This is a genomic window from Stenotrophomonas sp. Sm10 (assembly GCF_030985515.1).
Taxonomy (GTDB): Bacteria; Pseudomonadota; Gammaproteobacteria; order Xanthomonadales; family Xanthomonadaceae; genus Stenotrophomonas; species Stenotrophomonas hibiscicola.
Genome location: NZ_JAPTFO010000021.1, coordinates 1 through 55,839 on the forward strand (window position 1 = coordinate 1; position 55,839 = coordinate 55,839).

The 55,839-nt window shown below is 67.3% G+C and carries 50 protein-coding genes and 5 pseudogenes; 33 read left to right on the forward strand and 22 right to left on the reverse strand.

The features are described from left to right. Positions 1 to 37: 37 nt before the first annotated feature. Complete coding sequence (locus O0J15_RS08170) at positions 38 to 655, forward strand: HD-GYP domain-containing protein (protein ID WP_058983344.1); 618 nt, start codon at positions 38 to 40, stop codon at positions 653 to 655. 210 nt (positions 656 to 865) lie between these two features. On the opposite strand, the gene O0J15_RS08175 is transcribed toward O0J15_RS08170, so the two are convergent. Together O0J15_RS08175 and gpmA are read right to left on the reverse strand one after the other, a co-directional pair. Next, positions 866 to 2,959 carry a M13-type metalloendopeptidase gene (locus O0J15_RS08175; RefSeq protein ID WP_308305468.1) on the reverse strand — a complete coding sequence of 698 codons (2,094 nt, stop codon included), beginning with the start codon at positions 2,957 to 2,959 and terminating at the stop codon, positions 866 to 868. A gap of 209 nt (positions 2,960 to 3,168) precedes the next feature. After that, the gene (gene gpmA, locus O0J15_RS08180; RefSeq protein WP_019659181.1) at positions 3,169 to 3,918 is read right to left on the reverse strand and encodes a 2,3-diphosphoglycerate-dependent phosphoglycerate mutase; all 750 of its coding nucleotides are present in this window, start codon (positions 3,916 to 3,918) and stop codon (positions 3,169 to 3,171) included. A 93-nt stretch (positions 3,919 to 4,011) separates the two neighbouring features. Between gpmA and nfi the strand changes: the two genes are divergently transcribed. Further along, positions 4,012 to 4,686 carry a deoxyribonuclease V gene (gene nfi, locus O0J15_RS08185; protein WP_308305469.1) on the forward strand — a complete coding sequence of 225 codons (675 nt, stop codon included), beginning with the start codon at positions 4,012 to 4,014 and terminating at the stop codon, positions 4,684 to 4,686. Between the two features lie 38 nt (positions 4,687 to 4,724). On the opposite strand, the gene O0J15_RS08190 is transcribed toward nfi, so the two are convergent. Beyond that, the gene (locus O0J15_RS08190) at positions 4,725 to 5,705 is read right to left on the reverse strand and encodes a cation diffusion facilitator family transporter (protein ID WP_308305470.1); all 981 of its coding nucleotides are present in this window, start codon (positions 5,703 to 5,705) and stop codon (positions 4,725 to 4,727) included. A gap of 138 nt (positions 5,706 to 5,843) precedes the next feature. Further along, positions 5,844 to 8,093, reverse strand: coding sequence for a TonB-dependent siderophore receptor (locus O0J15_RS08195; RefSeq protein WP_308305471.1), 2,250 nt, complete (start codon positions 8,091 to 8,093; stop codon positions 5,844 to 5,846). 286 nt (positions 8,094 to 8,379) lie between these two features. Between O0J15_RS08195 and O0J15_RS08200 the strand changes: the two genes are divergently transcribed. Continuing rightward, positions 8,380 to 9,795: a GGDEF domain-containing protein gene (locus tag O0J15_RS08200; RefSeq protein WP_308305472.1), complete on the forward strand. Its 1,416-nt coding sequence runs from the start codon at positions 8,380 to 8,382 to the stop codon at positions 9,793 to 9,795. A 95-nt stretch (positions 9,796 to 9,890) separates the two neighbouring features. Here the strand turns inward: O0J15_RS08200 and O0J15_RS08205 are convergent, their stop codons facing one another. Beyond that, positions 9,891 to 11,108: an MFS transporter gene (locus tag O0J15_RS08205; RefSeq protein ID WP_180876023.1), complete on the reverse strand. Its 1,218-nt coding sequence runs from the start codon at positions 11,106 to 11,108 to the stop codon at positions 9,891 to 9,893. A 78-nt stretch (positions 11,109 to 11,186) separates the two neighbouring features. On the opposite strand from O0J15_RS08205, the gene O0J15_RS08210 reads away from it, so the two are divergent. The 19 genes from O0J15_RS08210 (at position 11,187) to map (ending at position 28,356) form a co-directional block, all read left to right on the forward strand. Next, a complete protein-coding gene (locus tag O0J15_RS08210; RefSeq protein ID WP_180876026.1) occupies positions 11,187 to 11,615 on the forward strand; it encodes a helix-turn-helix domain-containing protein in 429 nt (142 codons plus the stop codon). Positions 11,616 to 11,707: 92 nt separating this feature from the next. Then, on the forward strand, positions 11,708 to 12,043 hold the full coding sequence (locus tag O0J15_RS08215) for an iron transporter (protein WP_167692757.1): 336 nt from the start codon (positions 11,708 to 11,710) through the stop codon (positions 12,041 to 12,043). After that, positions 12,040 to 13,629, forward strand: a complete 1,590-nt coding sequence (locus O0J15_RS08220; protein WP_180876028.1) for a PepSY domain-containing protein — start codon at positions 12,040 to 12,042, stop codon at positions 13,627 to 13,629. Before O0J15_RS08215 ends, O0J15_RS08220 begins: the two co-directional genes overlap by 4 nt. Beyond that, on the forward strand, positions 13,626 to 13,925 hold the full coding sequence (locus tag O0J15_RS08225) for a DUF3325 domain-containing protein (protein WP_308305473.1): 300 nt from the start codon (positions 13,626 to 13,628) through the stop codon (positions 13,923 to 13,925). Before O0J15_RS08220 ends, O0J15_RS08225 begins: the two co-directional genes overlap by 4 nt. A gap of 17 nt (positions 13,926 to 13,942) precedes the next feature. After that, positions 13,943 to 16,150 carry a TonB-dependent siderophore receptor gene (locus O0J15_RS08230; protein WP_065185624.1) on the forward strand — a complete coding sequence of 736 codons (2,208 nt, stop codon included), beginning with the start codon at positions 13,943 to 13,945 and terminating at the stop codon, positions 16,148 to 16,150. Between the two features lie 116 nt (positions 16,151 to 16,266). Beyond that, positions 16,267 to 17,397, forward strand: a complete 1,131-nt coding sequence (locus O0J15_RS08235) for a metallophosphoesterase (RefSeq protein WP_134730287.1) — start codon at positions 16,267 to 16,269, stop codon at positions 17,395 to 17,397. Positions 17,398 to 17,530: 133 nt separating this feature from the next. Then, positions 17,531 to 18,214: a response regulator gene (locus O0J15_RS08240; protein WP_019659189.1), complete on the forward strand. Its 684-nt coding sequence runs from the start codon at positions 17,531 to 17,533 to the stop codon at positions 18,212 to 18,214. After that, positions 18,211 to 19,590, forward strand: coding sequence for a sensor histidine kinase (locus O0J15_RS08245; protein WP_019659190.1), 1,380 nt, complete (start codon positions 18,211 to 18,213; stop codon positions 19,588 to 19,590). Before O0J15_RS08240 ends, O0J15_RS08245 begins: the two co-directional genes overlap by 4 nt. Positions 19,591 to 19,669: 79 nt before the next feature. Further along, positions 19,670 to 20,506, forward strand: a complete 837-nt coding sequence (locus O0J15_RS08250; RefSeq protein WP_308305474.1) for an alpha/beta fold hydrolase — start codon at positions 19,670 to 19,672, stop codon at positions 20,504 to 20,506. Between the two features lies 1 nt (position 20,507). Beyond that, the gene (locus O0J15_RS08255) at positions 20,508 to 20,867 is read left to right on the forward strand and encodes an EamA family transporter (RefSeq protein WP_021202495.1); all 360 of its coding nucleotides are present in this window, start codon (positions 20,508 to 20,510) and stop codon (positions 20,865 to 20,867) included. After that, a complete protein-coding gene (locus O0J15_RS08260) occupies positions 20,864 to 21,262 on the forward strand; it encodes a DMT family transporter (RefSeq protein WP_308305475.1) in 399 nt (132 codons plus the stop codon). The genes O0J15_RS08255 and O0J15_RS08260 overlap by 4 nt, the downstream gene beginning before the upstream one ends. Positions 21,263 to 21,272: 10 nt before the next feature. Further along, positions 21,273 to 22,481 (forward strand): DegT/DnrJ/EryC1/StrS family aminotransferase, encoded by a 1,209-nt coding sequence (locus O0J15_RS08265; protein ID WP_308305476.1) that lies wholly within the window; start codon positions 21,273 to 21,275, stop codon positions 22,479 to 22,481. 168 nt (positions 22,482 to 22,649) lie between these two features. Next, positions 22,650 to 23,366, forward strand: a complete 717-nt coding sequence (locus O0J15_RS08270; protein WP_308305477.1) for an MtnX-like HAD-IB family phosphatase — start codon at positions 22,650 to 22,652, stop codon at positions 23,364 to 23,366. A gap of 64 nt (positions 23,367 to 23,430) precedes the next feature. Then, on the forward strand, positions 23,431 to 24,831 hold the full coding sequence (locus O0J15_RS08275; RefSeq protein ID WP_021202492.1) for an aspartate aminotransferase family protein: 1,401 nt from the start codon (positions 23,431 to 23,433) through the stop codon (positions 24,829 to 24,831). Positions 24,832 to 24,859: 28 nt separating this feature from the next. Then, positions 24,860 to 25,924: a GNAT family N-acetyltransferase gene (locus O0J15_RS08280; protein WP_164144634.1), complete on the forward strand. Its 1,065-nt coding sequence runs from the start codon at positions 24,860 to 24,862 to the stop codon at positions 25,922 to 25,924. 3 nt (positions 25,925 to 25,927) lie between these two features. Continuing rightward, positions 25,928 to 26,812 (forward strand): hypothetical protein, encoded by an 885-nt coding sequence (locus tag O0J15_RS08285; protein ID WP_171952299.1) that lies wholly within the window; start codon positions 25,928 to 25,930, stop codon positions 26,810 to 26,812. Between the two features lie 110 nt (positions 26,813 to 26,922). Further along, positions 26,923 to 27,282 carry a VOC family protein gene (locus tag O0J15_RS08290; protein WP_164144635.1) on the forward strand — a complete coding sequence of 120 codons (360 nt, stop codon included), beginning with the start codon at positions 26,923 to 26,925 and terminating at the stop codon, positions 27,280 to 27,282. Between the two features lie 68 nt (positions 27,283 to 27,350). After that, positions 27,351 to 27,563, forward strand: a complete 213-nt coding sequence (locus tag O0J15_RS08295; RefSeq protein ID WP_019659200.1) for a ParD-like family protein — start codon at positions 27,351 to 27,353, stop codon at positions 27,561 to 27,563. 10 nt (positions 27,564 to 27,573) lie between these two features. Beyond that, positions 27,574 to 28,356 carry a type I methionyl aminopeptidase gene (map, locus tag O0J15_RS08300; RefSeq protein ID WP_180876274.1) on the forward strand — a complete coding sequence of 261 codons (783 nt, stop codon included), beginning with the start codon at positions 27,574 to 27,576 and terminating at the stop codon, positions 28,354 to 28,356. On the opposite strand, the pseudogene O0J15_RS08305 reads toward map, so the two are convergent. Next, positions 28,353 to 28,535, reverse strand: a pseudogene (locus O0J15_RS08305) (LysE family transporter); the annotation flags it as partial. The gene map and the pseudogene O0J15_RS08305 sit on opposite strands and share 4 nt — an antisense overlap. Here O0J15_RS08305 and O0J15_RS08310 point away from each other — a divergent pair. The 5 genes and pseudogenes from O0J15_RS08310 to O0J15_RS08330 form a co-directional block, all read left to right on the forward strand. Beyond that, positions 28,526 to 29,329, forward strand: a pseudogene (locus tag O0J15_RS08310) (LysR family transcriptional regulator ArgP); the annotation flags it as partial. The pseudogenes O0J15_RS08305 and O0J15_RS08310 overlap by 10 nt on opposite strands. A 78-nt stretch (positions 29,330 to 29,407) precedes the next feature. Next, entirely contained in the window at positions 29,408 to 30,808 is a 1,401-nt protein-coding gene (locus O0J15_RS08315; protein ID WP_308305478.1) for a TolC family protein, read from the forward strand. Further along, positions 30,801 to 31,814 carry an efflux RND transporter periplasmic adaptor subunit gene (locus tag O0J15_RS08320; RefSeq protein WP_308305479.1) on the forward strand — a complete coding sequence of 338 codons (1,014 nt, stop codon included), beginning with the start codon at positions 30,801 to 30,803 and terminating at the stop codon, positions 31,812 to 31,814. The genes O0J15_RS08315 and O0J15_RS08320 overlap by 8 nt, the downstream gene beginning before the upstream one ends. Beyond that, positions 31,799 to 32,986 carry an ABC transporter permease gene (locus O0J15_RS08325; protein WP_308305480.1) on the forward strand — a complete coding sequence of 396 codons (1,188 nt, stop codon included), beginning with the start codon at positions 31,799 to 31,801 and terminating at the stop codon, positions 32,984 to 32,986. Before O0J15_RS08320 ends, O0J15_RS08325 begins: the two co-directional genes overlap by 16 nt. After that, positions 32,983 to 34,108, forward strand: a pseudogene (locus O0J15_RS08330) (ABC transporter permease); the annotation flags it as partial. The gene O0J15_RS08325 and the pseudogene O0J15_RS08330, both read left to right, overlap by 4 nt. A 47-nt stretch (positions 34,109 to 34,155) precedes the next feature. Here O0J15_RS08330 and O0J15_RS08335 read toward each other — a convergent pair. From O0J15_RS08335 to O0J15_RS08345, 3 genes and pseudogenes are all read right to left on the reverse strand, one after another. Further along, positions 34,156 to 35,532, reverse strand: a complete 1,377-nt coding sequence (locus tag O0J15_RS08335; RefSeq protein ID WP_204323388.1) for a hypothetical protein — start codon at positions 35,530 to 35,532, stop codon at positions 34,156 to 34,158. A 141-nt stretch (positions 35,533 to 35,673) separates the two neighbouring features. After that, complete coding sequence (locus O0J15_RS08340) at positions 35,674 to 36,042, reverse strand: glycine zipper 2TM domain-containing protein (RefSeq protein ID WP_014646414.1); 369 nt, start codon at positions 36,040 to 36,042, stop codon at positions 35,674 to 35,676. 166 nt (positions 36,043 to 36,208) lie between these two features. Next, a pseudogene (locus O0J15_RS08345) lies at positions 36,209 to 38,430 on the reverse strand (methyl-accepting chemotaxis protein). 626 nt (positions 38,431 to 39,056) lie between these two features. Between O0J15_RS08345 and O0J15_RS08350 the strand changes: the two are divergent. The 4 genes from O0J15_RS08350 to O0J15_RS08365 all read left to right on the forward strand — a co-directional run bounded on the left by O0J15_RS08350 (position 39,057) and on the right by O0J15_RS08365 (position 44,721). Then, positions 39,057 to 39,449 carry a barstar family protein gene (locus tag O0J15_RS08350; protein ID WP_180876055.1) on the forward strand — a complete coding sequence of 131 codons (393 nt, stop codon included), beginning with the start codon at positions 39,057 to 39,059 and terminating at the stop codon, positions 39,447 to 39,449. Positions 39,450 to 39,583: 134 nt separating this feature from the next. Continuing rightward, on the forward strand, positions 39,584 to 42,175 hold the full coding sequence (gene mutS, locus O0J15_RS08355; protein WP_134730317.1) for a DNA mismatch repair protein MutS: 2,592 nt from the start codon (positions 39,584 to 39,586) through the stop codon (positions 42,173 to 42,175). 323 nt (positions 42,176 to 42,498) lie between these two features. Beyond that, entirely contained in the window at positions 42,499 to 44,010 is a 1,512-nt protein-coding gene (locus O0J15_RS08360; RefSeq protein ID WP_186008993.1) for a catalase, read from the forward strand. Between the two features lie 108 nt (positions 44,011 to 44,118). Next, positions 44,119 to 44,721 (forward strand): DUF937 domain-containing protein, encoded by a 603-nt coding sequence (locus tag O0J15_RS08365; RefSeq protein ID WP_058983293.1) that lies wholly within the window; start codon positions 44,119 to 44,121, stop codon positions 44,719 to 44,721. Between the two features lie 35 nt (positions 44,722 to 44,756). On the opposite strand, the gene O0J15_RS08370 is transcribed toward O0J15_RS08365, so the two are convergent. Together O0J15_RS08370 and O0J15_RS08375 are read right to left on the reverse strand one after the other, a co-directional pair. Continuing rightward, positions 44,757 to 45,164, reverse strand: coding sequence for an RNA-binding S4 domain-containing protein (locus tag O0J15_RS08370; RefSeq protein ID WP_021202477.1), 408 nt, complete (start codon positions 45,162 to 45,164; stop codon positions 44,757 to 44,759). 9 nt (positions 45,165 to 45,173) lie between these two features. After that, positions 45,174 to 45,413 carry a hypothetical protein gene (locus O0J15_RS08375; protein WP_021202476.1) on the reverse strand — a complete coding sequence of 80 codons (240 nt, stop codon included), beginning with the start codon at positions 45,411 to 45,413 and terminating at the stop codon, positions 45,174 to 45,176. A 62-nt stretch (positions 45,414 to 45,475) separates the two neighbouring features. Between O0J15_RS08375 and O0J15_RS08380 the strand changes: the two genes are divergently transcribed. Next, a complete protein-coding gene (locus O0J15_RS08380; protein ID WP_308305481.1) occupies positions 45,476 to 46,948 on the forward strand; it encodes an MATE family efflux transporter in 1,473 nt (490 codons plus the stop codon). A 68-nt stretch (positions 46,949 to 47,016) separates the two neighbouring features. Here O0J15_RS08380 and O0J15_RS08385 read toward each other — a convergent pair. The 11 genes and pseudogenes from O0J15_RS08385 to ffh form a co-directional block, all read right to left on the reverse strand. Further along, positions 47,017 to 47,426 (reverse strand): annotated as a pseudogene (locus O0J15_RS08385) (DUF1801 domain-containing protein). Positions 47,427 to 47,464: 38 nt separating this feature from the next. After that, positions 47,465 to 47,899 carry a DUF1801 domain-containing protein gene (locus O0J15_RS08390; protein ID WP_308305482.1) on the reverse strand — a complete coding sequence of 145 codons (435 nt, stop codon included), beginning with the start codon at positions 47,897 to 47,899 and terminating at the stop codon, positions 47,465 to 47,467. A gap of 78 nt (positions 47,900 to 47,977) precedes the next feature. Continuing rightward, positions 47,978 to 48,358 (reverse strand): DUF6404 family protein, encoded by a 381-nt coding sequence (locus O0J15_RS08395; protein WP_058983283.1) that lies wholly within the window; start codon positions 48,356 to 48,358, stop codon positions 47,978 to 47,980. Between the two features lie 82 nt (positions 48,359 to 48,440). Next, positions 48,441 to 48,842: a 50S ribosomal protein L19 gene (rplS, locus tag O0J15_RS08400; RefSeq protein ID WP_005408597.1), complete on the reverse strand. Its 402-nt coding sequence runs from the start codon at positions 48,840 to 48,842 to the stop codon at positions 48,441 to 48,443. 154 nt (positions 48,843 to 48,996) lie between these two features. Beyond that, positions 48,997 to 49,755 carry a tRNA (guanosine(37)-N1)-methyltransferase TrmD gene (trmD, locus tag O0J15_RS08405; RefSeq protein ID WP_171952308.1) on the reverse strand — a complete coding sequence of 253 codons (759 nt, stop codon included), beginning with the start codon at positions 49,753 to 49,755 and terminating at the stop codon, positions 48,997 to 48,999. Between the two features lie 8 nt (positions 49,756 to 49,763). Next, the gene (rimM, locus tag O0J15_RS08410) at positions 49,764 to 50,276 is read right to left on the reverse strand and encodes a ribosome maturation factor RimM (RefSeq protein WP_019659264.1); all 513 of its coding nucleotides are present in this window, start codon (positions 50,274 to 50,276) and stop codon (positions 49,764 to 49,766) included. 44 nt (positions 50,277 to 50,320) lie between these two features. Further along, positions 50,321 to 50,581 carry a 30S ribosomal protein S16 gene (gene rpsP / locus O0J15_RS08415; RefSeq protein WP_005415733.1) on the reverse strand — a complete coding sequence of 87 codons (261 nt, stop codon included), beginning with the start codon at positions 50,579 to 50,581 and terminating at the stop codon, positions 50,321 to 50,323. Positions 50,582 to 50,769: 188 nt separating this feature from the next. Further along, the gene (locus O0J15_RS08420; RefSeq protein ID WP_308305483.1) at positions 50,770 to 51,372 is read right to left on the reverse strand and encodes a suppressor of fused domain protein; all 603 of its coding nucleotides are present in this window, start codon (positions 51,370 to 51,372) and stop codon (positions 50,770 to 50,772) included. 128 nt (positions 51,373 to 51,500) lie between these two features. Beyond that, a complete protein-coding gene (locus O0J15_RS08425; RefSeq protein WP_308305484.1) occupies positions 51,501 to 52,283 on the reverse strand; it encodes an aminotransferase class IV family protein in 783 nt (260 codons plus the stop codon). Beyond that, positions 52,280 to 53,356, reverse strand: a complete 1,077-nt coding sequence (locus tag O0J15_RS08430) for a nitronate monooxygenase (RefSeq protein WP_308305485.1) — start codon at positions 53,354 to 53,356, stop codon at positions 52,280 to 52,282. Before O0J15_RS08430 ends, O0J15_RS08425 begins: the two co-directional genes overlap by 4 nt. Positions 53,357 to 53,504: 148 nt before the next feature. Continuing rightward, a complete protein-coding gene (gene ffh, locus O0J15_RS08435) occupies positions 53,505 to 54,881 on the reverse strand; it encodes a signal recognition particle protein (RefSeq protein ID WP_010483267.1) in 1,377 nt (458 codons plus the stop codon). A 122-nt stretch (positions 54,882 to 55,003) separates the two neighbouring features. On the opposite strand from ffh, the gene O0J15_RS08440 reads away from it, so the two are divergent. Continuing rightward, positions 55,004 to 55,798 carry an inner membrane protein YpjD gene (locus O0J15_RS08440; RefSeq protein WP_019659268.1) on the forward strand — a complete coding sequence of 265 codons (795 nt, stop codon included), beginning with the start codon at positions 55,004 to 55,006 and terminating at the stop codon, positions 55,796 to 55,798. Positions 55,799 to 55,839: the final 41 nt, after the last annotated feature.

Here is a 55,839-nt window from a genome sequence, read left to right on the forward strand (position 1 = left end):
CGAACACCCCGCACCGGTCCCCACCCGGTGCGGGCGGATGACCATGCTCCCTGACGCCGTACCCGCCCCCGACCTGCTGCACGCGCAGTCCTGCCTGATCGATGCGCTCTCGATGTCGCTGCAGATGCGCGACGCCTACACCCGCCACCACTGCGACCGCGTCGGCCTGCTCGCCCAGTGCCTGGCCGCGCACTGCGACCTGGGTCAGGAGGCCTGTGCACAGGTCGGCCTGGCCGCGCGCTTCCATGACATCGGCAAAATCGGCATTCCCGACGAGGTGCTGCTGGCCCCGCGCCGCCATACCGACGAGGAACGCGCGATCATGCGTGAGCATCCGGTGCGCGGCGAACACATCTTCCTGGCGACCGGTCGCAGTGACGCCGCGCCGGTCGCGCAGCTGATCCGTGCCCATCACGAGGCGTTCGATGGGAGCGGCTATCCCGACGGGCTACGCGGTGAAACCATTCCCCTGGGCGCGCGCATCGTCACCATCGTCGATGCCTACGATGCGATGACCAGCGTACGCCCGTATCGCGACGCAATGGAGCACGAAACCGCCTTGCGGATCATCGAAGCGCAGTCCGGCGGGCTGGTGGACCCCTACGTGCTGCAGCGCTTCCATCGCATGCTGGCGCGGGAACCTGCGCTGGCCTGAGATCTTCCCGACGGTGAAACGACCCGCCGGTAGAGTCGACTGTTAGTCGACTGCTCTTCGACTGCTCTTCGTTCAGCTCGAGAAAATCCCGCGCTGCGCGCGATAGTCGACCAGCGGTCGACTCTACCGGCGCGCTCCTCGCTATCGGCCTGAAAGACAAAAGGCCCGGCATTCGCCGGGCCTTTCGCATCATGCATCACGGATGATCGATTACCAGATCACCACGCGCTTGTCGTCGGCACGCACCATCGCATCACCGGCCTTGCACTGGAATGCAGCGGCATAGGACGGCATGTTCGACGGCGCACCGTTGGCACGGAAGTTGGCCGGGGCGTGCGGATCGGTGTTCAGGCGGACGCGCAGCTCACCATCGGTGAAGTTGCGGCGCCACACCGTGGCCCAGTTCATGAAGAAGCGCTGGTCCTGGCTGTGGCCATCGACCTCGACATTCGCCTTCGGGTCTTCCTTCAGCGCCATCTGCAGCGCGTCATAGGCCACGGTCAGGCCGCCCAGGTCGCCGATGTTCTCGCCCAGGGTCAGCTTGCCCTTCACGAACACGCCCGGCACCGACTCGTAGCCGTCGAACTGCGCGACCAGCTGGTCGGTACGCTCGGTGAAGGCCTTGCGGTCGGCGTCGGTCCACCAGTTGTCGAAGTTGCCGTTGGCGGCGAACTGGCTGCCCGAGTCGTCGTAGCCGTGCATCATTTCGTGGCCGATGACCGCACCGATGCCGCCGTAGTTCAGCGCCGGATCGGCCTTGGCGTCGAAGAACGGCGCCTGCAGGATCGCTGCCGGGAACACGATCTCGTTCTTGGTGGCGTTGTAGTACGCGTTGACGGTCTGCGGGGTCATGCCCCATTCGGTCTTGTCCACCGGCTTGCCGATCTTGTCCAGCATGTAGCGGTAGTTGAACGCACGCGCCGCCTGCATGTTGCCCAGGTAGCTGTCGCCGTTGGTCTGCAGGCCCGACCAGTCACGCCACTTGTCCGGGTAGCCGATCTTCGGGGTGAAGCTGGCCCACTTTTCCAGTGCCTTCTTCTTCGTTTCCTCGCCCATCCACGGCAGCTGCTCCAGCCGCGCCTTCAATGCCTGCGACAGGTTCTCCACCAGGTGCTGCATGGCCACCTTCGACTCGGCCGGGAACACGGCGTCGACGTACAGCTGGCCCAGGGCTTCGCCCATGCCACCGTTGACCGACTCCAGCACGCGCTTCCAGCGCGGCTGCATTTCCTTCTGGCCACGCAGGGTGGTGCCGTAGAACTCGAAGTTGGCCTTCTCGAACTGGCTGCTCAGGTACGGCGCGGCATCGTCGATGGTGTGGAAGCGCAGGTAGGCCTGCCAGGTGCTGGCCGGCACGTCGGCCAGCATCTTGTCCATTTCACCGAAGAAGCCCGGCTGGGCCAGTGAGAACTTCTGCGCGGCCGGCACCTTCAGCGTGTCGAACAGCGCGGTCCAGCTGAAGTTCGGGGTCAGCCTGTCGGCCTCAGCCGCGCTGAGCGGGTTGTAGCGCTTGGCCGGATCACGCATTTCGATGCGCGACATCGAGGCCTTGGCCAAGCGGGTTTCGAAGGCCATCACGGCCTTGGCCTGCTCGGCGGCCTGCGCCGCGTCCACGCCGGACAGGGTCAGCACCTGTGCGATATAGGCCACGTAGGCGTCGCGGATCTTGGCCTGCGCATCGTCGAAGTAGTAGCCCTTCTCCGGCAGGCCCAGGCCACCCTGGCCGACGTAGGCGATGACGTTGGCCGAATCCTTGTAGTCGGCATTGGCGAACAGCGAGAACAGCACGCCCTTGCCTTCGGCCTGGCTGTCGCGCAGGTACCGGGTGATGGCGGCGGTGTCGTTAAGCGCGGTGATCTTGTCCAGCTGCGGCTGCAGCGGCGCCAGGCCGGCAGCTTCGATCTTCGCTTCGTCGTTGCCGGTCTTCCAGATGTCACCGATCTTGGCTTCCACCGAGCCGGCCTTGGCCTGGCTGGCGGCGGCCTGCTGCACCAGCGCGTGCTGCACTTCCAGCGAGCGCTCGCGCAGGATCTCGAAGCTGCCCCAGGTGGTCTGGTCGCCCGGCACCGGGTTGGCCTTCAGCCACTTGCTGTTGACGAAGCCATTGAGGTCGGTACAGGCGGAGATGGACGGATCGAGATCAGCGCTGTTGAGCGAAATCAGCGGCGTCTTGATCTGCGACAGGTCGAAGGCTGGCTTGGCGTCGGCGCTGGCCGCCGGTGCGGCGTCATTCTTGCCACAGGCCGCCAGCGAAGCAGCGATGGCGATGGTCAGGCCCAGCGGGACCAGGTTGCGGACGTTCATGAGGCTCTCCTGCGGGTAATTTCACAGGGTAGCCGGGGGCGTGAGGTTGGGGACCGGCCAAAGGTCACAGAGCGTCCTTCTGTAGAGTCGAGCCATGCTCGACTGCTCTCCGTTCCGGGTTCATGCTTCGTGCGGCAAAAGCCCAAAGCAGCCGAGCGTGGGCTCGGCTCTACAAAAGCGAAGGCCGGCTTGCGCCGGCCTTCTGCTTCTTATTTCGCCTTGCCCTGGTTGGCCACGGCTTCGGCGGCCTTGCGCGCCGCTTCCGGGTCGCCCAGGTAGCGGAACGACTGCACGGTCAGGTCATCGTTCAGTTCGAACAGCAGCGGGATGCCGGTCGGGATGTTCAGCTCGAGGATTTCCTCGCGCGAGACATTGTTGAGGTACTTGTACAGCGCGCGCAGCGAGTTGCCGTGGGCGGTGACCAGCACGGTCTTGCCGTCCTTCAGCTGCGGGGCGATGGCGTCGTGCCAGTACGGCAGCACGCGATCCAGGGTGGTGGCCAGCGACTCGGTGCCCGGCAGCGCGTTGCGGTCCAGACCGGCGTAACGGCGGTCATGGATCGGGTGGCCCGGGTCTTCCAGTTCCATCGGCGGCGGCGGGATGTCGTACGAACGACGCCACACCTTGACCTGCTCCTCGCCGTGCTTGGCCGCGGTCTCGGCCTTGTCCAGGCCCTGCAGGCCGCCGTAGTGGCGCTCATTGAGGCGCCAGGACTTGTTCACCGGCAGCCAGTCCTGCTCCAGCTCGGCCAGCGCACCCTGCAGGGTGTGGATGGCGCGCTTGAGCACCGAGGTGTGCGCAACGTCGAACTGCAGGCCTTCCTCGCGCATCAGGCGACCGGCGGCGGCCGCTTCGCGACGCCCCTGCTCGGTCAGGTCAACATCGACCCAACCGGTGAAGCGGTTGTCCAGGTTCCACTGGCTCTGGCCATGGCGCAACAGTACGAGTCTACGGGTCACTGCAGGGTCTCCAACGCGAGGATAGGCAGGCCGCCATTGTAGCCCGGCCGCCGCTCACCGGGCCGTGGCGCCGCCCGTGCGATGCTGTGACCGATGAATACGGTGATCGATCCCGGGCGCTGGGAAGGCAGCGTCGCTGCCGCCCGTGCGCAGCAGCTGCAACTGGCGGGCCGCGTGGAGCGCCAGGACCGCCTGCCACGCAGCGTGCGCTGGCTGGCCGGGATGGATGTCGGCTTCGAAGACAACGGCGCCATCACCCGCGCCGCGGCGGTACTGCTGGATGCAAAGACGCTGCAGCCCGTGGCGCAGGAGATCGCGCGGGTTCCCACACTGATGCCCTATATCCCGGGCCTGCTCAGCTTCCGCGAGCTGCCGGCATTGCTGGCCGCACTGGCACTGCTGCCACGAACGCCGGACCTGGTGTTCGTCGATGGCCACGGCATCAGCCATCCGCGCCGGCTTGGCGTCGCCGCGCATCTTGGCGTGGTCACCGATCTGCCGAGCATCGGCGTGGCGAAATCGAAACTGGTGGGAAGGTTCGTCGAACCGGCCGCCGAAGCTGGTGCGCATACACCGCTGCTGGATGGCGACGAGCAACTGGGCTGGGTGCTGCGCAGCAAGGTGCGCTGCAAGCCGCTGTTCGTGGCCGGTGGCCATCGGGTCAGTGCCGATACCGCGCTGGACTGGGTGCAGCGCACGCTGCGCGGTTACCGGCTGCCGGAACCGACCCGGCTGGCGGATCGGCTGGCCTCGCGACGCGACGAATGACCGCACCGGGCATTCCCCGGTGCGGCCTTCATTTTCATTCAACGATGCACGTGGCCACGATGGCCCTGCGCGTCCTCGCCGTGGTCGTGGCCCTCATGGCCCTTGTGTCCGCCGCCGTTGGCCGGCGCCGGCCCGCCACAGGCTTCGCCGCAGTGGTCCGCCTCGATCTGCAGCGTCACGTGCTCGATGCCGAAGTCATCGTGCAGGCGCCCGCCCAGTTCACGGCGCAGCGCATCGGCATCGGTGCCGTCGCGCATCACAATGTGCGCGGTCAGCGCCGGCGTGCTTGAAGCCAGCGCCCACACGTGCAGGTCATGCACGTCCAGGACTGCGGCGTGGCCGGCCAGGCTGTCGCGCACCCTGGCCACATCCATGCCCTTGGGCACGCCTTCCAGCAGCACGTTGATCGCCTCACGCATCAGCACGTAGGTACGCGGCAGCACCCACAGGCCGATCAGCACCGCCAGGATCGGGTCGATCGGCTTCCAGCCGGTCCACTTGATCAACAACGCGCCGGCGATCACCGCCACCGAGCCAAGCATGTCCGCCCACACTTCCAGGTAGGCGCCCTTCACGTTGAGGCTCTCGCCGCTGCCCGCCTGCAGCAGGCGCATCGAGATCAGGTTGATGACCAGGCCCGCCGCAGCAATCACCAGCATGCCGGAGGAGGCGATCTCCTGCGGCTGGCGGAAACGGCCGACCGCCTCCCACAGGATGTAGGCGGCGACCACGAACAGCATGGCACCGTTGATCATCGCGCCCAACGCTTCCAGCCGTGCATAGCCGTAGGTGCGGCGCGCATCCGGCGGGCGCCGGCTCAGCCGCACCGCGACCAGCGCGATCATCAGCGCCAGCGCATCGGTGGCCATGTGTGCGGCGTCGGACAGCAGCGCCAGGCTGTTGGTCCAGAACGCGCCCACCACTTCGACGACGAGGAAGGTGGTGGTCAGGCCGAGTGCCCACCACAGGGGTTTCTCGTGGCGGATTTGGGATGGCAGGTGGTCGTGGTCGTGGCCCATGGCAACAGCTCCTTTGCGATGCGGTGCAGGCTACGCGGTGCCGGCGGGGGAGACTATTACGATGTTTATAACATTGCAGGCCACACGAGCCCTCCGGGCATGGCCCGGCGAGGGCTGCAGACCGACGACCGCCTGCGGTCAGAAGCCGAAGCGCAGGCTGGCCCAGTATGCGCGGCCCGGCTCGTTGTAGGTCGCCGCCCCGGCATCGCTGCTGTTGGCCTCGCGGAACAAGCGCTTGTCGGCCAGATTGTTCACTCCGAAACCGAAGCTGACCGTCTCGGTCACCTTGTAGCGCGCGCTCACGCCCCAGATGTTGTACGCGCCACGATCCTGCAGCGCGATCGATGCATCACAGCTGCCGGTGCAGCGCGGGTCGTTGTTGATGTTGGTCGTGGCCGGTTCCTGCCTGCCGTAGAAGGTGCCGGTCAGCAACACGGACAGCCTGTCGGTGGCCTGCCAGTCCAGCATGGTGTTGATCGTGTACTTCGGAATCACCGACAGCGGCTGATGCGTGGTCTTGTTCTCGTTTTCCACCATGTAGGTGAAGTTGTTGCTCCACTTCAGGCGGTTGCCCTGCTCGCCCAGCAGCGGAATGACCAGGTTGCCTTCCAGCCCCTGCACGATCGCCTTCGGCGCGTTCTCCCAGCGGAAGATGCGGCCCTTGGTGTCGGCGGTCAGCCCGATCTGGGTGTATCCGGCCTGGATCTTGTCCTTGTAATCGTTGTGGAAGTAGGTCAACGACGCCTGCCAGCCGCTCTGCGGTGCCCACTCGATGCCCAGTTCCTTGTTCAGGCTGGTTTCCGCCTTCAGGTCCGCGTTGCCGCGCATGTAGCAACCGGCGCCCAGGCTCGGCAGCGCATTGGGGCAGCCGTTGCCGCGGGTGTAGTAGAGATAGTCCGGATTCGACTGGTACAGGTTCGGCGCCTTGAACGCGCGGGCAATGCCGCCCTTCACCACCCAGTCGCTGTTGATGCGGAACTGCGCATTGAGGCTGGGGCTGGTGTTGTTGCCGAACTGGCTGTGGTGGTCGAAGCGCAGGCCCGGGGTAACGATCCAGCGCTCGCCCAGGTAGATGTTGTCTTCCACGAACGCCGCCGTGGTCTGCGCGTCGGCCTTGCCCCGCGCACGGTCGGCCGACAACCCTGGAATACCGCCGCCGCTGCTGCTGGACTGGCTCATCGAATACGGATCGGTCAGGCGGCTGTCCAGGTATTCAAAGCCGAGCGTCCAGATGTTCTCTGCGCCGCCCAGCGCGGTCGGGAAGCTCACTTCGCCATCCAGCTGGTAGTTGCGCAGGCGCGAGGTAGACCAGTCGGTGCCGTTGAAGCTGCCTTCCGGGCCACCGGCCAGGCCTTCATTGATGCGCGAGTTGTTGACCGCCTCGACTGCGGCCGTCACCCGCGAAGTGACATCACCCCAACGGCCGCGGTGGGTGACCGCACCGGTGTTGCGGTACATGCGGTTGGTCTCCGCTTCGCCCTCGGCCAGTGCCGCCAGATCGACGCCGGTCGAGGTACCGGTGGTGCTGACGGCGCGGTCGCCGGCGTAGATGTTGCCCTGGCGGCTGGTGCCGGCTTCGAACTCCACCACCTGGTTGGCGGTCACGTCCCAGCGCAGCAGCGCGTTGACGTCGCGGTTCTTGACGCCCTCGCGGCCAGCTGGCGGCACTGCGTTCGGGTTGGTGGCGTACTGGCGGTTGAGGTCCAGTGAGTCGGCGTCGGTCTTGTTGAGGTTGCCGTACAGGCGGAACGACAGGGTGTCGGTCATCGGCCCACTCAGCTGCAGGCCGACACGCTCGCTGCCACCTTCGGCACTGTGCTCGGGCACCAGGCCATACAGGTCGACCGCACCGGTCAGGTCGCCGGTCGGGCGCTTGGTGATGATGTTGACCACGCCGCCGGACGCACCGGAGCCATAGCGCGCCGCCGCCGGGCCGCGCAGTACTTCGATGCGCTCGATCATTTCCGCTGGCACCCAGTTGGTGTCACCGCGGGTATTGCGCTCACCGCTGCGGCCCATGCGCACGGCATCACGCGCACCGATGCGCTTGCCGTCGACCAGGATCAGGGTGTTCTCCGGGCCCATGCCACGCAGGTCGATCTGGCGGTTGTTGCCGTACTGGCCCGAGGCACTGTTGCCGGTGAGGTTGACGCCCGGCATGGTGCGCAGCAGTTCGGCGATGTCGTTGGCCGGCGGGCGCTTGGCGATGTCCTCGGCGGTGATGGTCGAGGTACCCAACGCCTGGCGGGCAATCTGCGAGGCGGTGACATGCACCGTGTCGATATCGGTGGCGTCGGTTCCGGCCTGGGCGGTCAGGGCGCTGCCCGCCAGCAGGGCGGCAACGGCAAGCGCCAGCGAGCGCGGCGAAAGGACAACGGCAGGAGACATGATCTGGACCTTCTGGCAGGGCAACGGGGCCTCTGGCAAAGGGCTTGAGGCAACGACGAGGGGGAGGCGGAGCGTCGCTGCAGTCGCCTGCGGCCCGATCCGTGCGCGCATTCTCCCATCAATGCGAGTGATTCTCAAATGCGTTCACTCATTGCCGCAGTGGCGCCGATGTGCTTTGCGCACCGTGCAACCCTGCATCGCGCTTAAACTGGCCGGCTTACCCGCCATCAACCGCACGCCGCCACGGCCGATACCCGTGGTTTGTCGTACGCAGTCAGAGATCGACGTGGAAACACCGCAACTGGACGATGCCAGCCAGCCGCTGGCCGAAGCCTGGCAGCACTGCCTGCAACAGGCTGGCCCTGCCGCCACCGCGCTGCTCAAGGCCGCTGCCACCGATGCCCCAGCCGTGCTGGCACAGCGCTTTTACGAAGTGCTGCTGCAGGACGGGCGTGCACGCCGCTTCCTGTCCCACGACCAGGTCAAGCAGCGCCTGCAGCCGGCCATGCAGCGCTGGCTGGTGCAACTGCTGACCACTGATCGCGACAGGATCGACAGTGCCGTGGCCTCGCAACGGGTGATCGGCGATGTGCATGCCCGGGTCGGCATTCCGGTCGACCTGGTCACCCGCGGCGCGCGCGTGCTCAAGCACGAGCTGTTCGTGCGCCTGCGCGACGACGCACCCGACAGTGCCACCGCGTTCGCCGCCATCGACTGCCTCAGCGCGATCATGGACATCGCCATGGAAGGCATGACCCTGGCCTACACCCATGCGCGCGAACGATCCACCCGTGCCGATGCGGCCTACCGGTTGTTCTCGCTGGTGCAGAACGTCAGCACCGAGCGCGAGCGCCAGCGCGCCCTGCTGCTGGACTGGGAAAACGCACTGCTGTACGCACTGGCCGGCCACGTGCAGGCCGGCGAAAGCGCCAGTCTGGCGACCTCGGAATTCGGCCTGTGGTTCACCCACAAGGGCATCCCCAGCTTCGGCGAGAGCAGCGAAACCCAGCAGGTCGGCCAGCTGATGGCCCGCATCGACGGGAACCTGCAACAGGCAAGCAACGATGCCCCGGCGCAGCGGCTGGCGGTGCTGCCGGCCATCCGCGAGGATCTGGCCGCCATCCGCACCCTGATGACCCTGCTGTTCGAGCGCATCGGCGAACTGGATGCCGGCAGCGATGCACTGACCAACCTGCTCAACCGCCGGTTCCTGCCGACCGTGCTGCGCCGGGAAATCGAGCTGGCCACGCGCAACGGCACGCCGTTCTCGCTGCTGCTGCTCGACCTGGATCACTTCAAGGCGATCAACGACGGCCACGGCCACGATGCCGGCGACCGCGCGTTGCAGCACGTGGCCGGCCTGCTCGGCCAACTCACGCGGGGCAGCGACTATCTGTTCCGCTATGGCGGCGAAGAATTCGTGGTGGTGCTGGTGGCCGCCAGCGAGTCACAGGCCTCGGTGATCGCCGAGAGCCTGCGCCGGCAGATCGCACGATCACCGGTAGCACTAGCCAATGGCCAGGTGCTGGAGCTGACCGCCAGCATCGGCGTGGCCGGTCACGATGGTCATCCGGACTACGAACGGTTGATGGCACGTGCCGACGCGGCGATGTACGAGGCCAAGCGCAGCGGCCGCAACCGCGTGGTGGTGGCCAGCGCGGACCTGCAGGAAGCCCCGGGGCGGCGTGCACTGCAGCGATGACGACAGGACAGGTAGAGTCGACCGCTGGTCGACTGTCGCGCGCAGCGCGGGATTTTTCGCACGCGGGGCGAAGAGCAGTCGACTGACAGTCGACTCTACCGACAGTCGACTCTACCGGTTCGCGCGCCAGCCGATGCGTTGAACGCCACCACCCGCCATGCTGCCCACCACAGCAGCGCCAGCAGCGCGATGCCGGCGCCCAACAGGCACACTGCTGGCCAGCCATGCCGGGCCTGCACCCAAGGCCCCGCAGCCGCACCCGCCCCACTGCCAACTGCATAGAACAACATGTACAACGCCACCAGGCGCCCATGCTGTTCTGCCGGTGCACGCAGCAACAATGCCTGGTTCGAGACATGGAGTGCCTGGCCGCCGAGGTCGAGCACGACCACACCCAGCAAAAGCAAGGACAGCGAACGCGGCAGGCCCAGCAGCGGCCACCACGCGACCAGCATCAACAACAGCGCGCCGAGGCTGACCCGATGCGCGAAACCGCGGTCCATCCAGTGCCCGACCCGCGACGCCATCAATGCACCTGCCACCCCGGCCAGGCCGAGCGCACCGATGGCTGCGGTCGACCAGTGCAGCGGCGGTGCCGACAGCGGCAAGGGTGCCGCCGCCCAGAACACATTGAGGCCGGCAAACAGCAGCAATGCCAGCGGCCCGCGCTCGCGCAGCGTTCGATCGCGGCGCAGCATGCCCAGCATCGAGCCGATCAGGTCGCGCCAGCGCGGCGGCACTGCGGGTATCGGCACGGCCGGCAGGCGCCGCCACAGCAGTACGGCCAAGGCCGCCATCAGCGCTGCCGAAAGCAGATAGACCGCTTGCCAGCCGGCAATGGCCGCCACCGTGCCGGACAGCACACGCGCCAGCAGCAGCCCGATGAACACCCCACCCTGCACGGCGCCCACCACGCGCCCCCGCTGCTCGGGCGGTGCCAGCGTGGCTGTGTAGGCGATCAGTCCTTGGGTCAGCGCCGTGCCCAGCAAACCGGCCAGCAGCATGCCCGACAACAACCAGACTGCCGTGCGTGCCGCGGCAAGCCACAGCAACGCCAGCACCAGTGCCACCAACTGCAACCGCAGCAGGCGTCGACGGTCACCACGATCGGCCAGCGGCAGCAGGCCCAGCAGCGCCAGCACGCTGCCGGCCTGGGTGGCAGACACCACCGCACCCGCCACCGCCCGGTCCAGCGCGAAGGCGCGCGCGAGCTGGTCCAGCAGCGGCTGCGCGTAGTAGACGTTGGCGACGCTGGCGCCGGCGGCGACCGCGAGCAGGACCAGCAGGGAGCGGGGTGTCGGGGCGAGGCTCATCATGTAGTTGCAATTTGAAACTTGATGCAGGCTAGCGGCGTTGGTTTTAAACTGCAACCACCTTCTACGGAACCTGCCATGCACGCCGACAGCCCCTGCCCCGTCGCCCGCAGCGCCGACCTGCTCGGTGATCGCTGGGCATTGCTGGTGATCCGCGATGCCTTCGACGGCGTCAGCCGCTTCGGCGACTTCCAGCGCAGCCTCGGCGCGGCGCGCAACATCCTCAGCGATCGCCTGCGCAGGCTGGTCGAGGCCGGCATCCTGCAACTGCAACCGGCCTCCGATGGCTCGGCCTACCAGCAATACGTGCTCACCCACGCCGGCCAGGAACTGTTCCCGCTGCTGGTCGCGCTGCGCCAGTGGGGAGAACGCCATCGCTTCGGCGCTGGCGAAGCCCACTCTTCCCTGGTCCAGCGTGACAACGGCTCAACCGTGCCCTACATGCAACCGCTGGACACCCACGGACAGCCACTGCCGGCGCACGCTACCGTGGTGCGCAAGCTGTAAACGGCGCCCCCCCCGAATGGGGGACTCGACAGGGTCACCGGTGTCAAATAGCATTCAATTGCAATTGCACACGGTTCTCATTGACATCGGCGATGGCCGCTCCTACCTCTCCTTCTGCTGCCGGCGCTGCGCCGGCCAAGCGCGTGGCGCGCGGTAACGGTCATGGCCTGCTGTGGGCGCGCGGTCTGCTGGCGCTGCTGGGCGGTTACGCCGTGGCTGCCTGCTGGGCCGCCGCACTGGCGCGTCTGCTGCCGGGCGCCAAGGCCGATGCCACCCTGGTGGCGACCATGGCCGCGTTCGTGGTCTACGCACTGGCCGCCATCTGGGCCTACGCCGCGCGCAGCACCCTGCGTGCCGCTGTGGGCCTGCTGGCCGCGGGCGCCCTCGCTGCACTGATCGCCTGGCTGCTGCGCGGGAACTACGCATGAGCAGCGCCGACAACCTGGGCGGCATCCGCCAATCGCAATCGGTGCTGCACACATGGTCGGGCCTGGTGGTCGGCTGGGTGCTGTTCCTGATTTTCATTGCCGGTACCGCATCGTACTGGAAGGAAGAACTGACCCGCTGGATGCAGCCGGAAATCGGCCTGCCCGCCGAGGCCACGACCGCCGTCACCCAGGCCCAGCAGTTCCTGGCCCGCACTGCACCGGACGCGCAGCGCTGGAGCATCGAACTGCCCGATTCGCGCAGCAGTGCCACCACCGTCAGTTGGCAGGCGAAGGGCGAAAAGGAACGCCGGCGTGGCCAGCGCAATCCCAACCAAGCCACCCTGGATGCCAACGGCACCCCGGTGCAGGTGCGCGAGACACGCGGTGGCAACTTCTTCTATCGCCTGCATTTCGATCTGCACTACGTACCGGTGTTGTGGGCGCGCTGGTTCATCAGTGCCTGTTCCATGCTGATGCTGGTGGCGATCATCAGCGGGGTCATCACCCACAAGAAGATCTTCACCGACTTCTTCACCTTCCGCCGCGGCAAGGGCCAACGCACCTGGCTGGACGGCCACAACGCGCTGGCGGTGCTGTCGCTGCCGTTCCACCTGATGATCACCTACACCGGCCTGATCACCCTGATGACGCTGTACATGCCGTGGGCGGTGGACGCGAACTACCCCGGTGGACGCGATGCGTTCTTCGCCGACCTGTTCCCGCGCGCGGAAAAGGTCGAACCCAGTGGCGTAGCCGCTGCGCCGCCCGCACTGGCCCAGGTCCTGCGCCGTGCGGAATTGCAGTGGGGCGGTGGCCATGCCGCGTCGCTGCAGATCGACCAGCCAGGCGATGCGTCGATGCGCATTGCCGTGCGCCGCCAGCAGGCCGACCAGATTGCCGGGGCCAACGACACCCTCACCTTCGACGCGCGCGGCGAACTGCTCGATGCTGCCCCGCCGCGCTCGGCCGCCGTGGTCACCCGCGACGGCATGATCGGACTCCACGCGGCACGTTTCGCGCCCACCACGATGCGCTGGCTGTTCTTCCTGTCCGGCGTGGCCGGCACGCTGATGGTCGCCACCGGGCTGGTGTTGTGGACGGTGAAGCGCCGCACCCAGTTGCCCGACCCCGCGCGTCCGCATCTGGGTTTCCGCATCGTGGAACGCCTGAACATCGGCTTCGTCAGCGGCCTGCCGGTCGCCATGCTGGCCTTCCTGTGGGGCAACCGCCTGCTGCCGGTGGAGCTGGCCAACCGCAGCGATGCCGAAGTGAAGGTGTTCTTCTACGCGTGGGCGGCCTGCCTGCTGCACGCGCTATTCCGTCCGGCCCGTCGCGGCTGGGTGGAACAACTGGCATTGGCCGGCGTGTTGGCGCTGGGCCTGCCGCTGTACAACCTGGCGGCCTGGCAGGGGGGCGCGGTCACTGCGCTGGCCAACGGTGATGGCGCCCGGGCCGGCATCGACATCGGCCTGCTGCTGATCGGCGCCAGCCTGTTGTGGGCAGCGCGCAAGGTGCATCGTTTCGTGCCGGCGCAACGCAAGCCACGTGCCGCACGCGCCGCCCCGGCTGCCGAGGCCAGCGCATGAGCGCGCTCACCCTGCTGCTGGCGACCGTCGGCTTCGTATGTCTGGCGTTGGCGATGGAACGCCACCATCGCGACGTCACCGGTCATGCCCCCGCCGCGCCGCGCCGCCGCCTGCTGCGCCTGCTGGGCGCGGCCGCGCTGGCGGCCAGCCTGGCACCGAGCATCGCGGCTTGGGGCGTTGCCCAGGGCTTCGTGGGCTGGTGTGGCGTGCTCGCCGCAGGCGCCGGGGCCATGGTGCTCTGGCTCAGTTTCCGCAGCCCGGCCAAGCCGGCGCCACGCCCGTCTTCCCGTTCCTGAACTAGAAAGGTCATTGCATGAAGCACACGCACTCTGGCGCCCTGCGCCGGAACGCCCTCGCCTTGTCGCTCGCCTGCGCCGCCGCGCCGGTATTTGCCCAGGACAGTGCGCCGACCACCACCGAACTGGACCGGGTGATGGTGACCCAGCGCACCGAGGGCTACCAGGTCTATGGCACCAACACCGCCACCAAGCTGCCGCTGACCCTGCGCGAGACCCCGCAGTCGCTGACCGTGTTCACCCGCCAGCGCATCGAGGATTTCAACCTCATCACGATCTCCGAGGTGCTGCAGCAGACGCCCGGCGTGACCATCCAGTCGTATGACAGCAACCGCACGCTGTTCAATGCGCGCGGCTTTGCCATCAACAACTTCATGTTCGATGGCATTCCCACGAACTACACCACCGGTGCCGGCGGCAACTCGATCCTCAGCGACACCTCCATCTACGAGCGCATTGAAGTGGTGCGCGGTGCCAGCGGCCTGGTCACCGGCTCGGGTAACCCGTCGGCCACGGTGAACATGGTGCGCAAGCGCCCGACCGAAACCTTCCAGGCCAGCACCAGCCTCAGCGCCGGTTCGTGGGATTACAAGCGTGCCGAAGTGGACGTGTCCGGCCCGCTCAGCAAGAGTGGCCGCGTACGCGGGCGTTTCGTCGGCGCCTACACCGACAAGGAAAGCTGGGTACGTTTCCAGCATGACAAGTCGCCCAGCCTGTACGGGGTGATCGAAGCCGACCTGACCGACAGCACCCGCCTGCGTGCTGGCATCGATTACCTGAAGACCGGTTCCGATGGCGGCGCCTGGAGCGCCTCGCCGCTGTACTTCCGCGATGGCAGCCGCGCGCACATGCCGCGTTCCTACAGCGCCGCAGCGCGCTGGAACGAGTGGAACCGCGAAAGCACCAACTACTTCGCCACCCTGGAACAGCAGTTCGGCGCCGGCTGGAGTGGCCGCCTGGCGTACAACCACCGCGCCACCGATACCGATTCGCTGCTGCTGGCCGGCTCCAACACCGGCAACTGGGCCGACCCGGTCACCGGTCTGGGCCTGCGCATTGCCGATACCTATTCGGTGTCGGAAACCCGCGAGGATGCCTTCGACCTGTACGCGTCCGGTCCGTTCCAGCTGTTCGGCCGTTCGCACGAGCTGGTGGTGGGCATCAACCACTACGACCGTGACCTGGACACCATCCGCGCCGGCATCACCTCGCGCCCGTACAACGTGGCCGCCTTCCCCAGCATCTTCAGCTGGGACGGCAACATCGGCAAGCCGACCACGTACAACTACGGCATTCCGTCCAGCACGGTGAACACCACCGAGACCGGCTACTACGCCGCCGTGCGCCTGAACCCGATCGATCCGCTGAAGATCATCGCCGGCGCGCGCTATTCCGATTACCGCACCACCACCGACAACTACAACACCGACGGCGTTTTCACCAGCCGCAGCGCGCGCACCACCGCCCATGAGCTGACCCCATACGTGGGCGTGCTGTATGATCTGAGCAGCACCATCACCGCCTTTGCCAGCTATTCGGACGTGTTCCAGGCCACCGCGCGGCGCGACATCAACAACCAGCTGCTGGCCCCCACCACCGGTGGCAACTACGAGTACGGCCTGAAGGCCGACTTCTTCGGCGGCCGCCTGTACGCGGCGTTGAACGGCTTCTACATGAAGCAGGACAACGTGGCCGAGCTGGACCCGAACGGTGGCGAGATCAAGCTGCCCGATGGCAGTTCGCCGTACATCGCCAGCCGTGGCATTACCACCCAGGGCGGTGAGTTCGAAGTCTCCGGTTCGATCAACGACCACTGGAGCATGACCGGCGGCTACACCTACAGCTACAGCAGCAACCCCGATGGCAGCCGCTTCGCCAGCACCAGCCCGATGCACCTGGCCCGCTTCAATACCACCTGGACCCATGGCCAGTGGACGCTGGGCGGCGGTGTCAGCGTGCAGAGCGAGATCTACCAGATGCAGCCCATTCCCACCGGCCGCTTCACCGCCAGCGGTGCGCCGGTCACGGCCACCGGTCGGATGAGCCAGGGCGGCTACGTGCTGTTCGATCTGATGGGCCGCTACCGCATCAACGACAACCTGAGCGTGGGCGTGACGGTCACCAACCTGTTTGACAAGGTCTACTACCGAAACGTCGGCTTCTTCAACTCCGGCTATTGGGGCGAACCGCGCCGCGTGCTGTTCAACCTGCGCGCGAAGTTCTGAGCCGACGGCCGCATGCCGGACAGACCGGAACGGCAATGCGGCTGGCGCAGCGACGGCGTAGCATCAAGGGCGGGCCTTCGGGCCTGCCTCTTCATTGCCCGCCAAGGAAACATCCCATGCCGCATCGCGCCCTGTTCCGCCTTGCCCGCCTGCTGCCGCTGGCCCTGCTGGCCTGTGCCGCTGGAGCCACGCAGGCCCGCGAGGTCGCCGCGCCTGCTGACCATGTACAGGCCGATGGCCCGTACGTGTTCCGCGACGGCAAGCAGCTGAAGGCGAAATGGATCTGCGCGGACAAGGTCGAGTCGCGCGCGCTGCCGATCAACGCGGCGGGCACCGATATCCCGCCGCGCTGCGGCTACGAACACACCGTGCATGTCGCCGCACCCAACGCACCGTCGGTCTCCGTGCTGCCGGCGGTACCGCGCATCGTTGCCCTGTCCGATATCCACGGGCAGTACGGCCTGCTGGTGCGCCTGCTGCGCGCCAACAAGGTGATCGATGCGCAGGACCGCTGGGCGCTGGGCACCGACACCCTGGTCATCGCCGGCGATGTGTTCGACCGCGGCCCGCAGGTGACCGAGGCGTTCTGGCTGCTGTACGGCCTGCAGCAGCAGGCGGCCGCCGCCGGTGGCGCAGTGCACTTCGTGCTCGGCAACCACGAAACCATGGTGCTGTACGACGACCTGCGCTACGTCAACCCGAAGTACCTGCGCAGCGCCCAGCTGCTGGGCCGCAGCTACCCGCAACTGTATGGCGCCGACTCGGTGATCGGGCAGTGGCTGCGCACCCGCCCGGTGCTGCTGAAGATCGGCGATACCCTGTTCCTGCATGGCGGCATCTCGCCCGAGGCGGTGCAGCTGGCGCTGGACCCGGCACGCACCAATGCGGCCTACCAGGCCTCACTGGGCCTGCCCAAGGCCGAAGTGAAGGCCGACCCGGCCACCGCACCGCTGTATGACGGCAAGACCAGCCCGATCTGGTACCGCGGCTATTTCGATGGCCGCCTCGACACCGCGGGTGTGCAGGCCGTGCTCGACCGCCTGCAGCTCAAGCGCATCGTGGTCGGCCATACCTCGATGCCACACGTCAGCAGCTTCCACGGCGACCGCGTGATCGCCATCGACAGCAGCATCAAGAACGGCGAGAACGGCGAACTGCTGTTCATCGAGGAGGGCAAGCTCAGCCGTGGCCTGCTGGATGGTTCGCGGGTGCCGCTGGCGCTGGGTGAGCCGGGCCTGCAGGACTGAATGGAGGGACAGCGCGACGGTGCCGGGAGGTGCCGGCGCGCTCCACCTTCACCCGGTTTGCGGCTACCCTTCGGCAGCCGAGAGGCCCACCCCGCCCAGCCGGTGGGCCTGACCGTTACAGGAGCCCCCGCGCATGCGCGTTCTGATTGCTGAAGACGACCCGGACATCGCCTCCGGCCTGTGCGCCTCGCTGCGCCGGCAGGGGCACGTGGTCGACCACGTCGACAACGGTGCGCACGCCGATGCAGCACTGGGCTCGACCCAGTACGCACTGCTGGTGCTGGACCTGGGGCTGCCGCAACTGGATGGCCGCGACGTGCTGCAACGCCTGCGCCAGCGCGGCGATGGCCTGGCGGTGCTGGTGGTGACCGCACGTGACGGCCTGGCCGAGCGGGTACGCGTGCTCGACCTCGGCGCCGATGACTACCTGGTCAAGCCGTTCGCACTGGACGAATTCGAAGCGCGCGTGCGAGCACAGCTGCGGCGGGTCACCAGCAATGGTAATCCGGACCTGCGCGTCGGCCGCTTGCGCCTGGACCTGGCCGGGCACCGCGTCTGGATCGACGACCAATCACTTGAACTGACCGCACGCGAGTTCGGCCTGCTGTCGGCGCTGGCCGTTCGCGCCGAGCGCATCGTATCGCGCGCGCAGCTGGTGGAAGCGCTGTGCGACTGGGGCCAGGACCTGACCGACAACGGCCTGGACATCGCCCTGCACCGCCTGCGCCGCAAGCTGCAGCCCGGCGGCATGGGCATCCGCACCGTGCGCGGGCTGGGCTACATGCTGGAAGACGCGCAGGACGACAGCGCCCCGTGATCAGTGGACCGCCCAGCCTGCGCCGGCGCCTGCTTGCCTTCCTGGCGCTGCCGATGCTGGCCCTGCTCACTTTCAATACGATCCTGGCCTACTACGTTGCGCTGGACTACTCCAACCGCATCCACGACCGCAACCTCATCGACGACACGCACTCCTTCGCGCAGATGCTGAGCGGCATGCCGGTGACCAGCGAGCTGTCACCGCAGGCGCGCTTCCTGATCGAGTACGAGCCCGACGGCCATCGCTATTTCAACGTCGACAGCAGCCGCCAGGGGACACTCAGCGGCAATGCGGATTTCAGTGCCTACGCGCCTTCGCAGGAATGCACCGGCGTGGACCCCACCCTGTACGACGGCATTCTCAACGGCCAGCCGGTGCGCATGGCCACCGTCTGCACGCGTGCGATGAACGATCCGCAGGACCAGCTGGCGGTGACGGTGGCCGAAAGCATGGCCGAACGACGCCAGCGCGCGCGAGAGATCCTGATGATCATCATCCCGCTGATGACCATGCTGGCGCTGGGCACCGCCGCGCTGGTCTGGTTCGGGGTGACCCATGGCCTGCGCATCCTGACCCCGCTGAGGACCCGCCTGGCACAGCGCCGCGGCGAACTGGCGCCGATCTCCGACGCCGACGTGCCGGAGGAGATCCAGCCGCTGATCAGCACCATCGACGATCTGTTTGCCCGCCAGGCGGAAATGATCACCCTGCAGAACCGTTTCATCGCAGACGCCGCGCACCAGCTGCGCTCGCCGTTGGCCGGCATGGCCCTGCACGTGGACCAGGCACTGGCGCATGGCGACCCGGACACGGTGCGCGAGGCACTGCAGCACATCCGCCGGCTCAACCAGCGCACCGCGCGGGTCAGCACCCAGCTGCTGGCGCTGAGCCGGGCGCAGACCGTGCCCGATACCGTGGAGGCACTGGACCTGTGCGAACGGGTGCCACAGTGGGTCGGCATGCGCGTGCCCGAAGCGATCCGCGACGGCATCGACCTGGGCTACCTCGGCAGTCCCCACCCTCTGCGCGTGCTCGGCAACGGTGCCCAGCTGCAGGAGGCACTGGACAACCTGATCGACAATGCGCTGCGCTATGCCGGCCGCGGTGCGACCGTCACCGTCGGCGTGCACGCGCTGGATGACAATGACGTCGAACTGTACGTGGAGGACAACGGACCCGGCGTACCCGAGGAGCTGATGCCACGATTGGGCGAGCGCTTCTTCCGCGCCCCCGGCACCACCGCCAGCGGCACCGGCCTGGGCCTGGCCATCGCCCACGAGGCGGTGGAGCACTTCGGCGGCCGCCTGAGCTTCCTCAACCGGCCCGGTGGTGGACTGAAGGTCGCCATCTCGCTGCCGCTGCTGAAGGCATCCTGACCCGGCCGGGACGCTGAAAGGCTGGCGAAAATCGCGCTTGCGATCCTGACCCTCCCCACTGCCGTCCCGGAGCCGCCAGGTGACCGAATCGCACGACTTCTTCCTCCCCGGTGGCCGCCAGGGCGTGCTGCTGGTCCATGGCCTGACCGGTACCCCGGCGGAAATGCGCATGCTGGGCAAGGGCCTGAACAACGCCGGCTTCACCGTACACGGCGTGCAGCTGCCCGGCCATTGTGGCACCGTGGATGACCTGCTGGCGACCACCTGGGAACAGTGGTACCAGGGCGTGGAAGATGCGGCGGGAAGCCTGCGCGGCAAGGTCGACCAGCTGTTCGTCGGTGGCCTGTCGATGGGCGCGGTGCTGTCGCTGGCACTTGCTGCCCGACGACCGGACTGGGTGTCCGGCGTCGGCGTGTATGGCGCCACGTTCCGCTACGACGGCTGGAACATACCCGCTGTCGCCCGCCTCTCGTTCCTGCTGCCGTGGTTCAAGCGCTTCAACATCGGCCGCGACCGCATGTTCATGGAAGAACCGCCGTACGGCCTGCGCGACGAGCGCCTGCGTGCGCAGGTCAGCGCCGCCATGCTGTCCGGCGACAGCGCGGCGGCAGGCCTTCCGGGCAATCCCTGGCACGCGCTGGCCGAGATGCGTGCGCTGAGCAACTGGACCCGCCGCCACCTGCACCAGGTCACCGCCCCGTGCCTGGTGATGCACGCCCGCGAAGACGACGTGGCCAGCATGGGCAATGCCGAACTGGTGATGTCGCGGGTCAGTGGCCCGAAGGAACTGGTGGTGCTGGAGGACAGCTACCACATGATCACGATCGACCGCGAACGCCGCGAGGTGATCCGCCGCAGCGCGCGCTTCTTCACCGGGATCGGTGAACGCAGCGGCGTCCTCAAGGCGGTGGCCTGAAATGGGGGCACTTGCCACGCTGCTGTGGCTGGCCAATGTCGTGCTCGATACCGGTGGCCAGCTCGCCTTCAAGGCCGCCGCCAGCGACCCGCAGGAGGGCGAGGGACTGCAGCGCTGGAAGCACATGCTCAGCCGCCCCTGGCTGTGGATCGGCATCGCCTGTTACGTGCTTGAGTTCGTCGCCTGGATCGCCTTCCTGTCACTGGTTCCGCTGTCCAAGGGCGTGCTGCTGGGCTCGATCAACATCGTGGCGCTGATGATCGCCGGCCGCATCCTGTTCCGCGAGAAGCTCACGCCATTGCGGGTGACCGGGATGCTGCTGGTCACAGCAGGCGTGGCGGTGGTGGGGGCCGGCTCATGAGGCGCCTGTATGTGATCGGTTTTCCGCTGCTGATGGCCTTCGACACGCTGGCCCAGCTGTGCTTCAAGTACGCCGGTGAGGCGGCCCTGCCGGTCGAGGCCAACACCGCCTGGCTGCTGCGCGTGCTGTCGCAGCCGTGGGTGTACGGCGCCATCCTCGGCTACGTGGGGGCGTTCTTCACCTGGATGAGCCTGCTGCGGCATGCGCCGATCGGTCCGGCGTTCGCGGCTTCGCACCTGGAAGTGATCAGCGTGCTGCTGCTGTCGGCGTGGCTGTTGAACGAACCACTGACCCTGCACCACCTGGTCGGTGCGGTCCTGATCGTGGCCGGCATCGCCTGCCTCGGTCGCGCCGAAGCAGACGATCCGCACAGCCCCGCGGCAAGCACGCCATGAGCGCGCGGCGATGAGCCTGTTCGCGCGCGAACTGCCGCCGACGGCTGGCCTGCCGATGCAGGCCAGCGACTTCCTTCCCGGTGGCGGCGACCTGCGCGAGATCCTGGCCAACCAGCTCGGCACACCGCCGCTGCAGCTGACCTGTTCCGGTACCCACGCGCTGCTGATCGCGCTGCGCACCCTGCGCAAGCGTGCGCCAAAGCGCGACACAGTGATCATGCCGGCCTACACCTGCCCGCTGGTGCCGATCGCGGTGCACAGCCTCGGCCTGCGCGTGCAGCTGTGCGATACCCGGCACGGCCACTTCGACTTCGATCCCGGCCAGCTCAAACGGTTGGCCGATGCGCGTACGTTGGCGATCCTGCCGACCCACCTCGGCGGGCGCATCGCCGATGTCGAACAGGCCTGCGACATCGCACGCGGCGCCGGCACCCGGGTCATCGAAGATGCCGCACAGGCGCTGGGTGCACGGGTGGGCAACAGCAGTGTCGGCCTGCGTGGCGATATCGGATTCTTCAGCCTCGCTGCAGGGAAGGGACTGAGCCTGCACGAAGGCGGCCTGCTGGTCAGCCGCGATGACGAACTGCGCGCCGAACTGGCCGAGCATGCCGCCGAACACGTGCGCTTCAACCTGCGCTGGGAGCTGCTTCGCAGTGTGCAGCTGCTTGGCCTTGCCGCCTGCTATCGCCCATCGCTGCTGTCGCTGGTGTACGGCAATCCGCTGCGCAGCGCACTGCAGCGTGGCGATCTGGAAGACGCGGTCGGTGACATTTTCCCGCTGGACATACCGCAGCACCAGGTCAGCCGATGGCGGCAGAACATCGGTGCCCATGCCGCGCGGCGGCTGCCGGCGTTCCTGCAGGCCGGGCGCCTGCGCGCACTGCAGCTGCGCGTGCAGCTGGCACAACTGCCGGCGGTGGAGGTGGTCGATGGCCTGGCCGGTAGCGGCGGCACCTGGCCGATGCTGATGCTGCTGCTGCCCAGCCAGCGCGCGCGTGACGCCGCACTGGACACACTGTGGCCGCGCGGCCTCGGCGCCAGCCGCATGTTCATCCATGCCCTGCCCGACTACGCCTACCTGCGTGGCATCGTGCCGCAGGAGAACGTGCCCAATGCACGTGACTTCGCCGCACGCATGCTGACCCTTGGCAACAGCGCCTGGCAGACCCGTGAGGAAACCGCGGAGATCCTGCGGGCGCTGGCCGCTGCGCAGCTCTGAAACCGCGGTTTCCAGGGCATTACGCCCCTTCAGCAAGCGCGATTCCTGAACACTTTCCCCAGCCTGCGGTGCAGGCTTTCAACAGGAAAGGAACACGAAAGGCGGCCTGCCTACATTGAGCCTGCCCCGGCATCGTGCCGGACGCTTCTTTCATCGACGGACCTGCCCATGCGCTGGAGCATCCTGTGTGACTTCGACGGCACCATCAGCCTCGAAGATGTCATCGACTCGCTGCTGGAAAAGTACGGCCAGCCGGGCTGGCAGGAACTGGAAGACCAGTGGAAGGCGGGAAAGATCGGCTCGCGTGAATGCATGCAGGGCCAGGTGCGGCTGCTGAAGCTGGACCCGGCCACGCTCGATGCCCATCTGGACCAGGTGCAGATCGATCCGGGCTTCGCGGCCTTCGTCTGCCGCGCCGAACAGCTCGGCCTGCCACTGCGCATCGTCAGCGACGGCCTGGACTATGCGATCCATCGCATCCTCGCCAACCATGGTCTGCCACCGCTGCCGGTGGTGGCCAACCACCTGCGCTGGTGCGGGGACCACTGGGAACTGGAATCGCCCTACCAGGCCGAAGGCTGCCGCAGTGGCACCTGCAAATGCGCCTGCGCCGCGCAGGCGCGCGCCAACGAAGCACCGCGCGTGCTGATGATCGGCGACGGCAGCTCGGATTTCTGCGTGTCCGAAGACGCCGACTTCGTGTTCGCCAAGCGCCGCCTGATTACCCATTGCACGAAGGCCGGCATCGCGCATGCCGCCATCGATACCTTCCACGATGCAATCGCACTGTTGCCGCGCCTGCTCGATGGCAGCCTGCTGCAGCCACGTCGCCCCGACGCCAGCCCGCAGCCCGCCGCACTGCCCCTGCTGCTTGCCACCGCCTGAGCACTCCCTTCCAGGCGCGCTCCCCTGTTACCCCTTTCGAACGTCCTTCACGGAACCGAACTGCATGAACATTTTTGACAAGAACGCCGACGCGGCTGCCTCCGATGCGCGGCTGCTGGCCGACGAAGCCCGCTACAGCTCCTTCGGCGATACCGTCCACTACGTCGACCCGCCGAAGATCTTCCAGCGCGGCGAAGGCAGCTACATGTTCGACGGTGCGGGCGTGCCCTACCTCGACCTGCAGATGTGGTACTCGGCCTGCAACTTCGGCTACAGCAACAAGCGCCTGAACGATGCACTGAAGGACCAGATCGACACCCTGCCGCAGGTCGCCAGCCAGTACCTGCACCCAACCCGCGTGCAGCTGGCCAAGACCATTGCCGTGGACATGCACGAGAAGTTCGGCCTCGACGGCCGCGTGCACTTCAACGTCGGCGGCGCGCAGGCCATTGAGGACTCGCTGAAGATCGTGCGCAACGCGCGCGGCGGCAAGAGCCTGATGTTCGCCTTCGAGGGCGGCTACCACGGCCGCACCCTGGGTGCGTCGTCGATCACCTCCAGCTACCGCTACCGCCGCCGCTACGGTCACTTCGGCGAGCGCGCGATGTTCATCCCGTTCCCGTACCCCTTCCGCCGCCCGAAGGGCATGACCCCGGACGAGTACTCCGACCACTGCGTGTGGCAGTTCGAGCGGCTGTTCGAAAGCGAGTACAACGGCGTGTGGGATCCCAAGGTCGGCCAGGCCGAGTACGCCGCGTTCTACGTCGAGCCGATCCAGGGCACCGGCGGCTACGTCATCCCGCCGCGCAACTTCTTCACCGGCCTCAAGCGCGTGCTGGACAAGTACGGCATCCTGATGGTCGTCGATGAAATCCAGATGGGTTTCTGGCGCACCGGCAAGCTGTGGTCGATCGAGCACTTCGGCGTGACCCCGGACGTGCTGGTGTTCGGCAAGGCGCTGACCAACGGCCTGAACCCGCTGTCGGGCCTGTGGGCGCGCGAAGAGCTGATCAACCCGACCGTGTTCCCGCCGGGCTCCACCCACTCCACCTTCAATTCCAACCCACTGGGCACCCGCCTGGGCCTGGAAGTGCTGAAGCTGGGCAAGGAAATGGATTACGAGCGCACCGTGCCGGAAAAGGGCGCGTACTTCCTCGACGGCCTGCGCGGCCTGCAGAAGCGTCACCCGGAGATCGGCGACGTCGACGGCCTGGGCCTGGCGCTGCGTGCGGAAATCTGCCAGGCCGACGGCTACACCCCGAACAAGGAGCTGCTGGACCGCATGGTCGACATCGGCCTGGCCGGTGACCTGCTGCACGACGGCAAGCGCATGGGCCTCGTGCTCGACGTGGGTGGCTGGTACAAGAACGTGATCACCTTCGCGCCGTCGCTGGACATCAGCTACGAAGAAATCGACCTGGCGATCACCCTGCTCGACCAGGCGCTGACCAAGGCCAAGGGCTGAGGTCGATGCGCTGCCGGTTCCCGTGCCGATGGAGATGACGTCACGCGCATCCAGCACCGCGCTGGAACCGGCCGCGCTGCTGGAGGGCTTCCTGGCCCACCCGCCGCTCGGATTCGAGGCAGGCCGCCTTCCCAGCGGCCTGCCGACCTTCCGTGCGCCGCTCGACCTGACCACCACGATGGATGACGAACTGCGCGGCAGGCTGCTCGGCCTGCCGCTGTCGCGCCTGTGGCGGCCGTGGATCACCTGGAAGACGCGCTTCGTCGGTGCCACCAGCACCGAGTACACCCCGCTGCCGGCACACGTTGCCCCGGAGGCGCTGGCCGAGGACGTGACGCGTCACGCGATCGGCGATACCCGGCTGCTGGTGGTGAAGGACCTGGCAGTCGATTCACCGCTGCTGGACGACGCGGCCAACGCACACAGCGGCGCCTTCCTGCAGGCGCTGCTGGCACGCGGCTTCGTCGAACTGGAAGGCATGCCGCTGGCCTGGGTGGCGATCGATTTCGATTCGCTCGATGGCTATCTCGGCCGCCTGTCATCCTCGCGCCGCAAGAACATCCGTCGCAAGTTGCGTTCGCGCGATGACCTGCAGATCGACTGCATCGCCACCGGCAACCCGGCCCTGGCCGACCCGCAACTGCAGGCCGAACTGTACGCGCTGTACCTGGACGTATACGCGCAGAGCGCGGTGCATTTCGACCAGCTCGACCTGTCCTATTTCCAGTACCTGCTGGCCGACAGCCAGGGCCAGGGACGGATGTTCCTGTACCGCCACCAGGGCCGGTTGATCGGCTGGAACCTGTGCTACGTGCATGCCGGCAAGCTGGTGGACAAGTACATCGGCCTGGCCTATCCGCAGTCGCGCGAGCACAACCTGTACGCGGTCAGCTGGATGCACAACCTCGAGTACGCGCTGCGGCACGGCCTGAGCCACTACGTGGCCGGCTGGACCGACTCGCGCATCAAGGCCGAACTGGGTGCGCGCTTCACCTCCACCCGGCACGCGATCCACGCACGCTCCCCGCTGCTGCGTGCCGCCCTTCGCAGGCTGGCCCCGTACCTGCAGGGCGAACCTGATGGAGGCGGTTGAACGATGCCGGTGCGTTCGCCGCTGATCCTGGACCTGGACGGTGGCGTGCTGCCGCTGCCCCGGGCGCAGATCCTGGCCCTGCCGCAGTGGCACGACCCGCTGCGCTTCGCCTGCAGCAATGCCACCCTGGACCGTTTCGCCGCCGAAGTGCTGGCACCGCTGCCCGCGCAGCTCGGCACGGTCATGCTCGGCAGTGGTGACTTCCACCATCTCAGCCTGCTGCTGCTGCGCCGCATGCATGGGCAGGCGCCATTCCAGCTGGTCGTGCTGGACAACCATCCGGACAACATGCGGTTCCCGCTCGGCATGCACTGCGGCTCGTGGGTGAACGCCGCCAGCAAGCTGCCGCAGATCTCGCACATCCATGTGCTCGGCATCACTTCCAGCGATATCGGCCTCGGTCATGCCTGGGAGAACCACTGGCGACCGCTGATGGGTGGACGCCTGACGTACTGGTGCATGGACGTGGACGTGGGCTGGGGCCACCGCCTCGGCATGGGCCGTGCGTTCCGACGCTTCGAGCACCCGGAAGCACTGGTCGCCGCGTTCGCCGCCGAGCAGGCCGCATCCCCACAGCCGACCTACCTGTCGATCGACAAGGATGTGTTCGCCGAGGACGTTGCCCGCAGCAACTGGGACCAGGGCCGCTTCCAGCTGGAACACGCGCTGGTGGTGATCGAAGCACTGCGCGCCGGTGGCCTGGTCGGCAGTGACATCACCGGCGAAGTTTCGCTGGCCAACTACCAAAGCCGCTTCAAGCGCTGGCTGTCGTCGCTGGATGGCCAGCCCGACATCCGTGTCGATGACCTGCCCGCGTGGCAGGCGCGGCACCAACAGGTAAACCGCGAGCTGCTGGCGGCTATGGCTTCGGTGCCAACCGCCTGCTGACCGCGTCCGGTCGTGCCGGCCGCTGGCCGGCAACCTCGTTGTTCCCGGGCGCATGCGGATGCCGGCCAGCGGCCGGCACTACACTGGACTTCCGCCCCGGAGCCGCCGCGATGCCCCAGACCGTCATCCCGCAACTGCGCATGCACCACGCCGATACCACCCTGCCGTTCTACGTGCAGGGACTGGGTTTCGTAGTCGACTGGGAACACCGCTTCGAACCAGGCTTCCCACTGTTCGCCCAGCTCACCCGCGACGGCCAGACGATCTTCCTCACCGAGCACAGCGGCGACTGCGAGGTCGGCGGCGCGGTGTACTTCATCGTCGACGACGTCGACAGCCTGTACCGCGCCTTCAGCGCCGCCAACGTGCCGATCGAGCAGCCACCGCATGACACCGACTGGGGCAGCCGCGAGATGCTGCTGCGCGACCCCGACGGCAACCGCCTGCGTTTTGCCACCCACCTGGACTGAACAATGCGGACTTGAGGCATATATACGAAACATATATGCTTCGTATATCCACTCCGCCAGGACCGCCCGTGGGCATCGTCAACATCGATGACACCCTGCACGACCAGCTGCGCCGTGCCTGCACTGTCTCCAGCCGTTCGATCAACGCCCAGGCCAACTTCTGGATCCGGGTCGGCATGCTGTGCGAGATGAATCCCACGCTGAGCTTCCAGGACATCGTCGCCAGCGAACTGCGCGCGGCCGGTGTGCAGCCGCCGCTGCTGGCGCCAGGTCAGGCCTGAGTCCATGGGCATCATCAAACGGCCGGAAGAAGTTGAGCTGATGGCCGAATCCGGGCGCCTGCTTGCCCAGGTGTTCGCCGCACTCGACCAGCTGCCGCTGCAGGGCCGCAGCACGATGGAGATCAACGATTTCGTCGAACGCATGATCGTCGATGAGCTGCAGGCGCGGCCGGCCAGCAAGGGCCAGTACGGCTTCCCGTACGTGCTCAATACCTCGATCGACAACGTCATCTGCCACGGCGTGCCCAGCACCACCGACGTGCTGCGTAACGGCCAGATCGTCAACCTCGACATCACCTTGGAGAAGAACGGCTACATCGCCGACTCCAGCACCACCTACCTGGTGGGCGAGGTCGACTACGCCGCGCGCAGGCTGGTGCAGACCGCCTACCAGGCGATGTGGAAAGGCATCGCCGCGGTGCGCCCCGGCGCGCGCCTGGGCGACATCGGCCACGCCATCGCCCGCTACGCGCGCAGCCACGGCTACAGCGTGGTGAAGGAATACTGCGGCCATGGCATCGGCCAGGAAATGCACGAGGAACCGCAGATCCTGCACTACGGCCATCCCAACACCGGCCTGGTGCTGGAAGAAGGCATGGTGTTCACCATCGAGCCGATGCTCAACCAGGGCAGGCCGGCCATCCGCCAGCAGCCGGACCAATGGCCGGTCTACACCCGCGACGGCAAGCTGTCTGCCCAGTTCGAGCACACCGTGGCGGTTACCCGCAGCGGCGTGCGCGTATTGACCCTGCGCCCCGGCGAAACGCCATTGTGCGCGGTGGATGCGGCCTAGAGCGGACGCAACAGAAGCAGCGTTGCCAGGCAGAACATGAAGATCGCGACGCCCCCATCCAGCACCCGCCAGGCGTCCGGCCTGCGGAACACCGGCTGCAACAGGCGCGCGCCATAGCCCAGAGAACAGAACCAGGCCACACTGGCCAGGCACGCCCCGGCGGCGAAGGCCCAGCGCAGGTTCGCAGCGGGTCAAGGCGCTGGAAGACCGCCTCGGCCAGGTACTGGTGGTGCGCCAGGCACCCTGCCTACCGACCGCCGCGGGTGAAGCGCTGCTGCGCCGGGTACGGGCGATGCAGGCACTGGAAGCCGAGGCGCTGGCCGAGCTGCTGCCCGAGCGTGGCAACGACGCTGCGCGTACGCCCATCCCCCTGGCGGTCAACGACGACTCGCTTGACACCTGGTTCGTGCCGGCCATCGCCGACCTGCACCAGCGCCATGGCTACCTGTTCGACCTGCGCATGGACGACCAGGACCACACCCTGCAGCTGCTGCGCGATGGCAGCGTGCTCGGCGCAGTGACCGCCGAAAGCCAGCCGGTGAAGGGCTGCAACGTGCACCCGCTCGGCGCCATGCGCTACCACGCGATCGCTTCGCCCGGCTTCGCCCGCCAGTACTTCAACGATGGCATGCAGGCCGCGGCCCTGGCGCGCGCACCGATGCTGGTGTTCAACCGCAAGGATGAACTGCAATGGCGCTTCGTGCGGCGCCTGACCCGCGCGCGACTGCAGCCGCCGCTACACTACCTGCCCTCTTCCACCGGTTTCGTCGAAGCCGCCGCGTGCGGACTCGGTTGGGGCATGGCCCCGGAAACCCTGGTCGCGCCCGCCGTGCGCGCCGGCCGCGTGGTGGTACTGGAACCCCGCCGCTGGCTCGACGTGCCGCTGTACTGGCAGCATGCCGCCGTGCGCTCAAGCACGCTGCAGCACATCACCCAGGCGCTGCGCACGGCAGCCAGCGGCACCCTTCGTTGAGGACAATCCGATGACCGCAGACCCGGGCTTCACGCCGCGCGCACTACCGTTTGCGCACTTCTTTACCACTGGGACGGCATGGGCGTGATCGGCCGACGTACGAGGATGCACCGCGCGAAGGCCTCGCTGGCGCTGGCAGCCTGCCTGCCATTCGCTGCCCCCGCGCAGCCCACCAGCGACGCCCCCGCATTGGACTGGGAACAGGCACGGCAACGCCTGGAGCAGGTCTCCGATGCGCTGGCAGCCGCTGATGCAGCGGTACGCAACAAGCAGGACCTGCAGGACGCCACGCGCCTGCTGCGCCTGCCGGAGATCACCGGCGAAGTGCGCCGCCTGCAGTTCCAGAAGACCCTGACCCTGCCACTGGGTTCGCTGGCGCCCGTGGCTGAAGCCTTCGGCATCGATTCGCCGCTGTCGTTCACCGAGCGCGACTGGCGTACACGCCCGGTAGTGACCGCGGTGCTGCCGCTGTACACCGGCGGCGTGATCCCGGCCGCGCAACGTGCGGCCAGCGCCGCCCATGAGCAGGCCAACGCCGAGCGCGAGGCACAGCGCCAATCATTGACCGTGCAGCTGGCCCAGGCCTACTTCGGCCAGCGCCTGGCCGAGCAGGCGGTGGAAGTGCGCCGCGACGTACGCGACGGCCTCAACCGCCACCTGTCCGATGCAGAAAAGCTGGAGCGCGAGGGCTTCGCCACCCGCGCCCAGCGCCTGCAGGCCACCGTGGCCCGCGACAAGGCCGAGCGCGAATACCAGAAGACGGTGAACGATCTGGCTACGCTGAAGGCCGCGCTGGCCACGCTGCTGCGCAGTGGTGGCGAGGTGCAGCCGGTGTCGCCGCTGTTCGTGCAGCGCGTGCCGATGGAACCGGTGGCCAGTTTCGAGCGCACGGCGCAGGCGCGCCAGCCGCAGATCGCGCGCTTGCGGGCGATGGTGGCGCAGGCCGAACAGGGCGTGCGCGTGCAGCAGGCCAAGCTGAAGCCGCAGATCTTCGCCTTCGGCCAATACGACTTCCGTCGCCGCGACGAGATGCTGACCGACCCGGACTGGGCGTTCGGCATCGGGCTGAAGTACACCTTCCTGTCACCGAACTCGCGGCCGGCGCAGATCAGCGCCGCGCGTGCACAACAGGACCAGGCCGAAGCCGGCCTGCGCGAGGCCGAGAACCAGGTCGCACTGGGTGTGCGCAAGGCCTGGAACGAACTGGAAACCGCGCGCCAGCAGTTCGTGCTGCTCGACAGCAGCATCGCCCAGGCACAGGAAAACCTGCGCCTGCAGGAGCTGGCATTCCGCGAAGGCCAGGCCACCTCGCTGGATGTGATCGATGCGCGGCTCGGCCTGGGCGGCGCCCGTGTCGAGCGCGCACAGGCCGCCTACCAATACGACATTGCGCTGGCACAGTTGCTGGAGATCAGTGGACAGATGGACCGTTTCGAAGAATTCCGGCGGCGTGCGGACGAGGTGATCGACCATGAGTGACGTGCTGCACGACGATGCGACGACGCCCCCCGGCAAGCGACGGCTGGGACCGATCCTGCTGGTGGTCCTGCTGGTCGCGGTGGTGCTGGGCCTGTGGCTGGCCTGGCGCAGCCCGGCCGACCAGATCCAGGGCATGGCCGATGCGGATACGATCAACGTGGCCGCCAAGATCACCGCGCGCGTGGCCGAGCTGAAGGTGCGCGAGGGCGATCGCGTGCAGCCCGGGCAGGTGCTGTTCCTGCTCGACAGCCCCGAAGTGGCCGCCAAGGAACAGCAGGCGCACGGCGCATTGGCCGCTGCGCAGGCGGTGGCCGACAAGGCCGACGAAGGCGCGCGCAGCGAAGACATCCGCGCCGCCGAAGCGAACTGGAAGCGCGCCGAAGCCGGCGCGGCACTGGCCGAAGCCACCTACCGGCGCGTGCAGAACCTGTTCAACGAAGGGGTGATGACCCGGCAGAAGCGCGATGAAGCGCATGCCCAGGCCACCAGTTCGCGCGAACTGGCCCGCGCCGCCCGCGCGCAGTACGACATGGCACTGGCCGGCGCCCGAGAGCAGGACAAGCGCGCCGCGCAGGGCCAGGTGCAGCAGGCGCAGGGCGCGGTGGCCGAAGTCAACGCGGCGCGTGCCGAAGTGGAGGGACGCGCGCCGGTGGCGGGCGAGATCAACAAGCGCATGGCCGACCCGGGCGAGCTGGTGCCGGCCGGCTATCCGGTGTTCACCCTGGTCGACATCGACCGCATGTGGGTCGCCATGAACCTGCGCGAATCGCAGATGCAGGGCCTGAAGGTCGGCAGCAAGCTGCAGGGCAGCGTGCCGGCGCTCGGCCTGGACGGCGAATTCGAGGTCTACTTCATCAATCCGGCCGGTGACTATGCAACCTGGCGTACCACCCGCCAGTCGTCCGGCTATGACGTCCGCAGCTTCGAGGTGCGGGTGCGCCCGCTACGCCGCATCGAGGGCTTCCGCCCCGGCATGAGCGTGCTGTTCGCATGGCCCCAGCACTGAGCCCGGACCGCAACGGCTTCGCCGCTTCGTGGCGACGCGAGCTGCAGTCGCTGCGCGGCAACCGTGCCGACCTGCTGCTGGTCACCTTGCTGCCACTACTGATGCTGGTAGTGATGGCATGGATGTTCACGCCGTCGGTGATGCGCGACATCCCGATTGCTGTGGTTGACCTTGACCACAGCAGTGACAGCCGCCTGCTGCTGCGCATGCTCGACGCCAGTCCCGGCGTACGCGTCGCCAGCCAGCCAGCGGACATGGAAGACGCACGTTCGCAGCTGCGCCGCCTGGACGTGTTCGCCATCGTGCTGGTGCCGCGCGACGTCACCCGCCAAGCGCTGCGCGGCCGCCAGGGCACGGTGTTCGCCTATTACAACGCCACCTACATGACCACCGGCCAGTCGGCGGCGCGCGACATCGGCGAGGCGGTTTCCGCATGGAATGCACGCCTGCTGCGCGAGCGCATTGGCCTGCAGGTCGGCCCGGGCAAGCTGCGTGCGGCGCCGATCGCTGTGCAGTCGGACATCCTCTACAACCCGGCGCGCAGCTACGAATTGTTCCTGCTGCCACTGATCTTCCCGGCGGTGCTGTCACTGGTACTGGCACTTGCGGTGGCCGGCAGCCTCGGCCGTGAGATCCGCGATGGCACCCTGCCCGCCTGGCTGGCTCGCACGCCGTGGTCGGCGATCGCCGGCAAGGTCGCGCCGTACCTCCTGCTGTTCTCGCTGTATGGCGCGCTCGGCATCGGCTACCTGGCCTGGCTGCGCGGCGACGGCGTGGCCGGCAGCGTGCTCCTGCTGCTGCTCGCACAGCCCCTGTTCTACCTGGCCACCGCCGCCTACGCGCTGTTCTTCGTCGGCGTCACCCGCGACATGGGCACCGCACTGTCCGCGGTGGGCCTCAGCATCGGCACCGCACTGGCGTTCTCCAGCGCCACGTTCCCGGTGCTGGACGGGCCGTTGTTCACCCGCATCTGGCATCAGCTGCTGCCATTGAGCGCCTACATCAAGCTGCAGACCCAACAGCAGTTCATCGGCTCGCCGCTGCAGGTTTCGGCATGGCCGCTGGCTACGCTGCTATTGATGACGGTGGTGGCCGGGGGCATCGGCGGGCTGCGCCTGATCGCCTTTGCGCGTACCCCAGAAGCCGCACAGCCGGCGGGGGGCGACGCATGAGCGTACTCTGGCGCAGCCTCCGGCAGACCCTGATGGCGGTCCTGTGCGACCGCTACGCGATCGTGGTGATGGTCGGCGCAGTGATCCTGTACTCGTTCTTCTATCCGGCCGCCTACCGGCACCAGGTGGCCAGCAACCTGCCGGTGCTGGTGGTGGACGAAGACCACAGCGCGACCAGCCGCGAGCTGCTGCGCAAGCTCGACGCACTGCGCGTTGCGCGCGTGGTCGGGCAACCGGCGGACGTCGACAGCGCACGCCGGCAGCTGGAAGCCGGCCAGGCCGAGGGGATCGTCGTGATCCCGGCCAATCTGGAGCGCGATATCCTGCGCGGCCATCCAGCCAAGCTGGTACTGCTTGGCAACGGCGCCTACCTGGGCCGCGCCAGCTGGGTGCTGGGCAGCGTAGCTGACGCGCTGGGTGCGTTCGGGCGTGATGCCGTGGTCGGCCAGGCCGCCTTCATGGGTGCACCGCAGGCCCCGCCGGTCACGCTTGTGCAGCGTCCGCTGTACAACACCCAGGAAGGCTATGGCAGCGCGATCGTGCCCGGGGTGGCCGAGCTGATCGTGCACCAGACGCTGTTGATGGGCATCGGCGTTCTGCTCGGCGGCCGCCGCCTCGCACTGGGCCGGCGCCTGCGCTTCGACCTGCCGACGCTGGCCGGCATGGCGTTGGGCTTCGGCCTGATCGGACTGTTCGGCCTGTTCTGGTACGCCGGTTTCACTGCCTGGGCGCAGGACTACCCGCGCGGCGGCAACCCGATAGGCCAGCTGCTGGGCGGCACCTTGTTCGTCGCCGTCACCGTGGCCTTCGGCCTGTTGGTCGGCAGCTTCTTCCGCACCCGCGAGCGCGCCTTCCAGTACATCGTCGCCACCTCGATCCCGCTGTTTTTCCTGGCCAACCTGTCGTGGCCGGCGGTGATGACGCCGCAACCGCTGGTCTGGCTGGCACAGCTGCTGCCCACCACCTCGGGCATCAACCTGATGGTGCGCCTGAACCAGATGGACGCCCGCCTGACCGACGTCAGCCACGAACTGATCACCCTCACCCTTCTGCTGCTGCTTTACGGCAGCCTCGCCGCCTGGCGCCTCCTGGCCCGAAACGGGGACGGAGGGGATTAAGTCGCAGGCAACCTGTTCAAGGGCCGCGGCATGGCCGCTTCGAGCCGACGCTCAGGGATCCGGGGCGTACCAGAACGGGATGCGGAACGCGCGACGCCGTCCGCCCCCGCGCTCGCCGCCTGTGGCATTCCACACCAGTTCCAGGTCATGGCGTCCGGGCGCGAGGCCGCGGGTAGGCAGGTACCCCACCAGGCCGCGCATATCCAGGTCGCGCCGCTCCATGGGCACGAAGCCATGCAGGTCGACCGGGGTGCCGTCCAGCTTGACCTGCCAGAGCCGGGAAAGGCACTCCACTGCGGCGTTGGCGGCCTGTTGCCCGGAGGCTTCATTGTGCGCGTCCGGAAGTGCGGTGCAATGCTGGCGCGCCAGCGGATTGTCGCGTTGCGGGCGATGCGGAATGAACACGCGAAGCTGCCCACCGCTGATCGTGTCCGACGGGATCATCGGGTACGGCAGCAGCTGGTCATGCGCCGAACGCATCGATTCGTAATGCGCACTCAGCATGCCGTGCTCAACCGCCGCTTCCGTGACGATCTGGTACCGGTTGAACAGCGAGAACTTCAACGACGCCATCACCTGCACGGCGGCCAGCAGCATCGCTACCAGCACCGCGAACAGGTAGGCCGCCATGAACGAGCGCGAGCGCAGGTTGCTCTGCATGGTCAGCTGCATGGTCTGCATCAGGCGCAACAGCGGAACCCGTTGCAGGGCCGCCAGCATGCCCTGCAGGAGTCGCTGCGGTCGCTCATGGGGCTGCCCGCGCGCCTGCCGCCGCGCCACGATCTTTTCCAGGATCCCGGGGGTAACAGCCAGCGTCAACAGTGCGGCCAGCACGCTGCACAGGGCGAGCATGGCGACATGATCGGCGCCACCTGACAGCGCGCCGATCACCATCGACACACCGAGCGTCAGGACGGCCAACACCAGCGTGCCCGCCAGTGTCTGTACGGCAAGCAGGGTGGTCGAGAACAGCATCGTCGCCAGCCGGTCGGCCCGTTCGATGCTGCCATCGAGGCCTCCGTCCCGGGCCTGCAGGAAAGCGCGCGTGACCGCCCCCATTCTTGGCAGGCGCGCCCAGTCAATGCCATCGGGGAAATGCGACCGGAGGCCGATCAGCCCGATCCAGTAGCCGCGCACCGTGAGGTGGATGATCAAGGCGACTGCCAGCACATAGCACATGCCGACACTGATGCTGAAACCGAACCAGAGCATCTGGAAGTACATGCCTTCGGTGTGCAGGCTGCTGCGCGCCCAGGCGTCGAACAGATAGCCCGGCACGGCCAGCAGCGCGAACGCCAGCAGGCCCGAAATGAACAGCTCGAGTTCATCGGTGCGATCACGCACCCGTTGGGGATGGGCGGTCGCTTCCGCTATCGGGTCATGCCCGGCGAGCGGTGCCGGTTGGGGAGCTGGAGCCGATTCGTTCACTGGACGTTCATCCGTTGAGTCGGCGCAGTATAGGCATGACGCCAGATTCAGCGATACGGGTCCGGAACGACGAACGCCGGCGCGGGGCCGGCGTTCGAATACTGCGATGTGGAAGGGCCGAACAGGTGTGGCAGCGACCGATCAACGATAGACGCGTTCGCAGCGGCGCTCGACGACGCGGTCGCCGTTCTTCTGCTGGCTGTTGCCCTGGATCTGGCGACCAGCCGCACCACCGGCCACGGCGCCCGCCACGGTAGCGAGCTTCTTGCCGTTGCCGCCGCCCACCTGGTTGCCCAGCAGGCCGCCGATTACCGCGCCGGTTGCCGTACCGGCAATGCGGTTCGGATCGCGCGAGTTGCGCTGCACTTCCACGTTCTTGCAGACCACGCGGCTACCGTCGTTGAACCTGCGCCCCTCATCTCGCGGGCCGTAAGTCTGCGCGCCGGCCACCGACGAGGCCGCCAGCAGGGTACCCAGCACAAGCAATCGGGTCGAGGTCTTCATGGCCATCTCCTGAGTTCCGGTACGGGGCCAGTGTCCCCCAGCGGTTGGCAACCGGAAGTGAAATGGGCGTGTCCCCAATCTCGCCGGCCATCGCGCGTTCAGGGAAAAAATCCGCGCCCATCACGGTCAACGATCGTGATGGGCGCCGTCTCCCTGCCGGCATGCGCTGTTGCTAGAACTCTTCCCAGCCGCCCGCGTTCGCAGCCAGCGTCGGCTCGATGCGTGGTACCAGTACCCCCGGCCGGCGTACCGGAGTCACTTTCGCCGCGACCGCGGCCAGGACCGGACGCACGGCTGCGGCCGTGGTTGCCGCACTGGTGCGGAACACCGAAACCGCTTCGGCCAGCAGATTGGCCTGCTCCTCCATGGAACGAGCCGCGGCGCTGGCCTCTTCCACCAGCGCCGCGTTCTGCTGCGTGGTCTCGTCCATCTGCACCACCGCCTGGTTGACCTGTTCAATGCCCGAGCTCTGCTCCTGCGATGCGGCAGATATCTCGGCCATGATGTCGGTCACCCGCTGCACCGAGGCCACCACCTCGCCCATGGTGGTGCCAGCCTGGCGGACCAGCGCCGAGCCGTCGGCGACCTTGCCAACCGAATCCTCGATCAGGCCCTTGATTTCCTTGGCCGCACCCGCCGAGCGCTGTGCCAGTGTGCGCACCTCACTGGCCACCACCGCAAAGCCCTGCCCTGTTCACCGGCTCGCGCGGCTTCCACCGCCGCGTTCAACGCCAGGATGTTGGTCTGGAAAGCAATGCCATCGATGACCGAGATGATCTCGGCGATCTTCTTCGACGAGGCCTCGATCGCCGACATCGTGGTGACTACCTGGCCGACCACCTCGCCGCCCTGCGAAGCGACACCGTGCGCGCCGATCGCGAGTTGATTGGCCTGGCGTGCGTGCTCGGCATTCTGCTTCACGGTGGAGGTCAGTTCCTCCATCGACGCCGCAGTCTCTTCCAGGTTCGCCGCCTGCTGCTCGGTGCGCCGCGACAGGTCGGTGTTGCCCGCGGCGATCTCGCCTGCCGCCAGGTTGATGCTGGACGCGCTGGCCTGGATGCGGCCGACGATCTGCGTGAGCTGGTCGACGGTGGCGTTGCAGTCATCGCGCATCCGGGCGAACACCCCGTGGAAGTCCCCCTGCATGCGCACGGTCAGGTCACCGCGCGAGATGGACTGCAACAGGCTCGATACCTGCACCAGGTTCTCGTCGGTGGTCTGCATCAGCCGGTTGAGCCCGGCCACCATGTCGTGGAAATCGTGAGCGAAGCGCTGCTCGTCACCGCGCAGGCTGAAGTCCCCCGCCGCTGCTGCCGTCGCCAGCCTGCGGATCTCACCGTTGATCGCTGACAGGCTGGCCTTGGTCTCGTCCATCGCCTGGGTGATCGCGGCCTTCTCGCCCGGCAGAGGATCCATGTCTACCGACAGATCGCCCCTGGCGTAGTGCTTCATTACTTCGATCAACCGGTTCTGCACCTGCACATGCGAGCCGACGAGCGCATTGGTCTCGTGCACCATGCGCCCGTAGTCACCGGGGAAGGCGCTCTCATCCATGCGATAGCTGAGGCTGCCCGCATCGTGCTGGCGAGCCAGTTCCCCCTGCGCCGCCATCACAGACTGCAATTGCGCCTGCATGCGCTGCATCGACCTGAGCAGCTGCGTCACCTCATCGTTGCCGGAGGCGTCGATGCTGCTGTCCAGCCGCCCGTTGGCGATGCCATCGGCGAGCTTCACGGCTCCCTCCAGCGGCCGGGTCAGGCTGCGGGTGATGGCCCATGCGGCCAGCGAGCCGAGTATCAGGCTCAGCACGCCGAACACGATCGACAAGGTGCCGGTCCACGCCTCGGTCGCGCGGTAGTCCTCGCGGCTGCGCGCCGTCAGCACCTCCTGGTGCCGCAGCAGGGTGGAGATCGCCTCGTTCCAGGCCGTCGCCAGGCCCTGCTCGGCAAGCAGCTCCTTGGCTGCACCGTCGAAATCGCCGGCCTTCATGCGCTCATGCAGTTGCCGGGTGGACGCGTCGGTGGCCTTGCGTGCCGCGTCGATCCGCGCGACCAGCGTATCGCCGGTGGCATCACGCGGAATCTTGATGTACTTGGCCCATATGGCGTCGTAAGCCTGCGACAGCTCCTGCGCCTTCCGATAATCCCTGTCGAAATCCTCACCGCGCTTGATCACCATCAGCCGGCGCTGCATCAGCACCGCATTATTGGTATCCAGCATCTCGTTCAACAACCGCATTTTCACCATGTTGACGTCCACCACTTTCTCGAACTGGGTGGACTTCAGGTGATTTCCGTACAACGCCAGGCCGACGATGGCGACGATGAACAGCAGCAGCAAACCAAACCCGGCGCCCAGCCGGGATCCCACTCGGAGGTTGCGTAAGGCGAGCATCTCAATTCCCTTGATCAATGGCCGTACGGTCGATGGCGGCGCAGGCAGGGGAAACTTTATGGGCCGATATTATTGTATCGATCCAGATATCCTGAAATGTGCGGGCTGTTGTGAAAACCGCGCACCGGCAAATTCCTGCAGCCGCGCATTGCAAACGCGCATCGGACCACCCAATATTCGACCTGAATGCGGGTTATTCATTTTGCTAGCCGGTGACGGCGCATGGAGAACGAGTAGCCAGCATTAACTTGTGCTGCGAAGAAGCCACCAGAGGCATGTGCCACGCTTCCTTCCGCCTCTGGCCTGGGAAAGAACGTTCGATACTTTCTCGAGAGAGCCTCATGAACTCGCGCTCAGTATCGGTGTTTCTCCGGAGTAGTCCCTGGCATCCATGACCGATGCAGAAGATGCATGGCGGCGTGGCGTCCGCCCACTGCAAGCAAGCCACCACGTAGCCAGTGCAATGATTCGCATCGTCGCTGGCCCTCTACGCATCCTTCGACGTCCGTCGTGACCTGTGGCAAAGGCGCACCGCGATGCCAGATGGCATTCAGCCCGGAGCGACCGCGCAAAGCTCTCTCGTGCTGGGCCATCAACAACAGCGCGGACCACGCTACAGTCGGCGCATGACCCTCGTCCTGCAGATTGAAGGCGCCGCCATTGATGACATCGCCAGCCTTTACACGGAGATCAACCGCGTGTTCATGGCCGGCGAGGCATGGCAGCTCGGGCCGAGCCTGGACGCACTGGACGACCTGCTGCATGGCGGCTATGGCGCGTTGGCCGGGCAGGCGCAGGCCACGCTGATCTGGCGCGATATCGCCCACAGCCGTGCGGCCCTGGGCGTGGAGGCGACCTGCCAGTGGCTGCAGGCCAAGCTGGACGCACCAGGCAGCTTCAACGCGCGGGCGATCGCCCGCCGGCTGCAGGCGGTGCGACAGGGCGAGGGCCCGACCTACTTCGAGATCGTCATGCAGATCTTCGACAGCCATCGGCAGATCACCCTGGTCCCGGCCTGAACCCTTTTTCGTGCCGCACCGGCCTGCCACCAGTGGCGGCAGCCCTGCGCCCCAGCAGTTACCATGGACGGCCCTGTACCGGCTCCGCTGCCGCCGCCCTCCGGCGCGGCCGGACGCCCCGATTCACGAGTCCCATGTCCAAAGACAAGTCCGCCGAACATACCCCGTTGATGAAGCAGTTCTTCGCAGCCAAGTCCGAGTATCCGGACCTGCTGCTGTTCTTCCGCATGGGCGATTTCTACGAGCTGTTCTACGACGACGCGCGCAAGGCCGCGCGCCTGCTCGACATCACCCTGACCCAGCGTGGCAGTTCCGGTGGCGCACCGATCCCGATGGCCGGCGTGCCGGTGCACGCGTACGAAGGCTACCTGGCACGGCTGGTGGCGCTGGGCGAGTCGGTGGCGATCTGCGAGCAGATCGGCGATCCCGCGCTGGCCAAGGGCCTGGTCGAGCGCAAGGTGGTGCGTATCGTCACCCCCGGCACGGTCACCGACGAGGCGCTGCTGGATGAGCGCCGCGACACCCTGCTGATGGCCCTGTCGCGCAGCAAGCAGGGCTATGGCCTGGCCTGGGCCGACCTGGCCGGCGGCCGCTTCCTGGTCAACGAAGTGGAAACCGACGACGCTCTGGAAGCCGAACTGGCCCGTCTGGAACCGGCCGAGCTGCTGGTGCCGGACGAGGAGAACTGGCCGGAGTTCCTGCGCCAGCGCACCGGGGTGCGCCGCCGCGCACCGTGGCTGTTCGACGCCGACAGCGGCCGCCGCCAGCTGCTGGCGTTTTTCAAGCTGCATGACCTGAGCGGCTTCGGCATCGATGACAAGCCGCGCGCGACCGCAGCCGCGGGCGCCCTGCTCGGCTATGTCGAGGAGACCCAGAAGCAGCGCCTGCCGCACCTGACCTCGATCGCGATGGAAACCGCCGGCGAGGCGATCGCGATGAACGCCGCCACCCGCCGCCACCTGGAGCTGGATACGCGCGTGGACGGGGATACCCGCAACACCCTGCTGGGCGTGCTCGACAGTACGGTCACGCCGATGGGCGGGCGCCTGCTGCGCCGCTGGCTGCATCGTCCGCTGCGCCTGCGCGAGGTGCTGGTGCAGCGCCACCATGCGGTGGAAACCCTGATCGATCGCGGCGCGGACGCCGACATCCGCGAGCAGTTCCGCCGCCTGGGCGACCTGGAACGCATCCTCACCCGCGTTGCGCTGCGCTCGGCGCGCCCGCGCGACTTCTCCACGCTGCGCGACGGCCTGGGGCTGCTGCCGGCCGTGCGCGAGGTGCTGGCACCGCTGGACTCACCGCGCCTGCAGGCCCTGCATGCCGCACTTGGTGAACACGATGCGTGCGCGCAGCTGCTGGCCAGTGCCATCGCCGAAATGCCGCCGCTGAAACTGAGCGACGGCGGCGTGCTGGCTGACGGCTTCGATGAGGAGCTGGACGAGCTGCGCCGCCTGTCCACCCACGCCGACCAGTTCCTGGTGGACCTGGAACAGCGCGAACGCGAAAGCAGCGGCATTCCCACCCTGAAGGTGGGCTACAACCGCGTGCACGGCTACTACATCGAGATCAGCAAGGGCCAGTCCGACCGCGCGCCAGTGCACTACACCCGCCGCCAGACACTGACCAATGCCGAGCGCTACATCACCGAAGAGCTGAAGGCGTTCGAAGACAAGGTGCTGTCCGCGCGCGACCGTTCGCTGTCTCGCGAGAAGTACCTGTACGAGCAGCTGCTGGATACCCTCGGCGAACAGCTGGAACCGTTGAAGCAGTGTGCCGCTGCGCTGAGCGAACTGGACGTGCTGGCCGCCTTCGCCGAGCGCGCGCAGGCACTGGACTGGTCGCGGCCGGAACTGGAAACGGCACCGTGCCTGAAGATCGAGCGTGGCCGCCACCCGGTGGTCGAAGCGGTGCGCGAGCAGCCGTTCGAACCGAACGACCTGGACCTGCATCCGGACCGTCGCATGCTGGTCATCACCGGCCCGAACATGGGCGGTAAATCGACCTACATGCGGCAGAACGCGCTGATCGTGCTGCTGGCCCACATCGGCAGCTTCGTGCCGGCCAGCCGTGCGGTGATCGGCCCGATCGACCGCATCCTGACCCGCATCGGCGCCGGTGACGACCTCGCCCGCGGACAGTCGACCTTCATGGTCGAGATGGCCGAGACCAGCTACATCCTGCATCACGCCACCGCCCATTCGCTGGTGCTGATGGACGAGATCGGCCGCGGCACGTCCACCTACGACGGCCTGGCGCTGGCCGATGCGGTGGCCCGTCACCTGGCCTATCAGAACCGCTGCTACACGCTGTTCGCCACCCACTATTTCGAGCTGACCGCGCTGGCCGACGAACAGTACGAAGGCGGCCGCAGCGGCATCGCCAACGTGCACCTGGATGCGGTCGAGCACGGCGAGGCGCTGGTGTTCATGCACGCGGTCAAGGATGGCCCGGCCAACCGCAGTTTCGGCCTGCAGGTGGCGGCACTGGCCGGCCTGCCGCGCGCCACCGTGGCCCAGGCACGGCGTCGCCTGGCCGAACTGGAGCAGCGCGGCGGGGAGAGCCATGCCGCCGAACTGGCGCCGCAGGCGCTGGATGCCCCGCAGCAGTTCGGGCTGTTCGCCGCGCCATCGAACAAGGCACAGGAAGCGCTGGCGGCCATCGACCCCGATGAGCTGACCCCGAAGCAGGCACTGGAAGCGTTGTACCGCCTGAAGGCGCTGCTCTAGGACTGCCGCGCCCGGCCCCGGCTCCCGCCACGGCGCGGGCGGCCGTCCGAAAGGCTCTGCAAATCCTACTTCACGTTTCAATTGACAGAAACTATCGGCCTGAACGGATCATTCGATTATTCATTTCATTTGGCCCTAGCTAAAGTCGAGTGAAGATGTTCCACCCCCGTCTTCACCCGCAGGAGCCAGCCATGAGCCAGTCCGATAACACCAGTCCCAAGTGCCCGTATCACACCGCTCCGTCGCCGGCAGAAGGCGCCCAGCAGCAGCGTGAACTGAGCACCACGCCGAAGCAGAAGCACGGCGACGATCCGGTCACGCCGATGACCACGGCCTTCGGCGCACCGGTGGTGGACAACCAGAACAGCAGGACCGCTGGCCCGCGCGGCCCGCTGCTGATGGAAGACGTGTGGCTGCTGGAAAAGCTGGCCAACCTCAACCGCGAGATCATTCCCGAGCGCCGCATGCACGCCAAGGGCTCGGGCGCGTTCGGTACCTTCACCGTCACCCACGACATCACCCGGTACACGCGCGCCAAGCTGTTCGAGAAGGTGGGCAAGCAGACCGAGATGTTCGCGCGCTTCACCACGGTGGCCGGCGAGCGTGGTGCCGCCGACGCCGAGCGTGACATCCGCGGCTTCGCACTGAAGTTCTACACCGAAGAAGGCAACTGGGACCTGGTCGGCAACAACACGCCGGTGTTCTTCCTGCGCGACCCGCGCAAGTTCGCCGACCTCAACAAGGCCGTGAAGCGCGACCCGCATACCAACCTGCGCAGCGCGCGCAACAACTGGGATTTCTGGACGCTGCTGCCCGAGGCCTTGCTGCAGGTGACCGTGGTGATGAGCGACCGCGGCATCCCGCGCAGCTTCCGCCACATGCACGGTTTCGGCTCGCATACCTACAGCTTCACCAACGCCGACAGCGAACGCTTCTGGGTCAAGTTCCACTTCGTCAGCCAGCAGGGCATCGAATCGCTGACCGACGCACAGGCGCAGATCCTGGTCGGCCATGACCGCGAAAGCCACGGCCGCGACCTGTTCGCCGCGATCGAGAAGGGCGACTTCCCGAAGTGGAAGCTGTTCATCCAGGTCATGCCGGAGCTGGAAGCGGAAACCTACCGCATCCATCCGTTCGACCTGACCAAGGTGTGGCCGAAGAGCGATTACCCGCTGATCGAAGTGGGCCAGTTCGAACTGAACCGCAACCCGGTCAACTGGTACCAGGACGTGGAGCAGTCGGCGTTCGCGCCGAGCAACCTGGTGCCTGGCATCGGCCCGTCGCCGGACAAGATGCTGCAGGCGCGCCTGTTCGCCTACTCCGATGCGCAGCGCTACCGGCTGGGCGTGAACCATCACCAGATTCCGGTGAACGCCGCGCGCTGTCCGGTGCACAGCAACCACCGCGACGGTGCGATGCGCGTGGACGGCAACTACGGCGGCCTGCCGCACTACGAGCCCAACAGCTACGGCCAGTGGCAGGAGCAGCCGCAGTATCGCGAACCGCCGATGAAGATCCGGGGCGACGCCGACTTCTGGAACTTCCGTGAGGACGACGCCGACTACTTCAGCCAGCCCGGTGCGCTGTTCCGCAGCTACAACCAGGCACAGAAGGACCGCCTGTTCGCCAACACCGCCCGCGCCCTGGGCGATGCGCCGGACTTCATCAAGCAGCGCCACATCGACAACTGCAGCAAGGCCGACCCGGCCTACGGTGCCGGCGTCGCTGCGGCGCTGAAGGCGCTGGCCAGCCAGCCGTCGGATCCGTTCAAGCCGGCGCAGCCGGAAGCGGACTTCCCCACTGCCACCCCGGGCGCCGAAGACATCGAGCTCTGATCGCCCTGCCCCGTGTACGGCACGCCGCCTCCGTGTGGGGCGGCGTCGCCGTTTTAACGGTCCGCGTCGTACCTTCTGCACGCCCAACCCCAATCAAGGATTCCGCAGATGAGCCTGACCGATGAACTTCTCGCCAAACTGCAGGGCGCCCCGCTGCAGCAGGTGTCGCAGCAGCTCGGCATCAGCGACACCCAGGCCTCCGGTGCGATCAGTGCCGCACTGCCGGTGCTGATGGGCGCGCTGGGCAACAATGCCTCGCAGCCGCAGGGCGCGCAGGCGCTGCTCGGCGCACTGCAGAACAACCACAGTGGGCTGGACCTGGGCAGTGTGCTCGGTTCAGTGCTGGGCGGCGGTGGCGGTGGTGCCGCCAGCGACGGCGCCGGCATCCTCGGCCACATCTTCGGCGGCAGCCAGCAGAAGGTGGAAACCGGCCTGGCCCAGGCCACCCAGCTCGACAGCGGCCGCACCAGCCAGCTGCTGCAGATCCTGGCACCGATCGTGATGGCCTTCCTCGCCCAGCGCCTCGGCGGCGGACAAGCCGATGCAGGCGCGCTCAGCCAGGCCCTCGGCCAGGAAAAACAGCAGGTGCAGCAGCAGGGTGGCATCGCCGGTGGCCTGCTCGGCAGCGTGCTGGACCAGGACGGTGACGGCCAGCTCGGTGTCGGCGACCTGCTGAAGATCGGCGGCAGCCTGCTGGGCGGCAAACGCTGAGGCTTGTGTGCGCCGGGCAATGACCCGGCGCACGCCTACAACGCGTCGATATCACCCAGCGCGCGGATCAACCGGCGTGCGCGCTTGTCCGGCTTGTGCTCCGGCGGCTGGAAACCATCGCGTGCGGCGATGCGCAGCGCACGCTGTTCGGCACGGCGCGCCTTGGAGGCCTCGCTCTCGGCATACAGCTGCTGCGCCGCCGGCGCCGGCCCGCGCTGGTCGCTCAGGCCCAGCACCTGGATCTCGAAATGCTCCTCACCACGGTTGACCTGCAAGTGCTCGCCGACGCGCACCGCGCGTGAGGATTTCGGGCGCTGCCCGGCCACGCTCACCTTGCCGGTTTCGATCGCCTGCTTGGCCAGGCTGCGGGTCTTGAAGAAACGGGCCGCCCACAGCCAGATGTCCAGGCGGACACTGGGCGACAGCGGGGAAAGCTCGGTCATCGGCAGGGACTACTCCGTTCGCTTGTTCAGGGGACGCGGGTTGTCGGGGTCGGTGCGGCAGCCGCTGCCGCCGATCAACGTGGGTACGCCAGCAGACAGATCCTGGCGCTGGCTGCCGACCAGGCACTCGGGGCGGTCGGTCGGCCGCACCTGGGTATCGCCCAGCCGGTCACCCGTCGAACATGCGGCCAGGGCGGCGCCGATCAAGGCCAGCGCCACGCTCCGCTTCACCTGCAGTCGTTGATGCATTGCCACATCCCGCAAACCGGCTTGGTGCTAGTGTGCGCCTCCCGGGATTCGATCACCACTCCATGGCCAAAGCGCCGCTTGACCTGACCTCCGGCCCGATCGGGCGCAATCTCCTGTTGTTTTCGCTGCCGATCCTGGCCGGCAACATCGCGCAGTCGCTGAACGGGTCGGTGAACGCGGTCTGGGTCGGGCGATTCCTCGGCGAGGCGGCGTTGACCGCCACCGCGAACGCCAACAACATCATGTTTTTCCTGATCGGCTCGGTGTTCGGCTTCGGCATGGCCTCGACCATCCTGATCGGACAGGCGATCGGCGCGCGCGACATCGCGCAGGCGCGGCGCGTGGTCGGCACCAGTGCCACCTTCTTCATCGGCCTGTCGGTGATCATCGCCATCGCCGGCTGGTTCATGGCCCACCCGCTGCTGGCGGCGATGGGCACGCCGACCGCCTCGCTGCCGTTGGCCGAGGCCTACCTGCAGATCATCTTCCTGGCGATGCCGACGCTGTACGCGTTCGCCTTCCTTACCGCGGCGCTGCGCGGCGCCGGTGATTCGCGTACGCCGTTCCGTTTCCTGTTGGTGTCGGTGGCCTTGGACATCGTGCTGAACCCGGTGCTGATCTTCGGCATGGGGCCGCTCCCCGCGCTCGGCATCGCCGGCTCGGCGTGGGCCACGCTGATCGCGCAGACGCTGTCGCTGGCCGGCCTGCTGTTGTACATGCGGCACAAGCGCCACACCCTGTGGCTGGGCCGCGCCGACATGCGCCTGTTCAGGCTCGACCTGACCATCCTCAAGGCGCTGGTGATCAAGGGCGTCCCGATGGGCCTGCAGATGGTGCTGATCTCGCTGTCGGTGATCCTGCTGATGACCATGGTCAACCAGTACGGCACCGACACCGCCGCGGGCTACGGCGCGTCCCTGCAGCTGTGGAACTACCTGCAGATGCCGGCGATGGCGATCGGCGCGGCGTGCTCTTCGATGGCGGCGCAGAACGTCGGTGCGCAGCGCTGGGACCGCGTACGCGGCACCGCACGCCAGGGCGTGCTGTTCAATTTCCTGCTGACCGGCGCGCTGATCCTGCCGCTGGTGGTGTTCGATCGCCAGCTGCTGGCGCTGTTCCTGCCACCGGCCAGCCAGGCACTGGACATCGCGCGCCACCTCAACCACGTAGTGATCGGCTCGTTCCTGTTCTTCGGCGTCAGCTTCGTGATCTCCGGCGTAGTGCGCTCCACCGGCGCGGTGATTCCGCCGCTGCTGATCCTGGCCGGCTCGCTGTGGGGCGTGCGCGTGCCGTTTGCCGAACTGCTGCAACCGTACTGGGGCGCCGACGCGATCTGGTGGAGCTTCCCGGTCAGCTCGTTCGTGTCTATGCTGCTGTCGCTGGCGTATTACCGCTGGGGCGGCTGGCGCAAGGCGAAGATGATCGGCAAGCCTTCGCACGCTGAGGAACTGGCCACGCCGTCGGAGATTCCGGCCTGTCCGCCGTCGCCGGTGGCCGACCCGGATGCCGCGCTGGAGTCAGCCCCGCCACGGTGAGGTGGGTGCGGACCGTTGGTCCGCACAGGCCTGTCAGCCGAGCATGGGCTCGGCTCTACAGAAGACGGTCAGCGCTTCTTCTTCTTCGCCGCATTGAACGCCGCCGCCGCGCGCAGCAGTGCCTTCAACGCCGCGGAATCGGGCATCGCGCCTTCATGGATGTCGATCGCGCGCCGCGTGTTGCCCTCCAGGCTGGCGTTGAACAGGCCCTTCGGGTCTGCCAGCGCGGCACCGTGGGCGAAGGTCAGCTTCACTGCCTGCTTGTAGGTTTGCCGGTGCACAGAATGCCGTTGTGCTCCCACACCGGCGTGCCGCGCCACTTCCAGGTTTCCTGTACGTCGGGCAGCGCTTCATGGATCAACGCACGCACGCGTGCCAGCGTTTCGCCGCGCCAGTCCCCCAGCGCGGCGATGCGTGCATCGATCAGTTCGGCCGCCGGGGTTCCGGCATCGTCAGGGTTGGGAGCATGCGTGGCCATCAGGAACTCTCGTCGGGAAGGGAAACGGAATGCCGGGCTTACATGCGCTCGCCGGGCAGCGCAGCGGCCTGGCGCACCCGGTCCAGGAACTGCGCTTCATCCAACAGGCCGGATTCGTGGATGTTCAGGTAGCGCGTGTCGGCGCTCCTGGAGCGCTCCGGTGGTACCGGCGTCAAGGCAGCGCCGCGGAAAAAGGCCACCTTGATGTAGCGCGTGAAGCAATGGAAGCTGAGAAACCAGCCTGCGCCCGCAGCCACCGCATACATCGGCGAGTTCCACTTCACCGCCTTGTGCACCCCGGGTACGGCCCGTTCGATCAGGGCATCCAGCCGTGCGCCGATCGGACGTTTCCAATCCGGCATTGCGGCGATGTACGCCTGCACCGGAGCATCGCCCTCGCCCTTGGCGATCTGCGGGTTGCCACCGGTGAGCAGCGTGGGCAAAGCGGTGGGTGCGGTTCGCTTGGCAGGCATCGCACGGTACGACCATCGGAATGACGCTGCAGCCTAGCGCGGCCTGTGCCGGGCCTCACGGCGCAGTGCGCCATCGGCTCAGTCCGCCTGCCGCGCGCGGAACCGGCGCCACTCCGGCAGCTGGCGGTGGCGGCGCAGCGAGCGCATCAGCGCCGCCATCACAAGGCCGAACAGCGCTCCGGCCGACAGGCCTGCCACCAGCAACAGCACCAGCGGGCGCTCGCTGCCCTGCCAGAGCATCAGCCACATCAGCGCGGTCCAGAACAGCCCGAACAGCAGGCCCTGCACCAGCGCATTGGTACCGAAACCAGCCAGGATCGGCGGCGGCAGTGCGATGCCTGCGCGCCACAGCAGCCGATGCAACAGCGGCGCCGACTGCGCGCGTGCCAGCCCCTTGTCATCAAGAAAGCGCAGCGCCGATTGGATCACGACGGGATAGTGCGGATTGACGTCATTCATCACCCGATCGTGGCCGATGCAATGCCGGAAACGCAAACGGCCACCCGAAGGTGGCCGTCGCGGCAACAACCGAAGTTGTTTATCAGGCCTTTTCGGCCAGACGGGCAGCCTTGGCGGCAGCAGCGGCAGCCAGGTCTTCCTTGATGCGGGCAGCCTTGCCTTCCAGGCCACGCAGGTAGTACAGCTTGCCGGCGCGGACCTTACCACGACGCTTCACTTCGACCGAGTCGATGATGGCGCTGTGGGTCTGGAAAACGCGCTCGACGCCGTAGCCGTGCGAGATCTTGCGCACGGTGAACGAGGAGTTCAGGCCGGCGTTCTTGGTGGCGATGACGACGCCTTCGTAGGCCTGCACGCGCTCGCGGCTGCCTTCCTTCACCTTCACGTTGACGACAACGGTGTCGCCCTGGCTGAACTTCGGCAGTTCACGGGTGATCTGGGCGGATTCGAATTCCGCGACGATGGACTTGTTCAGCTTGCTCATGGGTTACACCGATTCTTGTTCGGGTGGGCGTGTCGTATCGACAACGTGGGCTCATGCAGTCACCGGACTGTGCTGCACGTTTGTTTTGGGTACTGCGCGCGCCAACCGGGGCTGGCGGGAATTGGCCATGATAGCCGATAAGGCCAGCCCTGCGCTAGGGGCTGGCCTTGGGTTTCCGGGCCTGGCGGGCCTGGTCCAGCAGTTTGCGGTCGGCCTTGCCCAGCGCCTGTTCATCCAGCAGGTCCGGGCGTCGCTGGGCAGTCCGGAGCAGCGACTGCTGGCGGCGCCAGGCGGCGATGGCTGCGTGGTTGCCCGAGCGCAGCACCTCCGGCACGTCCCCAAGCGGGTGCTGGGCCGGCTGGCTGTAGTGCGGGCAGTCGAGCAGACCGAGGTCGCCCTCGAAGCTGTCCTGCGCAGCCGATTCCGCATCGTTCAGGGCACCGTCCTGCAGGCGGGCCACGGCGTCGATGATCACCGCCGCGCCCAGCTCGCCCCCGGACAGCACGTAGTCGCCGAGGGAGATCTCCTGGTCGACATTGGCCTCCAGGAAACGCTCGTCGATGCCCTCGTAACGGCCGCAGAGCAGGACCATGCGCGGCAGCGCCGCCAGTTCCCGCACCTTGGCCTGGGTCAACGGCGCACCCTGCGGGCTGAGGTAGATCACCGGAGCCGGGGTCGGATCAGCCTCACGGATCGCCTGCAGGCAGGCCTGCAGCGGCTCGATCAGCATCACCATGCCCGGGCCACCGCCGAACGGACGGTCGTCCACCCGGCGATAGTTGCCTTCGGCGTAATCACGGGGGTTCCAGCCATGCAGGCTGAACAGCCCCTTCTCCCGCGCGCGCCCGACCACGCCCAATCCAGCGGACTGGGCGAGGAACTCGGGGAACAGGGTGATGACGTCGAAACGCATGCGTCTGCTCAGAACTCGGGATCCCAGTCGACCACGACCAGATTGGCCTCGAAATCGACCGATTTGACGAAGTCCGGCAGCACGAACGGGATCATCCGCTCGCGGTCACCCCGGACCACCACCACGTCATTGGCGCCGGTGCTGAACAGGTGCGAGACCTGGCCCAGGGCGACGCCCTCGGTGGTCGTCACGTCCAGGCCTTCCAGGTCCACCCAGTAGTACTCGTCGGGCTTCGGTGGCGGCAATGCACTGCGGGCCACGTAGATTTCGGTGCCGCGCATCGCTTCGACCACGTCGCGGTCCTCGACGCCCGGGAAACGGGCGACCAGGTGCTTGCCGCTGTCACGGCCACGCACACCTTCTATCGTGGTTTCCACGCCGGACGGGCTGCGCACGATCCACGGCTGGTAACGGAAAATGGCGGAACGTGGCTCGGTCCAGGACTCGAGCTTGATCTCGCCGCGCACACCAAAAGCGCCGACAACCCTGCCCAGCAGGATGCGGCGCTCGATATCTTTCATCTGCTTCAACCAAGAGGGCCACGCCGAAGCGTGGCCCGTCAGGATCAGGCCGCAGCGGCCTGGGACTTGGTCGCTTCCTTGATCAGGTTGCGGACCTTGTCGGTCGGCTGGGCGCCGTTCTTGACCCAATGGTCAACACGGGCCAGGTCCAGTTCGATGCGCTTCTCGGCGCCTTGGGCGACCGGGTTGTAGAAGCCAACGCGCTCGATGTTGCGGCCGTCGCGCGCGCTGCGCACGTCGGTGACGATGATGTGGTAGAACGGACGCTTCTTGGCGCCGCCGCGGGTCAGTCGGATCTTGACCATGGTGTTTTTCCTATTGCCCAGTCGCCAGGATGGCGAGGTAAGCGGGCGATTATAGCGGCAGAGCCCGGCCTAGCCAACCCCATATGACGCCGCGCCCTCGCGGTAGCGCCGGCCCATGCCCGGCGGCTTTTGTTCAGCAATGTGATCAACTTCTGACTTACCCCGCCGACGTCCCCATGGCGATAACGTCAACGTGCTCCAGCGACAGGCGCCCGATGCATGTCCAGCACATCTACCTCGTGCCGCTGCAGCAGGTCGTCAAATGCATCGCCGCCAATCCGCTCGACAAGTTGCCGCTCGGATTCGTGGATGGTGATGCACTGCAGCCAGTTGATCGCCACCGGCGGAACCTCCAACCCTGGAAAACTTGCGTCATTCCAGAAGAAGGGCAGCACCAGATAGACGTGCGGCATCCGGGTCGATGGGAAGTAGTCCTGCAGGATGTCGGGAATCACGCAACCCGGCCACACCGCCGCACGATCACGCATGATTGCAAAGGCGGTCGAGGCGACCACGTTGTCCCAGTGCTGCGTGTCATCTTCCGCACACGCGCACAGCTCGACGCGGGTTTCCAGCTCGTGCCCCTCTGAATGACATAAAGCAAAATCCGACAGACCGATGGACGAGATGGACTTCAGCCCTGCTTCCGGCGAGTTGGACGTCGTAAGGATATCGACCGAACGCAGGCGATGATCATCGTGAAAGGCCTGGACCCTGGGCCGCCCCTCCCCCCCCATGATCTTGATTGCGTGCATCGCTACCGCGCGATGCTGCTCGGTGACCGTACTCATATCGGATTGGAACCCCGGTGCGTTGTTCGCTGCGGCGGCATCCGCCGGGCATGGCCCGGCGCTACCGGCTGCAACGCTTCAAGGTAGCGTCCGGCCATGCTTGGCGACCGGCAGCCCGCGCGCCTCGTTCAGGAGAGCGGCTGCCAGGCCACCGCCGCCAGCACCGCCCTGCCCTGTTCAGCCAGCGCCGGCGAGCCGGCCAGGACATGCCCGTCAATGGCCTCCAGCGCCCACAGACCGCTGGCGTTACAGGCAAAAGCGGCTTTCACGCCGGCCATATCCGCCAGCCGCAATGGCTGCGTGGCCTGCGCCCCCGGCCAATGCTGCTTCAGCAGCGCCTCGGCGGTCCCGCGCAGGGCCGGCGCCTGCGGCCAGAGCAGCCGTTCACCATCGTGCACGGCCAGGTTCCAGGTACTGCCTTCACTCACTTCGCCATCGGCGGTCACGAACAGCACGTCGTCGAATCCTTCGGCCATCGCCGCGCGGCGCTCGGCGAACAGGCCGAAGGTGCCCACATGCTTGAGCTGCGGCAGCTCGCGCTGCCAGGTCACGCTGCGCACACGCTTGGAGGCAGTCAGCGTCACCGGCGCTGAAACCGCCACCAGCACGTCCACCGGCACCGCCGCCAGCGGATTGCGGAAATCGAAGCGGCGCGAGTACACCGTCACCCGCAGCGAGGCATCGGCCAGGCCGGCCTGCCGCAGCGCCTGCGCCATCCAGCCCTGCACCTGCGCCGTATCCAGTTTGCTGCCGAACAGTTCGCGCGTGGCCTGCGACAGCCGCGCCAGATGCAGGTCCAAGCCCTGCGCTGCGCTGTCGCGCACTTGCAGCGAAGTGAAGTGGCCGTAGTTCACCAGCGCCGGCAGCAGATCCTCCACCTGCGCCGGCTGGCCGTTGCAGCTCACCATCATGGCAACAGTGCCTGCGCCTGCTCCCACATGCCGCGCAGCACGTCGGCGGCCGGCTGCGCCGGCGCCATCCACGCCGACTGCCCGGCCCAGGCCTGCATCGCCGCCAGGCGGTTTTCCTGCGCGGCCTGCTTGCGCATCGGCGCGGTCAGGCCGCGCTGCACCGGGTACGGACGCGGCGCCGGGGCGCCTTCTGCGGCGGCGGCGCGCACGTAGGGTGTCGCCAGACCACGGCCCAGACGACCGCTGAAGGCACGGGTCGGCCAGGTGTCTTCCGGTTCGCTGGCGGCCAGCCCATCGGCCCACGCCGAGGCGATCGCCGCTTCCGGCGTGCGCAGGAACGCGGTGCCGATCTGCACGGCGCTGGCGCCCAAGGTGAGTGCGGCGGCGATACCACGGCCATCGGCGATGCCGCCGGCGGCAATCACCGGGATGTGCAGGTGATCGGCCAGCCGTGGCAGCAGCGCGAACAGGCCGACCAGCTGGCGCTCGGCCATCGCCGGATCGAATGAACCACGATGCCCACCCGCTTCCACGCCCTGCGCCACCACGGCATCGGCGCCGGCGTCCTGGGCAGCGCGTGCTTCAGACAACGTGGTCGCGCACGCGATCCAGGCGATGCCGGCGTCCTTCAGCTGCTGCACGTGGCGCGGCAGCAGCACACCCATGATGGTCGAGGCCACCGCAGGACGCGCCGCCAGCAGCGCGGCGAACTGTTCTTCGAAGTCGGCGGGCGTGGCATCGGCGGCGCTGGCCGGCACGTCCGGGCCCCACTGCGCGAGGAAGGCGCGGCTGGCGGCCTCGGCGGCAACGTCACGGGTCGGCACGGGGTCAGGCACCCACAGGTTCACCTGTGCCGGGCCGGTGGAGGTCGCGCGGAAGTCCTCCATCCAGCGACCGATATCGGCAGATGACGACAGCACCGCGCCCATCGCACCCATGCTGCCGGCATTGGCCAACGCGGCCGACAACGGCACCGGACAGGCGCCGGCCATAGGTGCCAGCAGGATCGGAACGGAAACGTCAAAGCGCCGGCAGAACGCCTCGACGCGGGAAGATACAGCGGAACTCTGCATGACGGCCCATCGTTTCGGACAGGCCCTCATGGTGCGCGCAGGACAGGGGAAGAGTCGAGCCTGCTGCCTGACGGCCTGCTGCGGCGACTGTGCGCCGCCGCCCGAGCGTGGGCTCGGGCGCTACATCAGACTGCGACCGGGGCCGTCATCAACGGAACGGCATGCCGCGGCCACCCATGGCGCCCATCATGCCCTTCATGCTGCGCAACATGCCCTTCATGCCGCCGCCGGCCATCTTGCTCATCATCTTTTCCATCTGCATGTACTGCTTCATCAGCTTGTTGACGTCGGCCGGTGTCACGCCCGAGCCCTTGGCAATGCGCGCGCGACGCGAGCCGTTGAGCAGGTTCGGGTTGCGCCGTTCCTTCTTGGTCATCGAGTTGATGATGGCGATCATGCGCGGCACTTCCTTGCCCTGGCTGACCTGCTGCTTCAGATGATCGGGGATGTTGCCCAGGCCCGGCAGCTTGTCCATCAGGCCACCGATGCCACCCATGTTCTGCATCTGCTCCAGCTGGTCGCGCATGTCGTTCAGGTCGAACTTCTTGCCCTTGGCGACCTTCTCGGCCAGCTTGGCGGCCTTGTCCTTGTCGACCTGCTGTTCGACCTGCTCGACCAGCGACAGCACGTCGCCCATGTCGAGGATGCGGCTGGCGATGCGGTCCGGGTGGAACACGTCCAGGCCTTCCGGCTTTTCGCTGACACCGACGAACTTGATCGGCTTGCCGGTGATGTAGCGCACGCTCAGCGCGGCACCGCCGCGGGCGTCGCCGTCGGTCTTGGTCAGCACCACGCCGGTCAGCGGCAGCGCATCGCCGAAGGCCTTGGCGGTGTTGGCCGCGTCCTGGCCGGTCATGGCGTCGACCACGAACAGCGTTTCAGCCGGATTCACCGCCGCGTGCAGGGCCTTGATCTCGGCCATCATCGCTTCGTCGATGGCCAGGCGGCCGGCGGTATCGACCAGCAGCACGTCCACGAACGACTTGCGCGCATCGTCGATGGCCGCGCGCACGATGGCTTCCGGCTTCTGGTCGGCGCTGGACGGGAAGAACAGCACGCCCACCTGCTCGGCCAGGGTCTTGAGCTGCTCGATCGCGGCCGGGCGGTAGACGTCGGCCGACACCACCATCACCTTCTTCTTGCGCTTTTCCTTCAGGTGCTTGGCCAGCTTGCCGACCGTGGTGGTCTTGCCGGCACCCTGCAGGCCTGCCATCAGGATGATGGCCGGAGCGGGAACGTTGAGGTTCAGGTCGCTGGCTTCGGCGCCCATCACGGCGGTCAGCTCGTCGCGCACGACCTTGATCAGGGCCTGGCCCGGGGTCAGCGACTTCAGCACTTCCTGGCCGACCGCGCGCACCTTGATGCGCTCGATCAGGGCCTGCACCACCGGCAGCGCGACGTCGGCTTCGAGCAGTGCGATGCGCACTTCACGGGTCGCCTCGCGGATGTTCTCCTCGGTCAGGCGGCCACGGCCACGCAGGCGCTCGATGGTGCCGGAAAGGCGCTGGGTCAGGGACTCGAACATGCGGCGCAACCTGTCTGAAAGCGGGGGACAATAAGGCAGACAGTATAACGGGTCCGGCCGTCGCCCCGGACTGCGACCACAGGGCCGTCGCCAGCATCACAGGGGTATGCGAAACTGCAACGATGACAATCGTTCTCATCGCCGTCCTGCTCTACCTGGCTGCCAGTGCCCTGCTGGTGCGCGCGCTCGGCCGCGATGAAACCACCGGCTCGCCCACCTGGCTGTGGCCCGCCCTGCCGGCGATGCTGCTGCATGGCGGTTACCACGTGATGGTGGCGATGCGTACCACCGGCGGGCCGGACATGCACTTCTTCGCCGCGCTGTCGCTGGTCGGCCTGGGCATGGCCTGGCTGACCTCGCTGGTCGGCGCGCGCGGGCGGATGTCGGCGCTGGGCGTGGTGGTGTTCCCACTGGCTGCCGTGCTGCTGCTGGCCTACCACGGCTACGGCCACGAGCCGAGCAAGGTGCTGGGCTGGCGCCTGGCCAGCCACGCCTGGCTGGCCCTGCTGGCCTATGCCACGCTGAGCATCGCCGCCCTGCTGGCGATCATGCTGTGGCTGCAGGAGCGCGCGCTGCGCCGCCGCGAGTTCCGGCCATGGCTACGCGCGCTGCCACCGCTGGCCGACCTGGAATCGCTGCTGTTCCGGGTGATCACCGTCGGCTTCGCGCTGCTGACCCTGACCCTGGTCACCGGCGTACTGTTCGTCGATGACCTGCTGGCGCAGAAGCTGGTGCACAAGACCGTGCTGAGCGTGCTGTCGTGGATCGTGTTCGGCGTGCTGCTGATCGGCCGCCGCCGCTACGGCTGGCGCGGCATGAAGGCGGTGCACTGGACGCTGGCGGCGATGCTGTTGCTGCTGCTGGCGTTCTTCGGCAGCCAGTTCGTGATCGAGCTGGTGTTCGGGCATACGCGATAGGCCGTGTGCCGACCAACGGTCGGCACCAACCCAGGTACTGC

Bases quoted from the DNA above. Each gene is read 5' to 3' on its own strand.
- O0J15_RS08170 (WP_058983344.1), top strand. From the start codon at position 38: ATGACCATGCTCCCTGACGCCGTACCCGCCCCCGACCTGCTGCACGCG.
- O0J15_RS08175 (WP_308305468.1), bottom strand. From the start codon at position 2,959: ATGAACGTCCGCAACCTGGTCCCGCTGGGCCTGACCATCGCCATCGCT.
- nfi (WP_308305469.1), top strand. From the start codon at position 4,012: ATGAATACGGTGATCGATCCCGGGCGCTGGGAAGGCAGCGTCGCTGCC.
- O0J15_RS08190 (WP_308305470.1), bottom strand. From the start codon at position 5,705: ATGGGCCACGACCACGACCACCTGCCATCCCAAATCCGCCACGAGAAA.
- O0J15_RS08195 (WP_308305471.1), bottom strand. From the start codon at position 8,093: ATGTCTCCTGCCGTTGTCCTTTCGCCGCGCTCGCTGGCGCTTGCCGTT.
- O0J15_RS08205 (WP_180876023.1), bottom strand. From the start codon at position 11,108: ATGAGCCTCGCCCCGACACCCCGCTCCCTGCTGGTCCTGCTCGCGGTC.
- O0J15_RS08210 (WP_180876026.1), top strand. From the start codon at position 11,187: ATGCACGCCGACAGCCCCTGCCCCGTCGCCCGCAGCGCCGACCTGCTC.
- O0J15_RS08215 (WP_167692757.1), top strand. From the start codon at position 11,708: ATGGCCGCTCCTACCTCTCCTTCTGCTGCCGGCGCTGCGCCGGCCAAG.
- O0J15_RS08220 (WP_180876028.1), top strand. From the start codon at position 12,040: ATGAGCAGCGCCGACAACCTGGGCGGCATCCGCCAATCGCAATCGGTG.
- O0J15_RS08225 (WP_308305473.1), top strand. From the start codon at position 13,626: ATGAGCGCGCTCACCCTGCTGCTGGCGACCGTCGGCTTCGTATGTCTG.
- O0J15_RS08230 (WP_065185624.1), top strand. From the start codon at position 13,943: ATGAAGCACACGCACTCTGGCGCCCTGCGCCGGAACGCCCTCGCCTTG.
- O0J15_RS08235 (WP_134730287.1), top strand. From the start codon at position 16,267: ATGCCGCATCGCGCCCTGTTCCGCCTTGCCCGCCTGCTGCCGCTGGCC.
- O0J15_RS08240 (WP_019659189.1), top strand. From the start codon at position 17,531: ATGCGCGTTCTGATTGCTGAAGACGACCCGGACATCGCCTCCGGCCTG.
- O0J15_RS08255 (WP_021202495.1), top strand. From the start codon at position 20,508: ATGGGGGCACTTGCCACGCTGCTGTGGCTGGCCAATGTCGTGCTCGAT.
- O0J15_RS08260 (WP_308305475.1), top strand. From the start codon at position 20,864: ATGAGGCGCCTGTATGTGATCGGTTTTCCGCTGCTGATGGCCTTCGAC.
- O0J15_RS08265 (WP_308305476.1), top strand. From the start codon at position 21,273: ATGAGCCTGTTCGCGCGCGAACTGCCGCCGACGGCTGGCCTGCCGATG.
- O0J15_RS08270 (WP_308305477.1), top strand. From the start codon at position 22,650: ATGCGCTGGAGCATCCTGTGTGACTTCGACGGCACCATCAGCCTCGAA.
- O0J15_RS08275 (WP_021202492.1), top strand. From the start codon at position 23,431: ATGAACATTTTTGACAAGAACGCCGACGCGGCTGCCTCCGATGCGCGG.
- O0J15_RS08280 (WP_164144634.1), top strand. From the start codon at position 24,860: ATGGAGATGACGTCACGCGCATCCAGCACCGCGCTGGAACCGGCCGCG.
- O0J15_RS08285 (WP_171952299.1), top strand. From the start codon at position 25,928: ATGCCGGTGCGTTCGCCGCTGATCCTGGACCTGGACGGTGGCGTGCTG.
- O0J15_RS08290 (WP_164144635.1), top strand. From the start codon at position 26,923: ATGCCCCAGACCGTCATCCCGCAACTGCGCATGCACCACGCCGATACC.
- O0J15_RS08315 (WP_308305478.1), top strand. From the start codon at position 29,408: ATGGGCGTGATCGGCCGACGTACGAGGATGCACCGCGCGAAGGCCTCG.
- O0J15_RS08320 (WP_308305479.1), top strand. From the start codon at position 30,801: ATGAGTGACGTGCTGCACGACGATGCGACGACGCCCCCCGGCAAGCGA.
- O0J15_RS08325 (WP_308305480.1), top strand. From the start codon at position 31,799: ATGGCCCCAGCACTGAGCCCGGACCGCAACGGCTTCGCCGCTTCGTGG.
- O0J15_RS08340 (WP_014646414.1), bottom strand. From the start codon at position 36,042: ATGGCCATGAAGACCTCGACCCGATTGCTTGTGCTGGGTACCCTGCTG.
- O0J15_RS08350 (WP_180876055.1), top strand. From the start codon at position 39,057: ATGACCCTCGTCCTGCAGATTGAAGGCGCCGCCATTGATGACATCGCC.
- mutS (WP_134730317.1), top strand. From the start codon at position 39,584: ATGTCCAAAGACAAGTCCGCCGAACATACCCCGTTGATGAAGCAGTTC.
- O0J15_RS08360 (WP_186008993.1), top strand. From the start codon at position 42,499: ATGACCACGGCCTTCGGCGCACCGGTGGTGGACAACCAGAACAGCAGG.
- O0J15_RS08365 (WP_058983293.1), top strand. From the start codon at position 44,119: ATGAGCCTGACCGATGAACTTCTCGCCAAACTGCAGGGCGCCCCGCTG.
- O0J15_RS08370 (WP_021202477.1), bottom strand. From the start codon at position 45,164: ATGACCGAGCTTTCCCCGCTGTCGCCCAGTGTCCGCCTGGACATCTGG.
- O0J15_RS08375 (WP_021202476.1), bottom strand. From the start codon at position 45,413: ATGCATCAACGACTGCAGGTGAAGCGGAGCGTGGCGCTGGCCTTGATC.
- O0J15_RS08380 (WP_308305481.1), top strand. From the start codon at position 45,476: ATGGCCAAAGCGCCGCTTGACCTGACCTCCGGCCCGATCGGGCGCAAT.
- O0J15_RS08390 (WP_308305482.1), bottom strand. From the start codon at position 47,899: ATGCCTGCCAAGCGAACCGCACCCACCGCTTTGCCCACGCTGCTCACC.
- O0J15_RS08395 (WP_058983283.1), bottom strand. From the start codon at position 48,358: ATGAATGACGTCAATCCGCACTATCCCGTCGTGATCCAATCGGCGCTG.
- rplS (WP_005408597.1), bottom strand. From the start codon at position 48,842: ATGAGCAAGCTGAACAAGTCCATCGTCGCGGAATTCGAATCCGCCCAG.
- trmD (WP_171952308.1), bottom strand. From the start codon at position 49,755: ATGCGTTTCGACGTCATCACCCTGTTCCCCGAGTTCCTCGCCCAGTCC.
- rimM (WP_019659264.1), bottom strand. From the start codon at position 50,276: ATGAAAGATATCGAGCGCCGCATCCTGCTGGGCAGGGTTGTCGGCGCT.
- rpsP (WP_005415733.1), bottom strand. From the start codon at position 50,581: ATGGTCAAGATCCGACTGACCCGCGGCGGCGCCAAGAAGCGTCCGTTC.
- O0J15_RS08420 (WP_308305483.1), bottom strand. From the start codon at position 51,372: ATGAGTACGGTCACCGAGCAGCATCGCGCGGTAGCGATGCACGCAATC.
- O0J15_RS08425 (WP_308305484.1), bottom strand. From the start codon at position 52,283: ATGATGGTGAGCTGCAACGGCCAGCCGGCGCAGGTGGAGGATCTGCTG.
- O0J15_RS08430 (WP_308305485.1), bottom strand. From the start codon at position 53,356: ATGCAGAGTTCCGCTGTATCTTCCCGCGTCGAGGCGTTCTGCCGGCGC.
- ffh (WP_010483267.1), bottom strand. From the start codon at position 54,881: ATGTTCGAGTCCCTGACCCAGCGCCTTTCCGGCACCATCGAGCGCCTG.
- O0J15_RS08440 (WP_019659268.1), top strand. From the start codon at position 55,004: ATGACAATCGTTCTCATCGCCGTCCTGCTCTACCTGGCTGCCAGTGCC.